This window comes from Pseudomonas sp. NPDC087612 (genome assembly GCF_044743505.1).
Classification (GTDB): Bacteria; Pseudomonadota; Gammaproteobacteria; order Pseudomonadales; family Pseudomonadaceae; genus Aquipseudomonas.
Genome location: NZ_JBIUWO010000011.1, coordinates 64,058 through 117,801 on the forward strand (window position 1 = coordinate 64,058; position 53,744 = coordinate 117,801).

The following is a 53,744-nucleotide window of genomic DNA, read 5'->3' on the forward strand; positions in this document are numbered from 1 at the left end:
TTCTGCTCCTGCAGCCATGGCGCCGGGCGGGTGATGAGCCGTACCCGGGCCAAGCAGGCGTTCACCGTTGAGGATCAGCGCCGCGCCACTGCCCATGTCGAATGCCGCAAGGACAAGGACGTGATCGACGAGATCCCCATGGCCTACAAGGACATCGACGCGGTGATGCAAGCCCAGCGCGAACTGGTGGAAGTAGTGCACACCCTGCGTCAGGTGGTGTGCGTAAAAGGATAGAAAGGAATACACCATGAACAAGGAAGACCGTCACCCACTGCCGGGGGCCATGCGCGAGTGGGTGCTTGAAGAATTGCGCCGGGTCGAGCTTGAACACGATGTGCGCGTGCTCTACGCCTGCGAATCCGGCAGCCGTGCCTGGGGCTTTGCCTCCACCGACAGCGATTTCGACGTGCGCTTCATCTACGTCCCGCGCCAGGACTGGTACCTGCGTGTCGACGAGCCGCGCGACGTGATCGAACGGCCGCTGACCGACGAGCTGGACATCAGCGGTTGGGAGTTGCGCAAGACCCTGAAGCTGCTGCGCAACTCCAACCCGACCCTGCTCGAATGGCTCGGCTCGCCGCTGGTGTATCGCGCCGAGCCCGGTGCGGTCGAGTCGCTGCGGGCGCTGGCGCTGAACTTCTACAGCGCCCGGGCGGCGCGGCACCACTACTTGTCGATGGCGAAAAAGAACCACCGCGACTTTCTCCAGGGCGAGCAGGTGCGCTTCAAGAAGTACCTTTACGTGCTGCGTTCGCTGTTGGCGGTGCGCTGGATCGACCTGGGCCTGGGCATGCCGCCGACGGCCTTTGCCGACCTCTTGGCAGGCACCTTGAACGAGCCACAGATGCTTGCCGAGATCGATGAATTGCTGCGCATCAAGCGCCAGGCGGTCGAGGCCGATTACGGGCCGCGACGGGTGGTGCTGCAGCAGTTCATCGACAGTGAGCTGCTGCGTGCCGAAACTTCGCCAGCCTTGCCGCGGCTGCGCGGTGATACGCAACAGCTGGATGACTATTTGCGCGATACTGTGCGGCGTTATTCATAGGAGACGCGCCTTGGCGTGGCTTTCTTGTCGAAAGGACTCGGACCGTTTTCATGCCTGACAGTAAGTACCAACGCCTGCCCCATGCCGGAGACTTCGAGCAAGTCTCTGGCACCGAGATTGTCTACCTGTCGCCCAAACCCTTGCCCACGGGCGTCGAGGCCTACAGCTACCAGCTCCTGCACCGTGATGCCAACGAGGTCTACCTGGACTTCGGCATCGGCCGGGGCAACTTCGAGTTCATGGCCCGCTGCGGCATTGCCGCGGTCATGGGCGTGATCACCAGCTTTGTGATGACGGCGCTGCTCGCGGGCTGGGCACGGCGCAAGTACGAGCCGTTCTGGTCGGGTGTTCTCGACTTTCTTGCCTCGCCGCCGATCTGGGGCTTTATCGGCGCGTTGGCGCTGATGTACGTGTTCATTTTCTGCAAGACCGTGCGCGAGCTCAGAGTCCAGCCGCCGATCCGTTTCAACCGCCAGCGACGCGAAGTGGCGATGGTGCCGAAGAAAGGTGCAGCCCCCCATTATGTGCCGTGGGAAGAGGTTATCGCCTGTGTCTCGGCCGGCAAACTGGTCACCGAATACGCGGTGCTGCCCGAGTTCAAACTGATGATCGGCCTGCGTGACGCCGCCAGCGGTAACGTCCTCTGGCTGACTGTGGCCTGCGGCAGCCTGCGCGCTGCAGTGGCCGAGTGGGAGGCGATTCGCGCCTACATGGAAGAGGGCCCGTCAGCCTTGCCGGCGCCACCGTCAGAAGAATTCGAAGAGGGCACGGTGGCGTATTTCCACATGGCCCGCCTCGGCTATCGCGAGAATTTCCCCTGGCTACAGTATGTGTTCGGCTTTCTGTTCGTCCAGGCGTTCGGCGGCTGGACCTTGCCGTGCCATATCTCCAACTGGGTCAACAATCGCCCCAGGGCCCTGTTCCCCAAAGCGGTGCAGGAGTGGTCCCGGCCCTTGCCGGCAGATCAGCATGCGCTCCCCAGTGAGGCGCTGCTTAAAGAAAGTGCCGAGGTACGCGAGGTTTTTTACCGGGGCAAAACCCTGCTGGATTACTTCAAGGTGAAATTTGCCGAGGCGGCCTGACGGTGCGCCGTTGTGCAAAGGAGTTGAGCATGAACAAGGACGTGATTCAGAGCGCGGCATGCTGAAGCTGCGCGTGAGAGAACGCTGGCAACGGTTGCAGATAAGCGGCAGCGATCAGGTGGTGATGCTGCTGCTTTCAGTGATGGTCGGCTTGTGCATCGCGGCGGCGTACTGGACGGCCCACCCCAAGTCCGGGTGTATCCGCCTTGGGCGCGGTAATAGCGGGCCGATCAGTTGCGATCCGCAGGTCATTGCCGGTGAAGCGATGAACATCGTGCTGTTCAGCCTGCTGTTCGCGGTACCACTGCTCTACATACTTGGCCGGCTATTGGTGCAACTGTTCAGGCCGTTGAATTCGCCGCCGTGATGGAATGTTCAGGGCCAGCACACTGATCAACACGACCACCGCTGCGACTATCACCATCAGCGAAGGCTGCTCGCCGAGCAGCGAGGCCGCGATCAGCATGGCGCAGGGCGGGATCAGGTACAGCGCCATGGTTGCCCGGCTGACCTGCGTGTGGCTCAGTACAAAGGCCCAGCCCAGGTAGGCCAGGGCGCTGGGAAATACGCCCAGCATCAACACCGCCAGGTCTGCCTGCAGTGGCGCGGCCTTCACGGCGCCGGCCAGGCCCGGCAGATACACCAGCAGCAAGGCGGTGCCGGCCCAGATGGTGTAGCAGACCATGGTCAGGCCGTCGTACCGATGGCCATGAAGTTTCTGCAGGGTGAAGTAGATACTCCACGACAGCGCGGCCAACAGCACCAGCAGGCCGTGGGCGTTCAGTGCGCCTGGCCCGTGATCCCCGGCAACCACCATCGCCGCGCCAAGCATGCCCAGCACCAGGCAGCCCCAGTGCCAGGCGCTGGCCTTCTGACGCAGAACAAAACAGCCGATCAACAGGCTGAACAATGGTGTGGATTGCGCCAGCACACTGGATGCCCCGGCACTGATCCCGCGCTGGCCGAAGTTGATCGCCACATGGTGGGCAAACACTGCGAAAAAACCGAGCAGCATCAACAGCGGCAAGTCCTTGAGCCGGGGCAGGCTGATCCCTCGCCACAGTGCGACAAAGGCCATGAATACCGACGCCACGATAAACCGCGCCAAGGCCAGATGGCCCGGTTCGTAGCCTTGCAGGGCGATATGGATGCCCGTGGGTGAGTAGGCCCAGCACAGCACCACGAACAGGGTCGCCAGGACGATTTTCAGGGATTGGGCGCGTGGCATCGCAAGAGGCTCCGGGGGCTGGGAGCTTCAGTATCAGAAAGGCCTATGCTCACTACAATCGACTTATACTGAGTGTATCGTTCACTTTGGGTGATGTATGGAGCTGATGCAGATTCGCATGTTCAAGACGGTCCACGACACCGGCAGCATCGCCCGTGCGGCCGAGGTGTTGCACTACGTGCCGTCGAACATCACTGCGCGGATCAAGGCGCTTGAACAAGAGCTGGGCGTGGCGCTGTTCTTTCGCCATGGTCGCGGTTTGAAGATCAGCCCGGCAGGCGAAACCTTCCTTGAATACGCCACCCAGATGCTCGCCCTGGCCGAAGCCTCGAAGGCCGCCCTGAGCCCGCAAGCCATGCCCTACGGGCGCCTGCGTATCGGCGCTATCGAGTCCTCGGCCAGTGGCCGGCTTCCGCGGTTACTGGCCGAATACCATGCGCGCTTCCCGCAGGTATCACTGGAATTGAGCACGGGCACCTGGTCGCAACTGCTCGATGACGTGCTCAACCATCGCCTCGACGGGGCGATTGTCGCAGTGGAGGTCGAGCGGCCGCTGCTCAAGCGCACGCCCATGTACCAGGAAGACCTGGTGCTGATCGCGCCTGAATCGCTGGGGCCGATTCGCGGTGCTGAAGACCTGCAGGGCAAGGCCATCTTCATGTGGCCGGAAGGTTGCCCATACCGCGCGGCTCTGGAGCACTGGTTGCTCGAACAGGGGCAAAAACTGCCGATTGTCGGCATTGCCAGCTATGGCGCCATCGTCAGTTGCGTCAGTGCTGGCGCCGGAGTGTCGCTGGTGCCCAGGGGCATCTTCGAGCAATACCGCAAGGGCGCCGGCTGGAGCGGCCATGAGTTCGCCGAACTCAAGGCCATCAGCAACGCCTTCTACTGGCATGCCCAGGCAGCAAGGCATCCGGCCCGGGATGCCTTCGTGCAGATGCTGCGCGAGGGGTTGGCGCCGGACGCTATTCGATCGGGTACTTGAGCATCGCCGGATGCCCTTCGATCTTCTGCGCCAGACGCTGCACATGCGCATAGTCGCTGGCCGCAACCACCTCGGCGCATACGTACTGGGTGAACGACCAGGCCACCGCCGTGCTGATTTCTGCCTGGCTCAAGGGCAGGCTGGGGCACTTGGTCGGCTGTTCGGCGAGCAAGCCGTCGAGCCGCGCATACGCCGCCTGCAACTGCACGGTCACCCGCTCCAGCCAGGGCGTGTGCAGCTTCTCTTGCGGGCGCAGGTTGTGCTCGTAGTAGATCTGCACCGACTTCTCACTGGCCGCCAGCGCCAGGCCGATCACCTGCAAATCGCTGGCGCGGGCCAGCGGGTCTTGTGGCAATAACTTTTTGGCGGGTACGGCCAGGGCTTCGAAGTAATCCAGAATCAGCGTCGAATCCATCAGCAGCGTGCCGTCGTCCAGCACCAGGCTCGGCGCCTTGACCACCGGATTGATCGCGGCGAACTCGGCAAAATTGCGAAACACTGACAGCGCCTGGTGTTCGAAGCTGATGCCGTACAGCTCCAGCGATACCGCGACGCGGCGCACGTAGGGGGAATCGAGCATGCCGATGAGTTTCATGACCACTCCAGTGAGAACAGGTTACGACCGAGTAAAAGTAGTCGAGTTTTTCCCGGTGTGGTTCGAAGTGTGGGCTTGGCAGCTCAGGTGTGCGCAGGGAAATGTTTCAGGCATTAAAAAGCCGGCTTGTGGCCGGCGTTGTTTTATGATTTTAGACTGATTTTACGGGGTATTTGAGTCTTTTCAAGACTCTGTCCCCACATTTATCCCCCCACATTCGAGGCGCGTGTGAGGTTGCGGGTCTGGGAGCACCCTTATCGGCTACTCTGTTCTAGCTACCCTATCCTGTGCCCAGATAGCGGTAAAGCTCCCGTAGTTAGACCTTGCCCGCGTATGCCGAGACCCAGAAGGCGGACTAATGGTAGATGTACGTTCTCCTGAGCAACGCCGTGCGATCATGCAGTCTGTCGGAACGGCTCATGCAGGCCCGGAAATGACCGTACGTCGGATTCTTCATGGCTTGGGGTATCGGTACAGATTGCATCGCAAGGATTTGCCGGGGAAACCGGACGTTGTCTTTACCAAAAAGCGTAAGGTCATTTTCGTGCATGGGTGTTTCTGGCACGGTCATGGGTGCTCTAAAGGGAGGCTGCCCAAGAGTAGGCTTGACTACTGGGAGCCAAAAATTGCTCGTAACCACCAGCGTGATCAAGACGTCGAAAATGCCCTTCGCTCGCTCGGGTGGCAGGTCTTGACTATCTGGCAGTGTGAGCTCAAGGACCTTCAGGGCTTAGAGGCACGCCTGTCGGCGTTTCTAGGGCCTAGAGAAAAAACCGATCGACATAGGAGGTGAAATCGCGTAAATTCCCCCCTCGTTAAAGGCGATGATGTGCTCGCCGTGGGAGGAATACAGATGACACGACCGATTGGAATTGATCTTTTCGCTGGGGCTGGTGGAATGTCCCTAGGCTTTGAGCAGGCTGGTTTCGACGTTGTGGCGGCCGTAGAGATCGATCCAATCCATGCGGCTGTTCACTCTTACAATTTTCCCAATTGTACGGTAATCCCCCAGTCCGTATCTTCGCTAACAGCCGATGATATTCGTGAGGCTGCCAACATAGGCACTCGAAATGTTGATATTGTCTTTGGCGGCGCCCCTTGCCAAGGGTTTAGCCTAATTGGTCAACGTGCCCTTGATGACCCGCGTAACTCATTGGTAAAAGATTTTGTCCGGATCGTGGTAGGATTGGACTCTTCGTACTTCGTTTTTGAGAACGTCAAAGGCATTACAGTTGGCAAGCATAAACAATTTCTAGCCGAGTTGATCGAGGAGTTTCAGGGTGAAGGGTATAATGTTTTACCCTGGAAGGTTCTTAATGCTGCGAATTATGGGGTGCCACAAGAGCGCGAAAGGCTTATATTGATTGGAGGAAAGCGTGGTCTAACGCTTCCGGAATATCCTGCTCCTGTTACCCGATCCCCTCGATCTAATCTGTTGATGGATTCGGAATTGCCGAATGGACCGACCTGCCAAGATGCTCTGGGCGACATCCCGGATGCAGAAGCTTATGAAGAGCTTATGGAGGCGGATTCTGCTGTGGTTCAATGGGGCAAGCCTAGCTCCTACGCGAAAGTTCTTCGAGATTTAGTCTCCGGATCAAATTTTTACGGATATAAAAGAAGTTGGGATCAAAATCTTTTAACGTGCAGCTTGCGCACAAATCACTCAGAGCTTTCTCGAACACGCTTCGCTTCAACTGAGATGGGGCAGATAGAACCGACCTCTCGATTCTTTAAGCTTCACGTTAATGGCGTATCCAATACCTTGCGCGCGGGTACCGATTCTGCGCGCGGTGCTTTCACAAGTCCACGACCTATCCATTACAAGTATCCACGATGTATAACGGTTCGAGAAATGCTTCGATTACATGGGTTTCCTGATTGGTTTCGGACGCATGTAACGAAATGGCACGGAGCAAGGCAGGTAGGTAACGCTGTTCCACCACCGCTTGCCCGGGCTGTAGCGGCAAGCGTGATTGAGGCGATTGGTTGGGAACCTGCTAGTCCCGACGATACTCTTCTGTTAGGCGATGAAAAGCTGCTTTCTATGGATATGGGGCAAGCGTCTCGCTACTTTGAAATCAATGTGCCCATTAAGCAGCGAGACCGCAAAGGATCACCAAAGCCTAAACAGGTTATGCTTAATTTGGCATAATTAGATGCCTTTGACTTTTGGTTGAAGTATAAACATAGCGTCTCGGTGGAATTGCGGGGCGCTAAATTTATCTAGTTCTTGTCTATGCACTGCGGTGAATTCAACAACGTAAATTCCTTTGTTTTTTACAGCCGCAATAGCTACTGGAATTACAAGTTCGGTTTCAGTAGACTCGAAAGCTGCTATGACTTGGCGGCCAATTTGCTCGGTCAGAATTCGTTGATTTCCCTGTTTGGCCTCCACGGTGATTAAAGCATCTGAAGGGCCGCCATCGGGTGTGGTATGTAGTGCGCGAAACAGTGCATCAATCTGGACTTTTCTTAGTTTTATGTCCATCTGCAGATGTGTGAGCTCTAACGCTTCAATTTGGCTGTGCTTAGAGTTGGCGAAGTGGCTTTCTATTACTCGCAGGTTTACTGCTACCTGAAGAAGCCATGACTCATCCGTACGCCCTAATGCCTTAGATGCTAGCGGTAGGCTAAGGCTTTGCACAGGAAAGTTGGGGGTCGACTCCGAAGGGCGAAAATCTTCGTCAAGGCTGTCGAGAGCTCCCTCTATGCCATGAACGAATTCAAAAATGGCACCATCTCCTGTCCTTTGGACACCTCCAATCCCAAGATCTTTCAACCGTTGCGGCCAAATTCTAGATGCGCTTTTTCCTCTTACGATATCTTTCATGAAGTTGTAAGGATTACCGTCTAGCTTCATCTTGGTTCCATGATGCTCTGCGCAATAGCGTTTTGCTTCTTGGACGTCCTCAGATGTCACCAGGGTGCGGGAAAACTCCTTAGTGGTCTCGTCATATAGCGTCTCGAAAATTCTCTCAATGATTATCGTTTTCTCGCTGGCAGCCATCCATCCAGTCTCCGGCCTGAGTTTTCCAAGGCCGAATGGTAACAAGAAAAGACAAGCACAGGTGGCTCGCTGGGTGCGAGGACGCTGAAAGGGCAGGACAGGGCCGCACTGATGGGCGGATAGAGCCGAAGCGGGAAGGAAGGACACCCGTGCTAAGCGCTCACTCGAAAGAGATCTGCGACCCCTAGCTTTGTTTTTGAGAAGAACGAAAGCGGATTGAAATTTGATCGCTAATCTATTCTGTGGATAGGAACCTTCCTGATTTAAAGTCGTTGGCTGATGGCTGGACGCCACTACGGTGTTCGGCTATGGTTGGCTATGCAGGTGCAAAAGACTTTTATTCTAGATTTTAGGAACTGGTAGATGCGACTTCACAGACTTTGTATTAGCGGTTTCAAACGCCTTCATGATGTCCAAGTAGAATTCGGAAACGCCACCTTTTTAATCGGTGCTAATAATGCGGGAAAAAGCTCGGTCCTAAAGGCTATAGAGTGGCTGCTTTCGAACAATAAAAGAATGGAACCCGGGTACTATTGTTCAGAGGTAGATGAAGACACGGGCGAAAACAAAATAGTTTGTAAAACAATTGTCTTGGAAGCGGAGTTTAGGAACGTACCTGAAAAAGCTTCTGAATGGCGCGGTTTTAAGGGTCGGATATTCAGTTACGATGCAGGCGACTCTGGAGAAAGTGGAAAGTCAATATTCTATCGGAAGACTTATCCGTTGGGTGAGGACGTAAAGATTGAGTTGAAGAGTCTCACTAGGTCAATGAAGGCAGAGTTTGTCGGTCTGCAAAAGCCCGAGGAGTTCATTGCTGCGGGGGCTGAGTCCGTTGTGATAGAAGAAATATTCTCGGTACTGGATAAAAAGATTTCTGCCGGTGAGAAAGAAAAACTAGAACTTGTTGATGATATTTGGGAGTTGTCTGATGAGCAGCAATGGATAACAAACCCAGGCGGTATCGGAACCGTTGTGTTGTCGAAGTTGCCATCGGTCCTTATCATTCCAGCTGAAGCAGCTGCTCATGAAATTGATCAAAAAAATGGAGTGTTGCACAAAATACTTAATGAATTGTTTAAGGAGGTTCGTGAAAGTTCGAAGAATTATCAAGATGCTCAGGTCTGTCTTGATTTGTTAGCAAAGGAGTTAGATCCAGGTGATGCCGGGTCTGAGTTTGGAAAAATGATGTCTGAACTTAATACGGTTCTAGGCGGAGTTTTTCCAGAATCACGAATATACGCATCCGCAGACTTGTCCAGTCCTGAATCGCTAACTCCGACTTTCGCGATCGAGATGTCTAGTAATGTGAGAACGAGCATCGCCCATCAAGGAACGGGGATGGTCAGAGCGGCAGTTTTTGGCCTATTACGCTTCCGCCAACAATGGTTAAAAAAACGTGCCGGAAACGATGATCGCGGTCTGATAATTGGTTTTGAGGAGCCGGAAATCTATTTGCATCCTAGTGCGGCAAATCAGATGCGCGATTTAATCTACGAGCTTTCAGATAGTGCTTCGCAAATTGTAGCAACTACACATTCTCCATATTTGATCGACTTGTCAAGAAAGCCGAGGCAAGTTTTGAATCGTTTTCACTATGATAATAATCATACTACGATCCTACCGTTTTCTGTTTCTGAAGAGTTTAAGAAGCTGCAAGGGGATGACAAAGATCAAGTTAAAATGCTTATTAAGCTGGATGATCATGTGTCGCGAATTTTCTTCACAAAAAAAGTTCTTGTGGTTGAAGGTGATACAGAAGAGATTCTTATTAAAGAAGCTATTAGGCGGATGCCGTCTGACATGCGGGTTAGGGTTTTATCTAATACTGAGTTGGTGAAGGCGAGAGGGAAGGCGTCAATTATTGGCTTGGTTAAGTATCTGTCGGCACTGAAAGTTAATTTCTTTGTTGTGCATGATCGTGATAAAGGTGTGGCAGGAGCTGAAAAGTTTAATGATCCTATCCTTAAGGTTGTTGGAGATAAAGAAAAGGTAATAATGCTAGAGGAGTGTGTTGAGGACTTTCTCGGATATCCGCCGCCAACCTCAGAAAAGCCTTTCAATGCTTACAAGCATTCGATTGGTTGGGGTGAGGATTGGGGTGGAGTGCCAGATAAGTTAAAGGAATTGCTGAAAAAAGCTTATCATCCTTTGATGTAAGTCTGAGTTTTTCATACGTCATAATCCGCCGCCGCGTAACGGGTGGCGGATTATGAGTTGTAGATAGATACTATTATTTTTTCCAAAGGTGGTAGTCGGGATTTAGGCCTATCACATCCTGGCTTGAGTTGTAGCAGAACTCTAATGTGCAGTTATTGGTGACTGAGGCCATTGGGACATATACGGGAAGCCGTTCGCGGCTGACCATGTCGTCACCTCCATCGATAGTTATTTCACATGAGTCGCCTTGTGGGTCGCACCATACGTCGTATGTGCCCGTTGCTGTCGGTGTTGCAGTCAAACGTGCCGCAGGCTGTGCTGCTACGCTTGCAGCCGCCGCACCGCCAAATAGAGGTCCTGTTCCGGTCTTATAGGCATAGTCTTTACCATCATTCCCTGGGTGCACATAGAAATCTTTAAAGATTCCGTAGTATGTGTCTCTTGGAGCGGAAAACTTTCCTCTGTAATTGCCATCTCGGTCGGTACATTTGTCCTGCGCTTTAGAACAGCGTATGTATTCAAATGTTTCCTCTTCTTTCATAGTGATTTCACCAGTCTCACGATTCTGGTAACGCACTACGTGTTTTCCAGGGCGACTTTCTTCTAAGCAAAGAGTAAGCGGGAACCCATACATCACCCGTCCGGTGCTCTCGCAGAGGATTACGTCGGACGTTTTGTATTGATCGAACTCTGGATGACCATTTGCGTAGGCATGTGTTGCAAGAAAAATTGTTGCAGCGAGTGCAGTCTTGACGAGGGTTTCCACAAGTATTCCTTTATTGGTGGTTGATGGGCTGGATTGGATTAAAGGGTATCCGCAGATTTTAGATGCCCAAGGCAGGATTTTTTATAGAAATGGGTCGTAAATACCGTGGTCGTAAACACATCATAGCGTGACGATTCCATGCATGGGAAGAGTCTCCGTTAGTCATGATAAAAATCGCGATTTGGTCCGTCTGGGGGCTGTAGTGCGCGCTCACCGCGTCGCTCTTGGCCTGTCGCAGGAGGCGTTGGCCGATGCAGCTGAAATCGATCGTTCCCACATGGGGAAAATCGAACGCGGCGAGCGAAACGTCACCTTTCTTAACATCCTTCGAATTGCGAACGCCCTTGATCGGAAGCCTTCAGTGCTTCTGGCCGAAGCCGGGCTCTGAGGTTGATCGCTCGGGTAATTGACTGGCTGGATAGCCAGAGGCCTGATATCAAGCAGCGAGTCTTAGCGCCGCGTCCAACGCCCGTTGCTTAATCTGCGCACCATGTCCGAACCAGGCGGAATCCATGCGGTACTCAATGCTGCGCGCTCGACGTTCGTGATCGACATACTCTGTCACAGCGTTGAGCAAGCCCCATGCAGTCCCCTGGGCGGATTTTAGTAAAGCTCCCCGCCCTCCGCCTTCGTACAGCCCCTGGACTCTGCGCAATGCCCGCTCGTTTGGAAGGGCTTCGGGCAGTTTGTCATCAGGAGCTACATCACACAGCACGTTCATGAAAAAGCCCATTGCTTCATGCCACTGCACCTTGCGTTCAGTCAGTGCTCGCATGCGGTACATGAACTCGTCCCATTGCGAGACGGCAATGCCTAACTGCTTTTTCACTGCCTGCGAATCGAAGCGGGTGTTATGTGGAACCTTGATCGCACGATTGCTCCCATCCAAGGCGATGGCCAGCGTGTTATTGCAGACTACACGTACGGTAGTTGGAGTGGCGGTAGTAGCTAAGGTGCCGTCGCAGGAAGTAGCTAGCAGAAGGTAGCTATCCACTTGGTCGTTGTCCTTCAGCACCGTGCTTTGCCCGGTACGGGCCAAAGCCCAGAACTTGCGACCCCCTTTCAGCACCCCGGCTGTTTCCAGTTCATACCCCGAGACTTCAGTGAGGTCCCGGTAGAACTCCAGTACTTCACGGGGCTGCACCACCTGATACCGGCTGGAGACTACTGACAATGGAGTCTTGGTGTCGGATCGGTAAAGTACCTTCTGTTCAGGGAAGGTATAAATTGATCCCAGAGCACCGATGCTGTTGGACTTGAAATGTACCGGGCTGTCTTGGATCTTCCAGTCCATGCCAGCTTCACGCTGCCATACTTCGATTGGTTGTTTCGGGGAAAGGCGTCTTCCCAGGCCATGCCACGGGGTTACGCCAATGTAAGCCATTTGTTCAATGAAATGAGCCATGTGAGATGTCCCTGACGAATGAGCGGAAATAAGGCCGTTTCACCAAAAGCGACGGCTGCTCCCAAAAACTTAACTCTTGATGCTGAAGCTGTAACCACAATGCAGGCATTGATAGTTATTGAGAATCTTTTCATCAACCTGTTCGCCAATCGTGGCACCAGTTATGCCGCCAGCTACTCCGCCAAGCAGTCCACCGACAAGAGCGCCAGCAATACTGCCAATGGCTATCCCTACTGGGCCACCGACCACGCCTAGCACCGCACCGACTTCTGCGCCGGACATAGCGCCAGCGGCACCACTAGCAGCACCGCCCGCTGCACCAATTAATCCCCCTGTTTGTTTTCCGAAATTCTTTGTTGTTATACGACTGGAGCTGCAATTCGGGCATAGGTTGTACATGTGGTTTCCCTAATTTGTTTAAGTGTTTGTAGCAATTGAGAAGTGCGGTGGTTCGCTTTGAATAGTTAGTATTTGAATTATTTTTAAATATGGTTTTTAAGCGGGTCTGTCACTGGTTTAAATTAATTTAGTGTGTTGGGTATTTAGGCTTGAATGTGGTCGGGTTGGTTCTCTAATCACTGTGCTGGTTGGTTCTTTTGTGAGGCTGGGTTGTAGTCGGGTTAGTTCTTATGTCAGGAATCGTTGAGGTAATTTGCTTAGCGTATTTTTTTACGTAAGCATCTTTATGCACGCGCCTTGGGTGATCGCTTACAGTCTGCCCCATAGCTAACTCGGCTGGCTGGAGGTTGATGATGGATGCAAACGCTCACGCACCTATGAGGGTGCTTAGGCTAAGACAAGTGCAGGAGCGTATTGGTTTATCGCGATCCACTATCTATGACCGGATGAATGTTGACTCTCCTCGTTACGACAGTACGTTTCCCAAGCCTATGAAAATTGGGTGTTCAGCTGTCGGTTGGTTGGAGGAGAGTGTAAATGACTGGATTCGATCAAAGATGGATGGGGCGCATCGCGGAAAGACTGAGTGATTGGATTTGCACTAACTCGACAGAGAGCTATTGTTTTAATTGGCTATTAATCTAAGGGCTTTGCTTTGGCTTATGGACTGGATGGCTTGGTTTTGTCGTGGTGCGTTTTACTCAGTGGTTCTGGATTATTTGTTATTAGATAATTAGATATTAATTGGGTGTTAGCTATTGGTTGCTGTGTCAATGCCTGTGAGTCAGGAGATGTTAGTCTCCTGTGGTGAGTATCATGGTTGCTGTCGCTTTATTGGTCGATGGGGAATGGGCATAAGCCTGTGCGTATCGAGCACAGGCATTTAAGGGTTCGGATAAAGATTAAAACATGAAGAAGAAAGAGTTTCTGTCTGTTGAAGCGGCTTTGTTGGAAAGTACAATTACGTATTTCGATACCTACAATGCTAACGTTATGGCTGTTGGTGGTGAGAGAAACGCTGTACTAAAAATTAAAGATATAGAAAGGTTGGTAAAGGAAATATCTGCTAGTGATGAAGTCCATTTCTATGAAAAAATCAGTCATGGTGTGGCTAGGGCTGATTTGACAAAGACTGGGAAGCGATTATTAATGAATGTGTGGGCATGGGAGGAAATAGAGCGTTACTATCCAATCCATGACTTCACTCCAGGCGTAAAGGTTTTTTTTGAGTGTACTAAGGAGTATGCCAGAGCTTTCTATTATCGCAGGAATCTTCGACTTTTTGATGGTAGTCCTTCGGTGGTTATAGAGTCTCTGAATAACGTGGTTGAGCGTATAAGATCCATCGTTAGAGGGTGTGCATTTAAGTCTGAGCAAAATGCACGTCGTCGGCTTTCAAATAAAAACTACAAGAGTTTGCTTGATTATATCGAGGCTATTTTCGAGAAGCGGTCGCGAGTGCTGGTCTTAAGAGTTGACTTGGGTTACTCAAAGCCACTGGTTCAAAGAAGTTTTCGACAGGATCTAAGTTTTGATGAGGTAAAAAATCATCGTGAGAAATTATTAAGATTGTTGCGACGTAAGCTGCCAGCTAAAACTTTTCTAGGCCATGCGTGGAAATTGGAGTTTGGGCTGTCTAAGTCTTATCATTATCACTGTGTGTTTTTTTTGGATGGCTCAAAATTGCGTGAAGATGTCGCTTGGGCAAGGACTATTGGTGAGCTTTGGGCTGAAAAAGCTACAGGCGGGAAGGGGGTGTATTATAACTGTAATCGTGCAAAGGGTAATTATCGCGCCTGTGGGATTGGCATGATTGAGCACACTGATAAAGGCATGCGTAAAAACCTACAAAAAGCGGCGCTTTACCTTACGAAGATAGAGTATTACATACGTATTGCAACTGAGGGGCAGGCTCGGACATTTGGTCGTGGTGAAATGCCTAAAAGAGATAGTAAGAAGATGGGGCGCCCTAGGCAGTCGCCCGCATCTGAGAGTGGTGTTTCTACTGTTTGAGCGAGGGAATGATTTCGGCGATGGCTCTCCGAAAGATCTCATCATCTTTTCGCCATCTCCGTAGGGTCTTTGTAATTAGCTCTTTTCTTAGACCAATTTTCTTCATGTCTATAAAATTACCTAGTTCATTTTTGATTGATTCCGCCGCGTGCATAAAGTCGTCCCAGCCGTGTTTGGGGCGTTTCTCTATCATGAGAGTTAAAGCGTAGTCTTTCACTTTTTGGAATTTAGCATTGCGGGCATTTGCACCTGCCATCGCTCTACGATGATTTAGAGCTGCTGTGGTGTCTATTACAGTGCTATAGAACGCATGGGTAGCAGCACCTTCTGCGCTTGCGCTAGCATGAGTAATTAAAGGCCAGCTTCGATTATGATTTCCAGAGCTAAGGGCCTGCTGTGCCAATTCGTTGAGAATGCAAGCGTAAAGGAAAGGATACTCTGCGCTCATTTTATTGGCAGCGATATGTTGCAGCCTCAGATCGTCAAGCAAGGCCTCGGTAATATCGCCGTTTTTTATGCTCTCCCTTAGTGCTAGGATGAATTCATCGAATCGGGAGTTTTCAAATAGGTTTTCGTGCGTGTCACGAAGAGATTCCCAGGTTCTTGAAATAATTACCTCTGGTGAAGTGTTGGACAAATCTTTAAAAAGCATTTATTCCTCTCTTTTCACTGCCGGCTGAGCCTGAGTTTTAATTAGGAAATTGGCCCATTCGATCATCAGTGCGCGTCGCTTGTCGAGAAAATCGGAGCGAGAGTATGCCCCTTCGGTTTGGCCGCGTTCGTCGTGAGCAAGCGCCATTTCGCATACTTCGCGAGGATAATTTGTGCTTTCGCCTGCCCAGTCACGAAATGAGGATCGAAAGCCGTGTCGGGTAATATGTTTGTAGTCCATGCCGTGTAGCAGAGTGCGTATGGCATTGGCGTGCATTACCCCTGTCTTGCCTTGGCCAGGGAAAAGAAAGGGGGATCCTGATTCTCTTGGAATGCTTTGAACTAGCTCTACGACTTGATCGGGTAGTGGGATTACAAAGGCCACCCGCATTTTCATGCGCTCTTCAGGAAGAGACCAGGTGGCTGCATTAAGGTCGAACTCGTCCCAACGTGCGAATCTCACCATGTGAGCGCGTGCGCCTGTCATTATCAGGAGCTGAGCGGCCAACGACGCTGGCGCGGTGCTTGCTCTGAGTTTGGCCATTAGGGCAGGGACATCCTGCCAGCGCAGAGCTTCAAAGTGCTCTCGTTTTCGGGCTTTTTTCTTTTCAGCACGGCTGAGCAGATTGTCCAAGTGTCCCCGCCAGCGAGCTGGATTTTCTCCCTGGCGTAGGCCGCGTGCTTTTGCCGCGTCTAGAATCTGCTCAATCTGCCCGCGCACTTCATCGGCTGTGCGGGTTTTGGTCTGCCATATAGGTTGAAGGACCTTAAGTACTTGAGGTGTGTCAATTTCATCAGCAGGAAGCCTACCAATGTGCTCAAACGCATACAGCTCAAGCTTGCGTAACCAGCCTTTGCGCCACTTATCCGACCAAGAGGCGCTGTGTGCATCGCAGTAGTCTTTCGCGATGGCCTCAAATTTTAGCTGTTTCGCCTCACTGGCTTTCTGAGCTTCGCGCTGCGTTGCTCGTTCGATGTCACGGGCAGCTAGCGGATCTATTCCGTTGCTTAGTAGGCTGCGCTTGGCACTGGCTTCAAGCCTAGCTTTCTTGAGACTTACCTCAGGAAATGAGCCCAATCCCATCTCCCTTCGCCGACCTGCCAGTTGGTAGCGAAGCAACCAAGATTTACGCCCGGTAGGTTTGACGACCAAGCGAAGCCCATCACCATCTTCATAGGTGCCGGGTTCGGTCAGGTTTTCGACTTGTTTCGGATTCAGCTTACCCATTGGATTTCCCCTGTCGTCCCTCGTCCCCCCATCGGGCCCCCCACTTCATCGTCGGATGAGGTCGAATGGCGTTGAACACCATCGGACACGGGAGCGCCTGAAACGCGCATGATAGCTAGGCTATCGGCTGGATTTTCGGATGGGATAGGATTATTTCGGACAATTAAAAAGCCGGCTTGTGGCCGGCTTCCGGGGACGGGCTTGGCTAATTTTTGGTAAGCCGCAACCGCCTTAAAATCGTTGCTCCGGCGCTGGGGCCGGGAGGTGGCGGGCAAGCTGTGGAGTGCCGCGCCAGGGCCGCGGACGGGCTGGGCCGTCGGGCTAAATGTGCGGCGTAGCATACTGGGATTGGCCGGCGATGCCCAGCAAAAAATCACTGGCCGGTGCTCAGCCCGGGCGGCTGTCGCGCAGGTGGCCCCACCAGAATACCCAGCCCAGTACTTCCAGACGCTGGGTTTTCAGTTGTGCCGGGCTGTAGGTTTCGGTGGGGTATTCGTCGCTGTCCTGGCTGTGCAGGCGCAAGGCGCCGTTGGCGCGGCGGCTGAGGCTGTTGATGCGCAGGCGGCCGTTGTGCAGCAAGGCATAGATTTCGCCTTCGACCACCCGGGTCAGGCTGCGGTCGACGGCCAGGGTGGTGCCGCGTGGCAGCAGCGGGCTCATGTTGTGCCCGGGCATGCTCAGGCACAGGGCATCGCCCGGGTCGACGCCGACGGCGTCGAGGGCACGCAGCGGCAGGCGCAGGTAACGGTCTTCGACCGGTTTTAGCTGGCGGGTCTGGATGCTGTAGAACGGCACCTGGATGTCGTTGTAGCTATGCGCCGCCAGCGCGCTGGCATCGGGGACTTCGACGCCTGGGCGAGCGGCCTGGCTGTTGAGGCGCGGCAAGGGGTTGGGGTGCTTGGGGCCTTCGCCATTGCGCAGCCAGCGGCTGCGCACGCACAGGAGTTCGGCGATTTCATCCAGCCGGGCCAGGGGCACGCCGCGCTTGAACCAGTTGTTGACGTGCTGCGGCGTAACCTTGCGCTGCGCGGCAAAGTCGGAAGGGGACAGGTTGCACTCGCTCAGGAGCGCTTTGAGACGATCACCGGATGTATTCATGAGGCCCGAGTTTAGTGGGCTCGTACAGCCCGGGCTATAAACGCGAGGTTCATTTTCAAGGCTGGAAAATGGCTGGATTACAGGCGGTTGCTTAGGCTCGCGTAGGAGGTTTCTCGGCAAAAAAATCCACTTGAATGACGTTCGGAACTATCCTACGCACGCTGCTGCCTTTTCACTGTTGTGATAAAGGTGCTACAGGGTTAGTTTCCTCGGGTCGCTACGTTGGCGACCGGGTGTGAGAGCTCGAGTAGATAGTAGAAGCAGCTAGTTATGGCAGCTGTGCGCGGGCAGACCTCGGTCTGGCCGGGTTTCCTATGTCTACCGGTCTCTCACCCCGCGTACGGCTGCCACCCTAATCCTGTGAGAGGGATGCGGAGGTAGCTCCTGATAGATATAGGAGGTACGTCATGAAGAAGATCGTCCCCGACCCACCGTATTCCGATATATCTCGCAACAACATCACCACCCCCTACTTCTCCATCCACAGCGACCTGATTCCTTCTGATTCCCTGGCCTATGCCAGCGAACTGCTGCGCGGTATCCATGAAACCACCGACGAATTCTGCCGAGCCCATGCCAACGAACCCGGCCAGGGCATGCTGGTGAATGTGCTGCATTCGGCCGAGATGGCCAGGGCGTTGGTCGAGCATGCGCTGAGCAAGCTGCTGGCCGTGGAAGAGGGAGTGATGGCATGAGCAAGGATTCGTACGACGAGACGGTAGGTATCGCGAGCTTTATCAGCAGCCAGCAATTGCCCATGGGGCTATTTCGGATTACGCCGGGCGTGCCGTGCGATTACGCGCTGGAGCAGGCTTCAACCCTGCTGGGATGTGTGCACAAGCTGATCCGGGCGGGGGTTATGGATGAAGACGGCGACATGATGTGGGCCGCTTTTTATCTGAGCGGGCTCGCCAAGGCGATTGTTGATGATGTGGGCTTGGGAATGAATAGGGCTTAAGAAGGTAGCTGTCTTTGCTGTGGGAGCGGGCTTGCCCCGCGATGCGATGTGGCTGACAGTCAGCTATCGCGGGACAAGTCGAGGCGTCGCACCGCCGCTCCTACCTTGATGGGTTGTTCTTGCCCTGAAACAAAAAGCCCCGCGTGTGCGGGGCTTTTTGTTGTGGGTTGCTTAGCCTTTGTAAGCGGCAACCGACTTGGTGATCGCAGCGCGGGCGGCGTCAGCGCCATCCCAGCCTTCGATCTTGACCCACTTGCCTTTCTCGAGATCTTTGTAGTTCGCGAAGAAGTGCTCGATCTGCTGGATCAGCAGGGCTGGCAGGTCGGTGTATTCTTTGACGTCGACGTACAGTTGCGACAGTTTGTCGTGCGGTACGGCGATGACTTTGGCGTCGCCGCCGCCGTCGTCGGTCATGTTCAGGATGCCGACCGGACGGGCGCGGATGACCGAGCCTGGCGCTACCGGGTACGGAGTAACAACCAGCACGTCGAGGGGGTCACCGTCGTCGGCCAGGGTGTTGGGGATGTAGCCGTAGTTGGCCGGGTAGAACATCGGGGTGGCCATGAAACGGTCAACGAACAGGCAGTCGCTGTCCTTGTCGATCTCGTATTTGATCGGCGCGTGGTTGGCTGGAATCTCGATGGCGACGTAGATGTCGTTCGGCAGGTCTTTGCCAGCCGGAATCTTGCTGTAGCTCATTGGGCAGTGCCCCCATGTTTGGCCAAAAATTGGTCGCGATTATAGGCACATTCCAGCGCGCTTGCCACGCCCGGGCGGATGTCCGGCAGGCTCAGTCCTGCGCGTCCTGGTAATGCGGGTGGTGGCGCTGCAACTGCTGCAGGCGGGCCAGCGGGTCCTGGCGGTAGAAGCCGCGCAATTGCTGGTACACCGCGGGGTAGGCGTCGTTGAGCAGGTCCGGGGCGCTGAAGAAGTATTCGCAGGTGACGGCAAAGAATTCTGCCGGGTTTTCCGCGGCATAGGGGTCGATGGCGGTTTCGGCATCGGGGTTGCGGTCGAGCTGGGCGTTGAGGTCGTCAAAGGCCGCTTGCATGACCTGGGCCCAGTCGCTGACGCGCAGGTCGCTGTGCAGCGGCGGCAGGCCGTTAGCGTCGCCATTGAGCATGTCGAGCTTGTGCGCCAGTTCGTGGATCACCAGGTTGTAGCCTTCCCAGCCGCCACTGGCCAGCACGCCAGGCCAGGCGAGGATCACCGGGCCCTGCTGCCAGGCTTCGCCGCTGTGCTCGCCGTCCCATTCGTGTTCGATGCCGCTGGCGTCGCGATGGCGCTGGGGGCTTACGAAGTCGTCGGGGTAGAGGATGATTTCGTGAAAGCCCTGGTACCAGTTCAGCTCGCCCAGGTGCAACAGCGGCAGTTGCGCCTGGGCGGCAAGAAACAGCCGCTGCTCGCCGTCCAGCTCGACCCCGGGCAGGGCGGTCAGGTGCTTGTGATCGAGGAACAATACGCAGGCTTCACGCAGCCATTGGTCTTCTTCTTCGCTCAGGCCATCGAGCATCGGCAGGCGCTCGCGCACCCGCTGCCAGCGCTGCGGGTCGAGCGGGTGTCGGGCCAGGGTGCGGCGACGGCGCCAGGCGCTCAGCGACCACATAAACCGGGCTTAGTGAACCTTGGCTTCGTTGCGGCCCATGCGGCTGCGCACGATGCCGATGATCATCGGCACCAGCGACAGCAGGATGATGGCGACGATCATAAGCGACAGGTTCTGCTTGATGAACGGCACGTTGCCGAAGAAGTAGCCGAGGGTGACCAGGCCGCCTACCCAAAGCACAGTGCCGGCGACGCTGAAACCGAGGAAACGCGGGTAGTGCATTTTGGCGATGCCGGCGACGAACGGCGCAAAGGTGCGCAGGATCGGCAGGAAGCGCGCCAGGGTCACGGTCTTGCCGCCATGACGCTCATAAAAGTCGTGGGTCTGCTGCAGGTAGTCGCGGCGGAAGATCTTCGAGTTGGGGTTGCGGAACAAGCGTTCGCCCGCTGTTCGGCCAATCACGTAATTGGTGCTGTCGCCCAGGATTGCCGCCGCCATCAGCAGGCCGCCGAGCAGCACCGGGTCCATACCGCCGCCTGCGGCCACGGCGCCGGCGATGAACAGCAGGGAGTCTCCCGGCAGGAACGGCATGACCACCAGACCGGTCTCGCAAAAGATCACCAGGAACAGGATCGCGTAGATCCACGGGCCGTAGTTGTTGACCAACAGGTCCAGGTAGGCGTCGAGATGCAGAATAAGGTCCAGCGGGTTGAAATCCATGTACAGCACCTTGTGTTCTTGACCCGGGCGACGGGCTTGCGATGGCTGGCAGTGCGAATGCGGACGGTCGCTACCCGGAAGATGGGTAAAGTTTCACACACAATGAAGAGGCGCATTATACGGCTACGAACAGATTGTGCCTGCGCAGTTTGTAGCGGCGGATGTCGAATGGATGTGAACGGCAGGCATCGCGCCTGCCGTTGCGCCCGGATCAGTCCGAGTGGATAGGCAGGATGTAGCTCTTGAACTCGGTGTCTTCGTGAAAACCGATGGATTCGTAGGTTTTCATCGCCACTTCGTTGTCGCTGCTGGTAGACACCCGCAGGCGCACGGCGTTGGTTTCTTTGGCCAGCTTCTTGGCTTCGCGCATCAGGTGGTCGGCCACCAGCATGCGCCGGGAGTCTTCGGCGACGTAGATGTCGTTGAGGATCCACACGCGCTTGAGCGACAGCGACGAGAAGCTCGGGTAGAGCTGGCAAAAGCCCATCAGCTTGCTGTCGTCATCGTCCGGCAGGGCCAGGTAGATGATCGACTCGCCACGCTCCAGGCGTTTTTCCAGGAACGAGCGCGAGGAGTCCGGGTAGGGCAGCTGGCCGTAGAACTCGCGGTATCTGACGAACAGCGGGGCAAGCAGGTCCAGATGTTCCAGGGTTGCTTTGATGATTCGCATAAGCAGGCCTCAGGGTCCATGGGAGTTTGCGGCGAATCGCCGGCAGCCTTGGCAGATGCTGCCTGAAAGCAATTAGAAAGCGCAATCTACGATCTCAAGGTTTACTCAACAGGAAATTTCCGCTTTTCGGCGTATCGGTGTCTGACTCAAGGGTTTGTACCTGGGCTTCATCCTTCAGATTGACCCCCGACAACTGCCGCCGACAGGCCTCGCGCATCAGGTACAGCAGGCGGTGGGCGGCCATGCCGTAGCTCAGGCCTTCCAGGCGCACGTTGGAGATGCAGTTGCGGTAGGCGTCGGTGAGGCCGACCTTGGGGTTGTAGGTGAAGTACAGCCCGAGGCTGTCCGGCGAGCTCAAGCCCGGGCGTTCGCCGATCAGGATCACGGTCATTTTCGCCCCGAGCAGCTCGCCCACTTCATCGGCCACCGCCACCCGGCCTTGTTCGACCAACACCACCGGTGATGTCGACCAGCCGTCGGCGGCGCTCTGTTCTTCCAGGCGGGCGAGAAACGGCAGGGTATGGCGATGCACGGCCAGGGCCGAGAGGCCGTCGGCAACGACGATGGCCAAATCGACGCCGCCGGGGTTGGCCTGGGCGTGTTCGCGCAGCCGTTGTGCTGAATCTTCGTGCAGGCGGCGCCCCAGATCGGGGCGTTGCAGGTAGCTGTGACGATCGGCGGCGGCGCTGTGCAGCAGCAGGCTTTCACGTCCGCGCTCGCTCAATTGCTGGCGCAGGCCGGCATGGTCGAAGGCCAGGTGCACGGCGTCGCGGGCCTGGGCGTGGGCGAACTGAAAGTCCAGCTGGGCGCCGGTCGGCAGGCTGGTGCCGGTGCGGCCCAGGGCGATGCGCGCCGGGGTCAAGCGGCGCAGTTCCAGCCAGGGATTGGCGCTGTTGTCGTGTTGGGGAGTATTGGCCATAGTCGACTCGCTTATCCCAGTTGCGCCAGGGCCTGGCGGAAGGCCGGTGGCAGGTTGTCACCGAAACGCACCCGGCCATCGGCCTGGGTGAAGATACCCATGCGCGCCAGCCAGCTTTCGAACTCCGGCGCAGGCTTGAGGCCCAGGGTTTGCCGGGCGTAGAGCGCATCATGGAATGAAGTGGTCTGGTAGTTGAGCATGATGTCGTCGGAGCCGGGGATGCCCATGATGAAGTTGATTCCGGCCACACCCAGCAGGGTCAGGAGCATGTCCATGTCGTCCTGGTCGGCTTCGGCATGGTTGGTGTAGCAGATGTCGCAGCCCATGGGCACGCCCAGCAACTTGCCGCAGAAGTGGTCTTCAAGCCCGGCGCGGATGATCTGCTTGCCGTTGTACAGGTACTCCGGGCCGATGAAACCGACCACGGTGTTGACCAGAAACGGCTTGAAATGGCGGGCCACGGCGTAGGCGCGGGTTTCGCAGGTCTGCTGGTCGACGCCATGGTGGGCGTTGGCCGAGAGGGCGCTGCCCTGGCCGGTCTCGAAGTACATCAGGTTCTGCCCGAGGGTGCCGCGGTTGAGGCTCAGACCCGCGTCGTAACCCTCTTTGAGCACATTGAGGTTGATGCCGAAGCTGGCGTTGGCCGCTTCGGTGCCGGCAATCGACTGGAACACCAGGTCCAGCGGCACGCCGCGGTTGATCGCCTCGATCGAGGTGGTCACGTGGGTCAGCACACAGGCCTGGGTGGGGATGTCATAGCGCTGGATGATGGCGTCGAGCATCTCCAGCAGGGCGCAGATCGAGGCAATGCTGTCGGTGGCCGGGTTGATGCCGATCATCGCATCGCCATTGCCGTAAAGCAGGCCGTCGAGAATGCTCGCGGCAATCCCGGCCGGCTCGTCGGTCGGGTGGTTGGGCTGCAGGCGGGTCGAAAGCCGCCCGCGCAGGCCCATGGTGCCGCGAAAGCGGGTGACCACGCGGATCTTCTGCGCCACCAGCACCAGGTCCTGCACGCGCATGATTTTCGACACGGCCGCAGCCATTTCCGGGGTCAGCCCCGGGGCCAGGGCACGCAGGCTGTCTTCATCGGCGGCTTCGCTGAGTAGCCAGTCACGCAGCCCGCCGACGGTCAGGTGGCTGACGGCGGCAAAGGCATTGGCATCATGGGTGTCGATGATCAGCCGGGTGACTTCATCGTCTTCGTAGGGGATCAGCGCTTCAGTCAGAAAATGCTTGAGCGGGATGTCGGCCAGGGCCATCTGCGCCGCCACCCGTTCGCCGTCGTTGCTGGCGGCGACACCGGCGAGAAAGTCACCCGAACGCGCCGGGCTGGCCTTGGCCATGACTTCCTTGAGGCTGTCGAAACGGTAGGTCTGGTTGCCTGCCGTGTGAACAAAACTTGCCATACAGACTCTCCAGAACGCCGCAGGGCTGGCCTGCGGCGTAGGTGGCGTTGATCAGTGCAGGGCCTCTTCGGCCTTCTGGATCGCGGCGAATTCTTCTTCCGGGGTCCCGGCGACCAGGTGGTGCCGGCTGTAGAAAGCAAAGTAGGCAATCAATACCGCATAAATCGCCGCGGCGCCAATCACTACCCGTGGGTCGACCAGAAAGCCGGCCACCACCGCGATGCAGGCCAGCACCAGGGCCACGCCCGAAGTGAAGATGCCGCCCGGGGTGCGATACGGCCGCTCCATTTTTGGCCGACGGATGCGCAGGGTGATGTGCGCGGCCATCATCAGTACATAAGACAGCGTAGCGCCGAACACCGCGACCAGGATCAGCAGGTCGCCCTGGCCGGTCAGCGACAGGCCAAAGCCGATGATCCCGGGGATCACCAGGGCCAGTACCGGCGCTTTGCTCTTGTTGGTTTCCGAGAGCTTGCGTGGCAAGTAGCCGGCACGCGACAAAGCAAAAATCTGCCGCGAATAGGCGTAGATAATCGAGAAAAAGCTGGCGATCAGGCCGGCCAGGCCCACCAGGTTGACGAAACCGCCCATCCAGGTCGAACCGCCGTAGGCTTTCGACAGCGCCTCCACCAACGGGTTACCGGAGGCTTTGAGCGCCTCGGCACCGGCACCACCCGGGCCGACCACCAGGATCAGCAGGGCAAAGGCCAGCAACACCAGCATGGCGCCGATCAGGCCGCGGGGCAGGTCGCGCTTGGGGTTCTTGGTTTCTTCGGCAGCCAGCGGCACACCTTCGACGGCGAGGAAGAACCAGATCGCGTAAGGGATCGCCGCCCATACCCCGACATAGCCGAACGGCAGGAAGCTGCTGGCGCCGACGGCGTCGGTCTGGGCGATGTCGAACAGGTTGTTGACGTCGAAGTGCGGCACCATCGCCACCAGGAACACGCCCAGGGCAATGGCGGCCACGGCGGTGATGATGAACATCAGCTTGAGCGCTTCACCGACCCCAAAAATGTGGATGCCGATGAAGATGATGTAGAAGGCCAGGTAGATCATCCAGCCGCCAATGCCGAACAGCGACTGGCAGTAGGCGCCGATGAACACGGCAATGGCCGCCGGGGCAATCGCGTATTCGATGAGGATCGCCGTGCCGGTGAGAAACCCGCCCCAGGGCCCGAAGGCGCTGCGGGCAAAACCGTAGCCACCACCGGCGGTAGGGATCATCGACGACAGCTCGGCCAGCGAGAAGCACATGCACAGGTACATGGTCGCCATCAGCAAGGTGGCGAGGAACATGCCGCCCCAGCCACCCTGGGCCAGGCCGAAGTTCCAGCCGGCATAGTCGCCGGAAATCACGTAAGCGACGCCCAGGCCCACCAGCAATACCCAGCCGGCGGCGCCCTTTTTCAGTTCACGTTGTTGGAAATAGTCGGAGCCGACTTTTTCGAAGTCGACAGAAGAGCCTGCCGGCACGCTGCCGGTATGATCGCTTGGCATAGGATTCACCTGTTGTTTTTATCAATACCGGCGGGTGCCGGTTTGTCTGGTGATGGTCTTGCAGGAAGCGAGCCAGCGCGGCCCCGGTTCGAAGCCGCGCTGTATCTCGTTTAGAAGAAGCCCAGCGGGTTGATGTCGTAGCTGACCAGCAGGTTTTTGGTTTGCTGGTAGTGATCGAGCATCATCTTGTGGGTTTCACGGCCGACGCCGGACTTTTTGTAGCCACCGAACGCGGCGTGGGCCGGGTACAGGTGGTAGCAGTTGGTCCAGACGCGACCGGCCTTGATGCCGCGGCCCATGCGGTAGGCGCGGTTGATGTCGCGGGTCCAGACTCCGGCGCCGAGGCCGAACTCGGTGTCGTTGGCAATCGCCAGGGCTTCGGCTTCGTCCTTGAAGGTGGTGACGCTCACCACCGGGCCAAAGATTTCTTCCTGGAACACGCGCATCTGGTTGGTGCCCTTGAGCAGGGTCGGCTGGATGTAATAGCCGGTCGACAGGCTGCCTTCGAGTTTTTCCACCTTGCCGCCGGTGAGCAGTTCGGCGCCTTCCTTCTCGGCGATTTCCAGGTACGAGAGGATCTTGTCGAACTGTTGCTCGGAGGCCTGGGCGCCGACCATGGTGTCGGTGTCCAGCGGGTCGCCGCGCTTGATCTGCTTGATCTTCTTCATCACCTCTTGCATGAACGCCGGGTAGATCGACTCCTGCACCAGTGCTCGCGATGGGCAGGTGCACACTTCGCCCTGGTTGAAGAATGCCAGCACCAGGCCTTCGGCGGCTTTCTCGATGAAGCTCTGCTCGGCCTGCATGATGTCTTCGAAGAAGATGTTCGGCGACTTGCCGCCCAGTTCGACGGTTGACGGAATGATGTTCTCGGCGGCGCATTTCATGATGTGCGAACCGACCGGGGTAGAACCGGTAAAGGCGATCTTGGCGATGCGCTTGCTGGTGGCCAGGGCTTCACCGGCTTCGCGGCCATAACCTTGCACCACGTTGAGCACGCCAGGCGGCAGCAGGTCGCCGATCACCTCCAGCAGTACGCTGATGCCCAGCGGGGTTTGCTCGGCCGGCTTGAGTACCACGCAGTTGCCGGCGGCCAGTGCCGGGGCGAGTTTCCACGCGGCCATCAGGATCGGGAAGTTCCACGGGATGATCTGGCCGACCACACCCAGTGGTTCATGGATGTGGTAGGCAACGGTGTTGCCGTCGATTTCGGCGGCGCTGCCTTCCTGGGCGCGCAGGCAACCGGCGAAGTAGCGGAAATGGTCGGCAGCCAGCGGGATGTCAGCGTTGAGGGTTTCGCGGATGGCCTTGCCGTTGTCCCAGGTTTCGGTGATGGCCAGCAGTTCGAGGTTCTGTTCGATACGGTCGGCGATTTTCAGCAGGATCAGCGAACGTGCCTGCACCGAGGTTGTGCCCCAGGCATCAGCGGCGGCGTGGGCGGCATCCAGGGCTTTTTCGATGTCTTCGGCAGTCGAGCGGGGGAATTCGGCGATCAGTTGGCCGTTCACCGGCGAGGTGTTTTCGAAGTACTGGCCTTTGACTGGGGCAACGAACTCGCCACCGATGTAGTTCCCGTAACGGCTCTTGAAGGAAACCTTGGCGCCTTCGGTACCGGGATGTGCATAACGCATGATGTTTCTCCTGGCTATTGTGCTTGTTGGGGAGGATGTAAAGCATAGAGCAAGGGTTGGGCCAGTGTGGCCGACCCCAGTTAAATCAAGGGCTTGGCAGGTTTTTACGCAGGTGCAGGCAGGGCGCTGTAGCAGCGCCGGTACAGCCTGGGTGACACTTTGTACCGTTGCTGACACAAAGCGTGACCCAGCGGTCAAGCCAGCATTGCATTGCGCCGACGGGTGGAGGATGCTGGGCTTATCTCGTCTGCGGAGAACAATAAAAAGTGCAGAGCAATCACCTTAGCCGGCATGCCCGGCAAGTCCTCACCGTGACCCAGGGCAAGGCCCTGGCACAGGGCCCCGGCAGCGATCCGTCGATTGCCCGTTCCTGGCTGCGTTGCCTTGAGGACTATCACCTGGATCCGGCCCAGAGCATGGCCCCGACCGTGCTCGAGCACGGCCGCGTGCTGGAAAGCCGCGAGCGCTTGCAGCAGGTACTGCAGATCGCCGGCAACGAGATGAACAGCCTGCACCAGCAGCTTTCCGGTGCCGGCCATGCGGTGCTGCTCACCGATGCCCGCGGGGTCATCCTCAATTGCGTCACCGCGCCTACCGAACGGCGCATCTTCGAGCGCGCCGGGCTGTGGCTGGGTGCCGACTGGAGCGAGGCACGTGAAGGTACCAACGGCATCGGCACCTGCCTGGTCGAGCGCCAGGCGGTAACCATCCACCAGGATGAGCACTTTCGTGGCCGTCATACCGGCCTGACCTGCTCGGCCAGCCCGGTGTTCGACCCGCACGGCGAGTTGCTGGCGGTGCTCGATGTCTCGTCTGCCCGCGCTGATGTTTCGCGCCAGAGCCAGTTTCACACCATGGCGCTGGTCAACCTCTCGGCGAAGATGATCGAGAGCAGCTATTTTTTGCGCTATTTCGATAACCAGTTCCTCCTGCGCTTTCATCTGCAGGCCGAATCGGTAGGAATGTTCAGCGAAGGGCTGCTGGCTTTTGATGGCGACGGGCGGATCTGCGCGGTCAACCAGAGCGCCTTGAACCTGCTGGGCACCATCCGTGGCGGTGTGCTCGGCAAGCCTGTGGATATGTTCTTCGATTGTGCCCAGGACGAGCTGTTCAGCCGCGCCACTGCCCAAGCCAACACCAGTTGGCCATTACGCACCCGCGATGGCCGGGTATTGTTCGCCAGTCTGCGCGGCCAGGTGCGTTCGCTGCCGCCGGCAGCGGCGCCGTTTGTTGCCCCGGCGAAAACCTCGCAGCCCGGTGGTATCTGCCTGGTCGATCCGGCCCTGCAGAACGATTTTCGCCGGGCCGTTCGTGTGTTCGAACGCGATGTGCCATTGCTGCTGCGCGGCGAGACCGGCTGCGGCAAGGAGGCCTTCGCCAAAGCCGTGCACCAGGCCAGCCAACGCAGCAGCAAGGCGTTTGTTGCCCTCAACTGTGCGTCGATCCCCGAGAGCCTGATCGAGAGCGAGTTGTTCGGCTATCGCGGCGGCAGTTTTACCGGGGCGCGCAAAGAGGGCATGCGCGGCAAGCTGCAGCAGGCCGACGGTGGCACGCTATTGCTGGACGAGATCGGCGACATGCCGCTGGCCCTGCAGACCCGTTTGCTCCGGGTGCTGGAAGACCGCATGGTGGTGCCCATCGGCGGCGAACCGCAGGCTGTCAACGTGCGCATCATCAGCGCCAGCCACCGCAACTTGCTCGAGCGGGTCGAGGATGGCAGTTTCCGCGAAGACCTTTACTACCGTCTCAACGGCCTGGAAATCGATCTGCCGGCCTTGCGCGAGCGCAGCGACAAGTCGCAGTTGCTCGACTTCATCCTGGCCGAAGAGGCCGGTGAGCAAAGCGTAAGCCTGGACCCTGCGGCGCGCCGGGCGTTGCTCGACTTCGCCTGGCCGGGCAACGTGCGCCAGCTGCGCAACGTCCTGCGTACCTTGGTGGCGCTGAGCGAAGAGGGGCACATCGAGTTTGCCGACCTGCCGGCGGTCGTTCGCCAGCCGCCGACACTTGTCAAAAGCTCCTCACCTGTGGATAACCCCGCGCCGCTGCTGGACAGCGCCGAGCGCAACGCCTTGCTGGCAGTGCTGGAGCAGCAGCGCTGGCACATGACCCATGTCGCCGCGCAGTTGGGGGTTAGCCGTAATACCTTGTATCGAAAACTTCGCAAACACGGCATCGCCCGGGACGCCTGAGCGAAACACAGGATGCGATTTGTCGCGCCCTAGGCTACCCTGCCTCGACGTTTTGCGAGGTCGATCATGCACATTCATATTCTCGGTATTTGCGGCACTTTCATGGGTTCGCTGGCCGTGCTGGCCAAGGAGCTTGGCCATCGGGTCACCGGCTCCGATGCCAACGTCTACCCACCGATGAGCACCCAGCTTGAAGCCCAGGGCATCGAACTGACCCAGGGCTATGACGCCGCCCAACTGGACCCGGCGCCCGACCTGGTGGTGATCGGCAACGCCCTGTCGCGGGGCAACCCGGCAGTCGAGTACGTACTGAACAAGGGCCTGCCCTACGTGTCGGGCCCGCAGTGGCTGGCCGACCACGTGCTGCAAGGCCGCTGGGTGCTGGCGGTTGCCGGCACCCATGGCAAGACCACCACCAGCAGCATGCTTGCCTGGGTGCTGGAGCACGCCGGCATGAGCCCGGGCTTCCTGATCGGCGGCGTGCCGCAGAATTTCTCGGTCTCGGCGCGCCTGGGCGGCACGCCGTTCTTCGTGGTCGAGGCCGACGAATATGACAGCGCCTTCTTCGACAAGCGCTCGAAGTTCGTGCACTACCGTCCCCGTACCGCGATCCTCAATAACCTTGAGTTCGATCATGCGGATATCTTCCCTGACCTGGCCGCCATCGAGCGACAGTTCCACCACTTGGTGCGAACCATTCCAAGCGAAGGCCTGGTGATCCATCCGACCACCGAGCCGGCCCTTGAGCGCGTGATCAAGATGGGCTGCTGGACGCCGGTGCAGACCACCGGTGAAGGCGGGCAGTGGCAGGTCAAACTGCTCAGCGCCGACGGTTCGCGTTTCGAAGTCAGCTTCGAAGGCGCAACCCAGGGCGTGGTCGAGTGGGAGCTGACCGGGCAGCACAACGTCGCCAACGCCCTGGCTACTTTGGCGGCGGCGCGTCATGTCGGCGTGGTGCCGGCCATGGGTATTGCCGCATTGAGCGCGTTCAAGAGCGTCAAGCGGCGGATGGAAAAGGTCGCTGAAGTACAGGGCGTGACCATCTATGACGACTTCGCTCACCACCCGACCGCTATCGCCACCACCCTCGATGGCTTGCGCAAACGCATCGGCGATGCTCCGCTGATTGCCGTGATCGAGCCGCGCTCCAACTCGATGAAGCTCGGCGCCCACCGTGATGGCCTGCCCGAGAGCGTCAACGATGCCGACCAGGTGATCTGGTACGCACCGCCGAACCTGGGCTGGGACCTGGCCGCCACCGCCGCCGAATGCAAGGTGCCGGCAGTGGTGGCCGACAGCCTTGAAGCGATCATCGAACGGGTCAAGAGCCAGGCCAAGCCCGGCACCCAGGTGGTGATCATGAGCAATGGCGGCTTCGGCGGCCTGCACGGCAAGTTGGCCGAGGCGCTGAAATGAGCGGGCCGGAACGCATCACCCTGGCCATGACCGGGGCTTCGGGGGCGCAGTATGGGCTGCGCCTGCTCGATTGCCTGGTGCGCGAAGACCGCGAGGTGCATTTTCTGATCTCCAAGGCCGCGCAACTGGTGATGGCCACCGAGACTGATGTGTTGCTGCCGGCCAAACCGCAAGCCATGCAAGCCTTCCTCACCGAGTACACCGGCGCTGCCGCTGGGCAGATCCGCGTGTATGGCAAGGAAGACTGGATGTCGCCGGTCGCCTCGGGCTCCGGCGCGCCGGCGGCGATGGTGGTGGTGCCGTGCTCGACCGGGACCTTGTCGGCGATTGCCACCGGCGCCTGCAACAATCTGATCGAGCGGGCTGCAGACGTGACCCTGAAGGAGCGTCGGCAGTTGATCCTGGTGCCGCGTGAGGCACCGTTCTCGACCATCCACCTGGAGAACATGCTCAAGCTGTCGAACATGGGCGCGGTGATCCTGCCGGCGGCGCCGGGCTTTTATCATCAGCCGCAGACCATCGACGACCTGATCGACTTTGTTGTCGCACGGATCCTCAACCTGCTGAACATTCCCCAGGACATGCTGCCGCGTTGGGGCGAGCATCATCTGGGCGCGGATGAATGAAGCGCCTGCTGGGCGTGATGCTGCTGTGCGTGATGGCTAGCGGTTGCGCCAGTGTGCGCACCCTGGATGCGGCCAAGCCGGGGGCGCCGGTGGTGTATGCCGGTACGCGCCTGGATCTGTATGCGTTGCAGGGCGGTTGTTGCGCCATTGACCGCTTTGGCGCCGAGGCGCCGAAGTATCCCGGGCTGGACCTGCCGGGCAGTGCCTTGCTTGATACCGTACTGCTGCCGCTGTCGGTATTGACCGCGCTGGGAATTGGCTTTCAGGCGACGGGCGGGTTGTAGCGGCTGGCCTGATCGCGGGGCAAGCCCGCTCCCACACACTCTGTGGGAGGGGGTTGCCCCGCGATTGCTACTTGCCCAACCGGCGCAATTCATCCGACTCGACAATCCGGATCCCGTCCTGCTCTTCCAGCGCCAAACGCCACAGCGCCCTGGCCAGTTGGCAGGCCTCGATGCCCCGGTACTTGCCCGGGATCAGCTTCGACAGCGGCCCGGCCAAGCGTTCCGACATCCGCGGTTCGATGCGGTCACCCAGCAGCAGCGAAGGCCGGGCGATGGTCAGTTGCGGCCAGTCCTGGGCCTTCAATGCGGCCTCCATTTCGCCTTTGACCCGGTTGTAGAAGATCGGCGATCTGCGGTCGGCGCCCAGGGCGCTGACCACCAGCAGGTGCCGCGCGCCCATCTCCCGGGCGCGCTTGCCGAAGGCGACGACCATGTCCAGGTCGACCGCGCGAAAGGCCGGCTCGGACCCTGCCTGCTTGATCGTGGTGCCCAGGCAGCAGAAGGCGATGTCGACGCGACCTGCCAGTTGCGGGAGGAACACCGCCGGGTCACCCACCGGGTTTTCCAGGTGCGGGTGTTCGGCCAGTGGGCGACGGGTGGGGGCCAATACGCGGCTGACGGTGGGCTCGTTGAGCAGCCGATCAAGTAAGTGTTCACCGGTAAGACCGGTGGCTCCGGCAAGCAGGATGTGCTGAGGCGTCAAGTACATGATGTCTCTCCCTTGATACAGTCAGCTTAGTGGTTGCCAGCATTTTTTGCATGCTCGGCCTGTTGCTTGCCCGCATCACTTTGCAAGGCTTTGCGCGCTTGTTGCTGGCGCAGGCGCTGCCAGTGATCGAGTACGCCCTTGGGTGCCCAGATCTGCGGCTCGGAGGCATCGAAGCCTTCAATGGCCTCGCGCTCGGAGACGCTGGCGCTGGCCCGCTCGAAGGCCTGCTGCAGGTCGTCGGTCTGGTTCAGGGCCTGGGCGAACAGGGCGTCGCCAAAGTAGGTGAAGTCGGCTTCTTCGGAGCAGCCGAACGACACCCGGTCGGCGCGCGAGGCGGTCATGATCAGGGTCCGCTCGTCTTTGAGCGGGGCGATATAGCCGCCTGAATAACAGGCCGAGATGACAATGATCTTGTCGCGGTCTTTCAAGGGCGCCAGGGTCGTGGCCAGGGCATCGGCGGGCAGGTCTGCCAGTTGCAGGCGCGGCTGGTCGAGTACCAGTTCGTGCTCGTGGCTGCCGTGGCTGGTCAGGTAGATGAACACCAGGTCTTCCGGGCCGCTGCGTTCGGCCAGGGTGCGCACGGCGCGGGCAAGGTTCTCGCGGGTGGCCATGGGCCGGTCGCTGAGGTGGTCGCGGTGGTTGACCAGGCTGATCTGGCCGACCGCGCCAAAGCGGCTCTTGAGCATGTTGCTGACGTAATCGGCCTCGCGCAGGAACACGCTCTGTTTGCCATCGCCCCCCAGGGCCAGGCTGTAGAGTTCGATGTCCGGGGTCGAGGCCGGCACCTTGGCCAGCGCTTGGTCGAGCAGGCCGCCCTGGTTGAGCAGCGCCAGTTCCAGCGGGTCGGGCAGCAGTTTGCCGTGCTCGTCGCGCACGCGCTGGCCATTGAGCCACTGGCCGCTTTCATTGCGCCCGTCGAGCAGGGTCAGGCGGCCGTTGCCCTGGTAGGTGTCGTTCTCGAAGCCGCCGACATAGACACTGCCGTCCGGCAACTGCAGGCGCCCGTTACCGGAAAACCGCCAGTCGCGAAAATAACCCTTGTAGTGGCTGCCGTCGCTGCCGATCAGCTCGCCCTTGCCGCTGAGCGAGCCGTCCTTGAACTGGCCGATCCACACGTCACCATCAGTGTTTTCGTAACGGCCGCGGCCTTCCAGGCGGTTGTCATGGAAGGCACCGATGTACTGGTCGCCTTCGGCGCTGTTGAAGGTACCGCTGCCTTCGAGCTGGCCGTTGACGAAACGGCCGCTGAACTGGTTGCCGCTGGCGTCGCTGCGGATGCCTTCGCCATTGGGTTTGCCGCGGGCGAACAGGCCCTGGTACTGGCTGCCGTCAGCCAGTTCGAGATGGCCGGCGCCGTGGTACTGGTCGTCCTTGAACTGGCCACGGTAAAGCAGGCCGGGTTCCCTGAGGGTGCCTTCGCCGTCGCGGCGGCCGAGCTTGAACCCACCGGTGTAGCTGCTGCCCGGTGTTTTCAGGGTGCCCAGACCGTGGAACAGGCCCTGCTGGAACCCGCCGCGGTAGACCTCGCCATTGCTACCATGCCATTCACCTTTGCCATGCCACTGGCCATTGAGGAAGTTGCCCTTGTACCAACTGCCGTTGGGGTAGTCGATGCGCCCGGCACCTTGCAGCAGGCCGTCGACCACCTCGCCCCGATAGCGGCCGCCATCGGGCAGGCGTGCATCGGGCGGCGACAGGGGTTCGCCGTCACCGCAAGCGGCCAGTAGCAGGGTCAGGGCAAGGGGAACGAGTGGGCGCATGGCGGGGTCCGGACAAGTGAGGCCCCGAGTATGCCGTAGAACGCGGGGGGTGAAACAGTCGCCAGGACGGTTTCACCCAGTGCCTGGCTCAGATGAAGCAGAGCGACAGCGGTTCGGCGATGTAGGCAGGTTTTTCCTGGCCTTCGATTTCCAGGGTGGCGGTGACCTTGAGCAGCCACTGTCCGGGTTTCTTCTCGGTCACCTCGGCCAGATCGACCTTGAGCCGCACCTTGCTGTCGACTTTCACCGGCTGGATGAAACGCACGCTGTCCAGGCCATAGTTGACGGCCATTTTCAGGCCTTCAGGCACAACCAGAATGCCTTCCATCAACTTGGGGATCAGCGACAGGGTGAGAAAACCGTGAGCGATGGTGCTGCCAAATGGCGTTTTTGCCGCCTTGTCCGGGTCGACATGGATGAACTGAAAGTCGCCGGTCGCCTCGGCAAACAGGTTGATGCGCTGTTGATCGATGGTCAGCCATTCGGAACGTCCCAGTTCCTTTCCAACGTACTGCGAAAGCTCTGCAACAGGTACATAGGGCATTGTGACTCTCCAGATTGTCTTTGGTTTTGTTATGACTTCGGCAGATTCGAAAGTCTAAGATCAGCACGCCTGCAGGAAGTGGTCAAGTCGGCGAAGATCGGCTTATAGCCCGGTCGTTAGCGTGCTTATAATGGCCGCCAGGCCTCAAGGAGATGCTTATGCTGTTGCGTGGTTTGACCTGGCTGGTGCTGTTCCAGTTGCTCGGAACGGCGATCAATCACCTGGTGGTGCCGATCCTCCCCGGGCCGATCATCGGCCTGCTGTTGCTGCTGGTGTACCTGATGCTGCGTGGCGAGGTGGGCGCGCCCCTGAGCGAGGCGGCCAACAGCCTGCTGCGCTACTTACCACTGCTGCTGGTGCCGCCGGCGGTGGGGGTAATGGTCTATGCCGCGGATATCGCCGCCGACTTCTGGGCCATCGTCGGCGCCCTGGTGCTGTCGGCGCTGCTCACCCTGGTGTTCGTCGGCGTGCTGATGCACAAGCTGATGGCCCGCCAGGGCAGCCATGAGGAGCAGCCATGAGCCTGGACTGGAGCGGCGCCGTCAACGCCGTCATTCACCATCCGCTGTTTGGCATCGGCATCACCCTGGGCGCCTACCAGCTGGTGCTGGCGGCCTACGAGAAAACCCGCTGGATCTTCCTGCAGCCGGTGCTGGTGTCGATGCTGGTAGTCATTGGCGTACTGCTGGGCTGTGGCCTGACTTACAGCGAATATCGCAAAAGCACCGAGATCATGAACATCCTCCTGGGCCCGGCGACCGTGGCCCTGGCGGTGCCGCTCTATCTCAACCTGCGGCGCATTCGCCAGCTGTTCTGGCCGACCTTTACTACGCTGGTAATCGGAGGGGTGTTCGCCACCGGCGCCTGCCTGTTGCTGGGCTGGTGGTTTGGCGCCGAGCACATGATCCTGATGACCATGGCGCCAAAATCGGTGACCTCGCCGATTGCCATGCTGGTGGCCGAGCAGATCGGCGGCGTGGCCGCGCTGGCAGCGGTGTTCGTGTTGATCACCGGGGTGATCGGGGCGATTTTCGGCCCGGCGCTGCTGTCGCGTTGTGGTGTGCACAGCCCTGAAGCGCGCGGCATGGCTTTAGGCGTGACTGCGCATGCGGTTGGTACTTCGGTAGCGCTGCAGGAAAGTGAAGAATGCGGGGCCTTCGCGGCCCTGGCGATGAGCCTGATGGGGGTTGCCACGGCGGTATTCCTGCCACTGGCGGTTAGCCTGGTTGCTTGAGGAGTTGCAATGACGTTACCCCTGTTTCCGCTCAATACCGTGCTGTTCCCGGGCTGCTTTCTCGATCTGCAGATCTTTGAGGCGCGTTACCTGGACATGATTGGTCGCATCATGAAGCAGGGCGGCGGTTTTGGCGTGGTGTGCATCCTTGAGGGCGAGCAGGTTGGCGCTGCGCCCAGCGGTTTCTCGCAGGTTGGCTGCGAGGCGCTGATTCGCGATTTTCAGCAGCAGGACAACGGCCTGCTGGGGATTCGGGTCGAAGGCACCCGGCGCTTTCGTGTCGGGCCGTTCGAGGTGCAGAAGGACCAGTTGCTGGTCGCTGATGTGTCGTGGCTGCCGGAGCTTGCCGACGAGCCGCTGGAAGATGACCATCACGACTTGCTGGCGCTGCTGCAAGCCCTGGGCGAGCACCCGATGGTCGAGGCGCTGGGCATGCCGGTGACGGTGCAAGGCCAGCAGGCCCTGGCCAACCAGCTCGCCTACCTGTTGCCGTTCGTTGAAGAAGACAAACTCGACCTGCTGGCCATCGACTCACCGCACAAGCGCCTGGAGGCTATCCAGGCGCTGCTTGACCGGCTGCAAGGCGAGCTGTTCGCCTGATGCCTCAGTACTGGTAGCGCAGCAAGGCGTGCGGCAGCGAGTGCAGGGCGAAGAACGCCAGCAGGGCGACGCAGGCCGGCAGGATCAGCCACCAGACCCGTAGCGGCAGGGCGGTGAGCGGTTGCCGGTATTGGGTCAGGGTCAGGCTGGTAGCGCACACGCAGCAGGCGAGCATGGCGCCGGCGAGGATGTCGGTCGGCCAGTGCGCCCCCAGGTACACCCGTGACAGCGCGATCGCCAGTGCCGGAATGCAACCCAGCATGATCCAGGTCAGGCGCATGCGCGGCGGCTGCCCGCGCCCGGCCAGCACCGCCAGTACCAGGAAGAACGCAAACGACGCCGAGCTGTGGCCGCTGGGCATGCTGTAGGTGGTCAGCGGATCAGTGAGTACCTCCGGGCGCGCCCGGGCAAACAGCCACTTGAGGCTGCCATTGGCCAGGGCCGTGCCGATCAGGGTGCTGCCGGCGAAAATCGCCGGGCGCCACTGGCGGGCCAGCAATAACAGGCCGGTGAGCAGGCCGCCGAGGAAGAACTGGGTTCTGAAATCGCCGAGGCGGGTGATCAGCACCACCGTGCCGTCGATGGCGCGGCTGCGGTTCTCCTGGATCAGGGTCATCAGGCCCTGGTCGAACTGGGTCAGGTATGGCCAGCCGAGAAACAGCCCGGTCAGGGCCAGCAAGCTCATCCCGGCAATCAGCCGGGTGCCGCGGCGCATGCTGCGCAGGCTGCTGTTGATGCTCAGGCCGACCAGCACCGCCAGGCCGCCCATCACTACCCCAGCCTGTGGCCAGAAGCCTTCCGGCAACGGCAGGCGCATGGCCGCGCCGGTTGCCCAGCCCGGCAGCAGGTAAGCCACTGCCCAACCGGCCCCGGCCAGCAGGCTGACGGCGATAAAACGCGGCAGCGGCATGTCGAACATGCCGGCGACCATGGGCAGCATCGGCCGCAGCGGGCCGATGAAGCGCCCGACTAGCAGGCTGGCGATACCATAGCGCTGAAAGTAGGTTTCGGCGCTGCCGATCCATTCCGGATGGTGGCGCAGCAGCGGCAAGCGGCGGATGTTCTGGTGAAAGCGCCGGCCTAAGGTGTAGGAGATCGCGTCGCCGAGCAAACCACCGGCAAAGCCCAGCAACAGGGTTTCGCCCAGGCTCAAGGCACCGCTGCCGGCCAGTACCGCGACGGCGAACAGCAAAACGGTGCCGGGGACGATAATCCCGGCAATCGCCAGGCATTCCACGCAGGCCACCAGAAAAATCGCTAATCCCAGCCACTGCGGGTTGGCGCTGAGCCAGGTGGTCAGGCTGTCGAGCCATGGGCCCATCGTGTCAGTTTCCTTGTGTCAGTAAAAAGTAGTCCCGGCCTTCGACTTGGCCCCGGCGCAGCGGGTTCCGTGTGCAATGGCGGGTAAAGTCGGCGTCGACGAAACGGTAGGGCAGATGTTCATCGCGGCCGTGGGGAATCCCCAAGCGGGTGGTCTGGATAATTTGTTTCACTTTGATACCGCAGTCCTCGACAAACAACTGCTCGGCATCAAAGCGTTTGCCGTCCCAGTGCGGCACTTTCAGGCCCAGGGCCTTGCACAGCAGGGTCTGGCCGGCGCACAGGCGTTCGGGCGGGCGCGCCTGGCCGCTGGCGTCAGGGTTGTTCAGTTGCATCTGTGCCAGGCTGTTGTCATCCGACAAGGCATCGACGAAGGGGTAGGCCGATTTGATCAACACCGCATTGCCCGGCCCGTGGGCGCTGAAGTTCAGCGAGTCGCCGCCGCGGGCGTAATACATGTAGATGTGCCCGCCGTCGAGGAACAGCGCCCGGCGTTTTTCGGTGTAGCCGAGCGAAGCGTGGCTGCCCTTGTCGCTGAGGTAGTAGGCCTCGGTCTCGATAATCCGTGCCGCCAGCCAGTACGGGCCGTGGCGGTGGCGGATGACCTTGCCCAGCAGGGCCCTGGCCAATTCGCCAGCGTCGCGGTCGAAGAAGCTGTCGGGCAGGGCCTTGGGCGGGCAGGGGGCGGAGTCTGGCATGCGGGCAGGTTCGCGGGTGGACAGGTGGGCGATGATAGCAATTTCTGTCTTAACCAACCCTGAATGGCCATTATGAAGCGAGGGGCCGGCACTCTTTTCGACCATCCGCCTGTCACCGCTGGGCGTGGGGCCACACGACAGTTATAATCATCCGATTTTCCCCTTCGCCAAGACCACTGAGCCCATGACTGAGTCCGTTCTTGACTACATGACCCGCCTGGGTCGCGCTGCCCGCGCGGCGTCGCGCGTGATCGGCCGTGCCAGCACTGCGCAAAAGAACCGCGCCCTGCAAGCCGCCGCCAACGCCCTGGACGCTGCCCGCGCCGAGCTGACCGCCGCCAACGAGCTGGACCTCGCTGCTGGCCGCGCCAATGGCCTGGAAGCGGCCATGCTCGAGCGCCTGGCGCTGACCCCGGCACGCATCGACGGCATGATCGTCGGCCTGCGCCAGGTGGCCAGCCTGCCGGACCCGGTCGGCGCGATCCGCGACATGAGCTACCGGCCATCGGGTATCCAGGTCGGCAAGATGCGCGTGCCGCTGGGGGTGATCGGCATCATTTACGAATCGCGTCCGAACGTGACCATCGACGCTGCCAGCCTGTGCCTGAAGTCGGGCAACGCCACCATCCTGCGCGGCGGCTCCGAAGCCATCCATTCCAACCGCGCCATTGCCGCCTGCATCCAGCGCGGCCTGGCCGAGGCCGGCTTGCCGGCGGCTGTGGTGCAAGTGGTCGAAACCACCGATCGCGAGGCGGTCGGCGCATTGATCAGCATGCCGGAGTTCGTCGACGTCATCGTGCCGCGTGGCGGCAAGGGCCTGATCGAGCGCATCAGCCGCGACGCGCGGGTGCCGGTGATCAAGCACCTCGATGGTATCTGCCACGTCTATGTGGCTGAGCACGCCGAGCTGGACAAGGCCCGGCGCATCGCCTTCAACGCCAAGACCTACCGCTACGGCATCTGCGGGGCGATGGAAACCCTGCTGGTCGATCAGTCGGTCGCGGCCGAGTTCCTGCCGGAAATGGCCCGACAATTTCGGGAAAAAGGCGTCGAATTGCGCGGTTGTGAGCGCACGCTGAAAATCATCGAGGCGCTGCCGGCGACCGAAGCGGACTGGAACACCGAATACCTCGCGGCGATTCTGTCGATCCGCGTAGTGGACGGTCTGGACCAGGCCATCGAGCACATCAATCGCTATGGCTCGCACCATACCGATTCCATCGTTACCGAACACCAGGCGCAGGCTCGCCAGTTCATGGCCGAGGTCGATTCGTCCTCGGTAATGATCAACACCCCGACCTGCTTTGCCGACGGTTTCGAGTACGGTCTGGGCGCGGAGATCGGGATTTCCACCGACAAGCTGCACGCCCGTGGCCCGGTTGGCCTGGAAGGCCTGACCTGCGAAAAATACGTGGTGATCGGCGACGGTCAGCTGCGCGGACAGGAGTCGCTCTGACTTGGCCGAGCGCAAACCGCTCGCCCCAGTCTCGACGATGTCGCCCGCCCGGCGCATCGGCGTGCTCGGCGGGACTTTCGACCCGGTGCACATCGGACACCTGCGCAGTGCGCTGGAGGTCGCCGAAGTGCTGGCGCTCGACGAGCTGCGGCTGATGCCCAACGCCCGCCCGCCGCACCGTGATACGCCGCAAGTGTCGGCCCAGGACCGGCTGGCGATGGTCCAGTGCGCGGTTCAGGGCGTGCCTACGCTGTCGGTCGATGCCCGCGAACTGGCCCGTGACAAGCCGTCGTACACCATCGAAACGCTGGAACTGATGCGTGCTGAAATGGCCGCCTCGGAGCAACTGTTTCTGCTGCTGGGCTGGGACGCGTTCTGCGGCCTGCCCAGTTGGCACCGTTGGGAAGAATTGCTGCAACACTGTCACATCCTGGTGCTGCAACGCCCGGATGCCGACGTCGAGCCGCCGGATGCCTTGCGCAACCTGCTGGCCGCACGTTCGGTCAGTGATCCGCAGGCCCTTGAAGGGCCTGCCGGGAATATTGCATTCGTCTGGCAGACGCCGCTTGCGGTGTCAGCCACGCAGATCCGACAGCTGCTGGCCAGCGGCAAGTCGGTGCGGTTTCTGGTGCCGGACGCAGTACTGGCCTACATCGATGCGCACAACCTTTACCGTGCGCCGAACTGAGGGTGCTGAGAAGCGCCTCATACTATTGAGTTGAATGAGTTTTATATGACCAAGCAAAAACACAACGTCAGCGCCGAAGAGCTGGTCGAACTGACCAAGTCCGCCCTGGAAGACGTCAAGGCCCAGGACATCCAGGTTATCGACGTAAAAGAAAAGCACAGCCTGACCGACTACATGATCATCGCCACCGGTACCTCCAACCGCCAGATCAGCGCGATGCTGGAAAAGGTCCGTGAGCAGGTCAAGGCCAAGGGCGTGCAGCCGTTGGGCGAAGAAGGCAAGGGCGACAGCGACTGGGTACTGCTGGACCTGAATGATGTCATCGTCCACATGATGACTGCCGCTGCCCGTCAGTTCTACGACCTTGAGCGTCTGTGGATGGGTGCCGAGCAGAGCCGTGCCGCCGATGGCAAGCACCACAGCCCGGAAAACACCCACGACTTTGCAGACAAGCTGAAAGATCGGGAATAAGGAAGGCTCGTGCGTCTGCGTCTGATCGCGGTCGGCTCGCGCATGCCCAAGTGGGTCGAGGACGGTTGGCATGAATATGCCAAGCGCCTGCCCGCGGAGCTGTCGCTGGAGCTGGTGGAAATACCGCTCAATACCCGGGGCAAGAATGCCGACGTCGCCCGCCTGATCCGTCAGGAGGGTGAGGCCATGCTTGCCAAGGTCCAGCCAGGGGAACGGATTGTCACCCTGGAGGTCCATGGCAAGCCCTGGAGTACCGAGCAACTGGCGGTCGAGCTGGACCGCTGGCGGCTGGATTCGCGTACCGTCAACTTCATGGTCGGCGGCCCCGAAGGGCTGGCGCCGGAAGTCTGTGCGCGGGCCGAGCAGCGCTGGTCGCTGTCGCCGCTGACACTGCCCCACCCGTTGGTAAGGATACTGATCGGCGAACAGCTGTACCGCGCCTGGACCGTATTGTCCGGGCACCCCTACCACAAATAAGCCTTAAGCCTTTTCAATGTCGCAGCCGATTCGCCTCAAGGATCACGAGAAAGACGCCCGTCTGGTGCGTAGCCGCGTCGTGGTCGGTGCAGTGGCGATCGTCCTGCTGATTTGCGTGTTGATCGCCCGCCTGTATTACCTGCAGGTGATCCAGTACGACTATCACTCGACCCTGTCGGAAAATAACCGGGTGCATGTGCAGCCGATTCCGCCGACTCGCGGGCTGATCTTCGACCGCAACGGGGTGATCGTCGCCGATAACCGGCCAAGCTTCAGCCTGACCATGACCCGTGAGCGCTCCGGCGACTGGCAGCAGGTACTCGATGTGATCGTCGAGGTGCTCGAGCTGACCCCGGACGACCGCACCCTGTTTGAAAAGCGCATGCGCCAGGGCCGCCGGCCGTTCGAGCCGGTGCCGATCCTGTTCGAGCTGACCGAAGAACAGATCGCCCGGGTTGCGGTGAACCAGTTCCGCCTGCCCGGCGTCGAGGTGGTCGCGCAGCTGGTGCGCCATTACCCGCAGGGAGCGCACTTTGCTCACTCGGTCGGTTATGTCGGGCGGATCAACGAGAAAGAGCTGAAGACCCTCGACCCGGTCAACTACAGCGGCACCCACCATATCGGCAAGACCGGCATCGAGCGCTTCTACGAGCCGGAACTGCACGGCCAGGTGGGTTACGAAGAAGTTGAGACCAACGCCCGTGGCCGGGTATTGCGGGTGCTCAAGCGCACCGACCCGATCCCCGGCAAAGACATCGTCCTGAGCCTCGACATCAAGCTGCAGGAAGCTGCCGAGGCCGCGCTGGGCGGGCGCCGCGGCGCCATTGTCGCACTCGACCCAAATACCGGCGAAGTACTGGCGATGGTCAGCCAGCCAAGCTTCGACCCCAACCCGTTCGTCACCGGCATCAGCTTCAAGGCCTATGCCGAGCTGCGCGATTCGATCGACCGGCCGCTGTTCAACCGCGTGCTGCGCGGCCTGTACCCGCCGGGTTCGACCATCAAGCCGGCAGTGGCCATCGCCGGCCTCGACAGTGGTGTGGTCACCGCCAGCAGCCGGGTGTTCGACCCGGGCTTCTACCAGTTGCCCAACTATGACCACAAGTACCGCAACTGGAACCGCAGCGGCGACGGCTGGGTCGACCTCGACCTGGCGATCATGCGCTCCAACGACACCTACTTCTACGACCTGGCGCACAAGATGGGCATCGACCGTCTGTCCAGCTACATGAACAAGTTCGGCCTCGGGCAGAAAGTCTCCCTCGACATGTTCGAGGAGTCCGCCGGCCTGATGCCGACTCGCGAATGGAAGCGCGCCACCCGCCGCCAGGCCTGGTTCCCGGGCGAGACGCTGATCCTCGGTATCGGCCAGGGCTACATGCAGACCACGCCGCTGCAGATGGCCCAGGCCATCGCCCTGATCGCCAGCAAGGGCAAGTGGAACCGTCCGCACCTGGCCAAGACCATCGAAGGCCAGCCACCGGTGGACGAGAACCCGATGGAAGACATCGTCTTGCGTGACAAGTCCGACTGGGCCAGGGTCACCCATGGCATGGAGCAGGTGATGCACAACGCCCGCGGTACCGCCCGCGCCGCCGCCGCCGGTGCCCAGTACCGGATTGCCGGCAAGAGTGGTACCGCCCAGGTGGTAGCGATCAAGCAGGGCGAGAAGTACGACCGCAACAAGGTTCAGGAACGCCACCGCGACCACGCCCTGTTCGTCGGCTTCGCCCCGGCAGAGAACCCGAAGATCGTGGTTTCGGTGATGATCGAAAACGGCGAAGCGGGTGGCCGCGTCGCGGCGCCGGTGATGCGTCAGGTAATGGACGCCTGGTTGCTCGACGAGCATGGCCGGCTCAAATCCGAGTTCGCTCCCGCCACCGTCGTTCAGGAATCGGCCCAGTGAAGAACAATTTCGATCGCATGCTTTCCAGCGAGGACGTAATGCGTCGTCGCGCAAGCTTCCTGCAGCGCATCCATGTCGACGGCCCGTTGCTGATCCTGCTGCTGACCCTGGCTGCCGGCAGCCTGTTCGTGCTCTATTCGGCCAGCGGCAAGAACTGGGACCTGCTGCTCAAGCAAGCCAGTTCGTTCGGCATCGGCCTGGTGTCGATGTTCGTCATTGCCCAGCTCGAACCACGTTTCATGGCGCGCTGGGTGCCCCTTGCCTATGTGGTCGGGGTGATCCTGCTGGTGGTGGTCGACGTCATGGGCCACAACGCCATGGGCGCCACGCGCTGGATCAACATTCCCGGGGTGATCCGCTTCCAGCCCTCGGAGTTCATGAAGATCATCATGCCGGCGACCATCGCCTGGTACCTGGCCAAGCGCTCGCTGCCGCCGCATTTGAAGCACGTGGTGATCAGCCTGATCCTGATCGGCCTGCCGTTCATCCTCATTGTGCGCCAGCCAGACCTGGGTACCGCCTTGCTGATCCTCGCCTCCGGCGCCTTCGTACTGTTTATGGGTGGCCTGCGCTGGCGCTGGATCCTCAGCGTGGTGGCGGCGGCAGTGCCGGTGGCGGTAGCGATGTGGTTCTTCGTCATGCACGACTACCAGAAGCAGCGGGTACTGACCTTTCTCGACCCGGAAAGCGATCCGCTGGGCACCGGCTGGAACATCATCCAGTCGAAAGCGGCGATCGGCTCGGGCGGGGTGTTCGGCAAGGGCTGGCTGCTGGGCACCCAGTCGCACCTGGACTTTCTCCCGGAAAGCCACACCGACTTCATCATTGCCGTGCTTGGCGAGGAGTTCGGCCTGGTCGGCATCTGCGCGCTGCTTTTGATCTACCTGCTGCTGATCGGCCGCGGCCTGGTGATTACCGCCCAGGCCCAGACGCTTTACGGCAAGCTGCTGGCTGGCAGCCTGACCATGACCTTCTTTGTTTATGTGTTCGTCAATATCGGTATGGTCAGCGGCTTGTTGCCCGTGGTGGGGGTGCCGCTGCCCTTCATTAGTTATGGCGGAACTTCGTTGGTGACGCTGCTGTCAGCGTTTGGGGTTTTAATGTCGATCCATACGCATCGCAAATGGATTGCGCAGGTTTGAATAAGGTGAAGAATTACATGCAAGCAATGCGTGGCTGGGCGGCTCGTTGTGCGCCCTGGGTCGGCTTTGTAGGTTTGCTCGGCGGCGCGCAAGGCGCTGCTGCCGGCGACTACGACGGCTCGCCCCAGGTGGCCGAGTTCGTCGGCGAAATGACCCGCGACTACGGTTTTGCCGGTGAGCAACTGATGGGGGTGTTTCGCGAGGTTCAGCGCAAGCAGTCGATCCTTGACGCGATCTCGCGCCCGGCTGAACGGGTAAAACCCTGGAAAGACTACCGGCCGATGTTCCTCACCGACGCCCGCGTCGCCCGCGGCGTCGACTTCTGGCGCCAGCATGAGGCCACCCTGGCCCGCGCCGAACAGGAGTACGGCGTGCCGGCCCAGGTGATCGTCTCGATCATCGGCGTCGAAACCTTCTTTGGCCGCAACACCGGCAATTACCGGGTGATCGATGCGCTGTCGACCCTGGGCTTCGATTACCCGCCGCGTGCCGAATTCTTCCGCAAGGAGCTGCGCGAGTACCTGCTGCTGGCCCGTGAAGAGCAGGTCGACCCACTGACCCTCAAGGGCTCCTACGCCGGGGCCATGGGCTTGCCGCAGTTCATGCCGAGCAGCTTTCGCGCCTACGCCGTGGATTTTGACGGCGACGGCCACATCAATATCTGGAACAACCCGGACGATGCCATCGGCAGCGTTGCCAGCTACTTCAAGCGTCATGGCTGGGTAGCCGGCGAACAGGTGGTCAGCCGCGCCACGGTGCGTGGCGAACGCGTCGACGAGGGCCTGAGCCCGGGCATCGACGCGGTCAAGACGGTCGGGGAGTTGCGGGCACTGGGCTGGTCGAGTCATGATGCGCTGCGCGATGATCTGCCGGTCACCGCCTTCCGGCTCGAAGGTGACAATGGCCCGGAATACTGGCTGGGCCTGAAAAACTTCTACGCGATCACTCGCTATAACCGCAGCGTGATGTATGCCATGGCAGTGCATCAGCTCTCGGACCTGCTGGTTCAAGCACGGGGCGCCAAGTAATGCGCGTAATGTTCTCCGCTACATCGCTGAAACTGCTGGGTTGCGCGGCCCTGGGCCTGGTGCTGGTGAGCTGTTCGAGCAGCCGCCCGAGCACCTCCACCCAGGGTAATGCCAATGTCGTGCGGGCCAAGCCCGGCCTGGACATCAACCGGGCCCACAAGGACGGCGCGCCATGGTGGGACGTCGACGTCTCGAAGATCCCCGACGCGACCCCGACCGTGCACACCGGCAACTACAAGGCCAACCCCTACACCGTGCTGGGCAAGACCTACTTCCCGATCCCCGACTCGCGCAACTACCGCGCCGAGGGCACGGCATCCTGGTACGGCACCAAGTTCCACGGCCAGAACACCGCCAACGGCGAGGTCTATGACCTCTACGGTATGAGCGCGGCGCACAAGACCCTGCCGCTGCCGGCCTACGTCAAGGTTACCAACCTCGACAACCAGCGCAGCGTGATCCTGCGGGTCAACGACCGCGGGCCGTTCTATTCCGACCGCATCATCGACCTGTCGTACGCGGCGGCGAAGAAGCTCGGCTATGCCGAGACCGGCACCGCGCGGGTGCGCGTCGAAGGCATCGACCCGAAACAATGGTGGGCCCAGCGGGGCCAGCCGGCGCCGATGGTCCTCGACCAGCCGCAAGTGGCCCAGACCCAGGCGCTGCCGGCCAGCACCGGCACGGTCGAGCAATGGACGCCACCGCCGCAGCAGCACGCCGCTGCGGTCGTACCCCTGCAAGTCGCCAGCAACAACACGATGGCCAGCAATGGTCTTTACTTGCAGGTCGGCGCTTTTGCCAACCCCGATGCCGCCGAACTGCTGCGCTCCAAGCTCAGCAGCATGGTCAGCGCACCGGTGTTCATCAGTTCGATCGTGCGCAACCAGCAGACCCTGCACCGGGTCCGCCTGGGGCCGATCAACAGCCAGGGCGAAGCCCAGCAGATGCAGGACAGCGTGCGCCTGGCCAATCTGGGGCAGCCCAAAGTCGTCACGGCAGACTGATCGGGGGGACTGATCGGTTTGTCATGCAGCCGGGCGCAGCCGCCATGTACAATGGCGGTTTTGCCCGTCAGGCCATGCGCCTGTAAACGTTTTGCCCATGAGGGCATGAGCCCATTAGCCATTTCGAGAGACGGATGAACATAACCAGCTTTGCCAAACGCCTTTGCCTGCTTGTACCGCTGATGATTGCCCCCGCCGCCTTCGCGGCAGAGCAAATGATGCCGTCGCCGCCGCAACTGGCTGCCAAGTCCTACGTGCTCATGGAAGCCTCCAGCGGCAACATCCTGGTCGAGAACAATGGTGACCAGCGTCTGCCTCCGGCGAGCCTGACCAAGCTGATGACCGCCTACATCGCGACCCTGGATATCCGCCGCGGGCAGATCGGCGAAAACGACCCGGTCACCGTCAGCGAAAACGCCTGGCGCACCGGCGGTTCGCGGATGTTCATCAAGGTCGGCACCCAGGTCAGCGTCAGCGACCTGCTGCACGGCATCATCATCCAGTCGGGTAACGACGCCAGCGTCGCCCTCGCCGAGCACATCGCCGGCAGCGAAGACGCCTTCGCCGACATGATGAACAAGACCGCCGGCGACCTGGGCATGAGCAACAGCCACTTCATGAACCCGACCGGCCTGCCGAACCCCGAGCACTACTCGTCGGCCCACGACATGGCAGTGCTGGCGCGCGCGATCATCCACGAAGACCCGGCTCACTATGCGATCTACTCGCAGAAAGAGTTCTTCTGGAACAACATCAAGCAGCCTAACCGCAACCTGCTGCTGTGGCGCGACAAGACCGTCGACGGCCTGAAAACCGGCCACACCGACGAAGCCGGCTACTGCATGGTGTCTTCGGCAGTACGTGACGGCATGCGCCTGATCGCCGTGGTCTTCGGTACCAACAGCGAGCAATCGCGTGCGGCCGAAACCCAGAAGCTGCTGACCTACGGCTTCCGCTTCTTCGAAACCCAGACCTTCTACCAGAAGGGTACCGAGCTTGCCCAGGCACCGGTCTGGAAGGGCGCAACCAATCAGGTCAAAGCCGGTCTCGCCGAAGACCTGACCATGACTTTGCCTAAAGGCCAATTGAAAAAGCTGGCCGCAAGCATGACCATGAACCCGCAATTGATCGCTCCGATCAACAAAGGTGACGTGATCGGTAAAGTGGAAGTCAAACTGGATGACAAGGTTGTCCACAGTGCCGACCTGATCGCGCTGGATGGCGTTGAGGAAGGTGGTTTCTTCCGTCGTGTGTGGGATAGCATTCGGCTATTCTTCTACGGGTTGTTCAACTGATATCGTGACCTGCCACGCCCCCGCCACTCATGCGGGGGCGTTGTTGTTGCCACGGCTTACGAGGCCGTTACTGCTATGACCGAAGCTGACAAGTCGCACAAAATCGAATTCCCCTGCGCCGATTACCCGATCAAGGTCATCGGCGACACCGTGGTCAATTTCAAGGACACGGTGATCGAGATCCTCAAGAAGTACGCCACGGTCGACATGAGTACCCTGGCTGAACGTCAGAGCAAGGAAGGCAAGTACACCACGGTGCAACTGCACATCATCGCCACGGGTGAAGACCAGCTGCACGATATCAACAGCGCCCTGCGCGCGACCGGAATCGTGAAAATGGTGCTCTGATGCCCGCGTGCCTCGGCTTTCGCGACCTCGGCCTGCTGCCTTACGAGCCGGTGCTGGAGGCCATGCGTCGGTTTACCGACCAGCGTGGCCCGGGCACCGCGGATGAGGTATGGCTGGTTGAACACCCGGCGGTGTTCACCCAGGGCCAGGCCGGCAAGGCCGAGCATCTGCTGGTACCGGGTGACATCCCGGTGGTGCAGACCGATCGCGGCGGCCAGGTGACCTATCACGGCCCGGGTCAGCTGGTGGCGTACTTGCTGCTGGATGTACGCCGCCTGGGTTTTGGCGTGCGCGATCTGGTCAGCCGCATCGAGCGCTGCCTGATCGAGTTGCTGGCCAGTTACAACGTCGAGGCGGCGGCCAAGGCCGATGCCCCAGGCGTTTATGTCGACGGGGCGAAGATCGCCTCGCTCGGCCTGCGGATTCGCAATGGCTGTTCGTTCCACGGCCTTGCCTTGAACGTGGACATGGACCTGGCGCCATTCCGCCGGATTAACCCCTGCGGGTATGCGGGGCTGGCCATGACCCAGCTGCGCGACCAGGCAGGCTCGATCGAACTCTCTGAGGTAAGGGCAAGGCTGCGCGGGCAGCTGGTCAAGCACCTCGACTATGCTGAGCAGACGACCCTTACGGGCGGAATCTTCTGAATATGACTACTGTTGTGCAAGAACCAGTGCAAAGCGTGACGCCAGCGCCTCGGCCGAAGGTCGAGGCGGGTGTCAAACTGCGTGGCGCGGAAAAAGTCGCGCGTATCCCGGTAAAGATCATCCCCACTGACGAGCTGCCAAAGAAGCCTGACTGGATTCGCGTGCGTATCCCGGTTTCGCCGGAAGTCGACCGCATCAAGCAACTGCTGCGCAAGCACAAGCTGCACAGCGTCTGCGAAGAAGCCTCCTGCCCGAACCTGGGCGAGTGTTTCTCGGGCGGCACCGCGACCTTCATGATCATGGGTGACATCTGCACCCGTCGCTGCCCGTTCTGCGACGTCGGCCATGGCCGGCCGAAGCCCTTGGACGTCGACGAGCCGAAGAACCTCGCCGTGGCCATTGCCGACCTGCGCCTGAAGTACGTGGTGATCACCTCGGTGGACCGCGACGACCTGCGCGACGGTGGCGCCCAGCACTTTGCCGACTGTATCCGCGAAATCCGCGCGCTGTCGCCGGGCGTGCAGCTCGAGACCCTGGTGCCGGACTACCGCGGGCGCATGGACGTGGCCCTGGCGATCACCGCCGAAACCCCGCCGGATGTGTTCAACCACAACCTCGAAACCGTACCGCGCCTGTACAAGGCCGCGCGTCCGGGTTCGGACTACCAGTGGTCGCTGACCTTGCTGCAGAAGTTCAAGGAACTGGTGCCGCACGTACCGACCAAGTCCGGGCTGATGCTGGGCCTTGGCGAAACCGACGAAGAAGTGATCGAAGTGATGCATCGCATGCGCGAGCACAACATCGACATGCTGACCCTCGGCCAGTACCTGCAGCCGTCGCGCAGCCACTTGCCGGTGCAGCGTTTCGTGCACCCGGACACCTTCGCCTGGTTCGCCGAAGAAGGTTACAAGATGGGCTTCAAGAACGTTGCTTCCGGTCCGCTGGTGCGTTCTTCGTACCATGCCGACCAGCAGGCGCATGAGGCCAAGATCAAGCTCTGATCGACAGCCTGGTTGTCTCGATGCCGATGTCTGCTGCAAAGCGACATCGGCATTTTTGTTTGCCGACCTGTCCACACAAGGAGTTGTCTGGATGAACCTACCTTTTACTCAAGAGGCTGGCGTGCTGGCGCATGCCTTGCCGTTACCGAGCGCCTTGCCCGCTGGCGGGCTGATCGCAATCATCGCCCCGGCAGGTCCCGCCCAGGTCGATACGCTCAAGGTCAACCAGTGGTTCGAGGCGCGCGGCTATCGCTGCCGGATCTACCCGGGGGTAACCGCCGCCGAGGGTTATCTGGCCGGTAGCGATGCGCAGCGCCTGCAAGACCTGCACAGTGCATTTGCCGCTAAGGATGTCGATGCCATCATCTGCCTGCGCGGTGGCTACGGCAGCATGCGCCTGCTGGAAAACATCGATTTCGACTTGCTGCGCCGGCATCCCAAGCCGTTGGTCGGCTACAGCGACATTACCGCGCTGCACACGGCGATTGCCCGTCATGCCGGGTTTGTGTCTTTCCATGGTGCCATGCTCAAGTCGGAGCTGCTGGGCAACAAGCAGGAGCCGACACTCTCTTCGCTGTTCGAGCAGCTGCGCGGCCAGCTGGGCGCCGGTGACCGTCTTGAGCACCCTCAGGCCTGGCCATTGACCACCATCCTGCCAGGCACTGCCAGCGGGCCTTTACTGGGGGGTAATCTGTCGTTGTTGTGCGCGACCCTGGGCACCCCGGCAGAACTCCACTGTGATGGCGGTATTCTGTTTATCGAAGACGTCAACGAGCCGCTGTACCGGGTCGACCGCCTGCTGACGCAATTGCGTCTGGCGGGCAAGCTCGAAGGGATTCGTGGCGTGCTGGTCGGGGATTTTGCCGGGATTGCACTAGAGGCGCTGGCGCCCTTGCTGCGCCAGTTCTTTGCACCGCTGCAGGTGCCGGTGCTGGCCGGCTGGCGCAGTGGTCATTGCGACCCGAACCTGACGTTGCCGATGGGGGCCAGGGTGTGCCTGGATGCCGATGGCAAGTGTTTGCGACTGGAGCAGGATTTGTTTGAGCGCCATCGCGGGGCAGGCCAGAGTGACCTGCCCCGCGAGGTGCTTCAGCGCTGACGCAAGCTATCGAGCAGCTTGTGCGTCGGATAGCCATCAGCCGGCCAGCCCAAGGCCTGCTGGGCGCTGCGGATGGCCTTGCGGGTGTTGGCGCCGATGATGCCGTCGGCGGCGCCGGCGTCGTAGTTGCGGGCACTGAGCAGGGTCTGCAGCTCGACACGCTCGCTGCGGCTCAGTGGCAGGTCATCCTTGGGCCATGAGCCGGCAATGTAGCCCGAGCCATCGAAGCGCTGGCCGAGCAGGCCGACGGCCATGGCGTAGGACGACGAGTTGTTGTACTTGAGGATCGCGCGGAAGTTGTCCAGTACCAGGAATGCCGGGCCGCGATAACCGGCCGGCAACAGCAGGGCGGCGGACAGCTGCTCGCTGCCGGCTGGCAAACGTACGCCGGCGGGCAGTTTCAGGCCCATCTGCAGCCATTCCGATACCGGCTTGCGCTGGCTGCCATCGGCCAGCCAGTAGTCGAAGCCAGGCGCCAGCTGCACCTCAAAACCCCAGGGTTCGCCGCGTTTCCAGCCGGAGCTCTGCAGGTAATGCGCAGTCGAGGCCAGGGCGTCAGCCGAGCTGTTCCAGATATCCCGGCGGCCGTCGCCGTCAAAGTCCACGGCATGGGTGTTGTAGGTGGTGGGGATGAACTGGGTCTGGCCCATGGCCCCGGCCCAAGAGCCCTTCATGGCGTCGGGCTGGATATCACCGTTTTGCAGGATTTGCAGCGCCGCGATCAACTGCGCCTGGGCGAATGCCGGGCGGCGGCCTTCATAGGCCAGGGTGGCGAGAGAGCGGATAACCGATTTGTTGCCCTGGAACTGGCCAAAGTTGCTCTCCATTCCCCACACCGACACCAGCACATTGCGGTCGACGCCGTAGCGTTGTTCGATCTGGCTCAGCAACTCGGCATGTTTTTCCAGCAGGCCTTTGCCGTTGCGTACCCGCAGTGGCGACAGCGCACCATCGAGGTACTCCCATACCGGCCGGGTAAACTCAGGCTGGCTGCGGTCGGCCTTGATCACGTCCATGTCGGGTGTGACACCGAGGAATGCGCGGTCGAAGGTGCTGGCATTGATACCCGCTTGCAGGGCTTGCTGGCGGAATCCCGCCTGCCATTGGGCGAAGCTTTGCAGCGGCTGGATCTCGCTGAGCGTGTCGACGGCAGGGGTGGGCAGGGTGACGACTGGAGCCGGTTGGGCGGGGGCCAGCGGCAGCGCATCGGCGGCGGTGGGTTTCTCCGCGCAGGCGACAAGCAGGATGAGGCTGGAGGCGGCAATCAGCTGGCGAGGTTGCCAGCGACGGGAAAGACAAAGGGGCATGCACAGGTCCAGGTATTTCAGGTCAGGTGCCGACCATACCATGCCTGCCGGATTCTTGCCTTTATGCGGCCAAAAAGTAAGAAGCCTCCCAATCTCTCGATTGGAAGGCTTCGCGGCGGTAGCTGCCTTTGCCTTTGCCGGCGCGTTCCTGGCGGCTGCGGAACAAGGGCTGGGCGACGATGGATTTGGCCTTGTTGGGCCCGGGCTTTGCGGGTTTTTTGCTCATGACAGGGAGTCCTGCAGGGTGGGTGTGGGGCGCAATATAGGTGTGAAGTTATCGCGGGGCAAGCCCGCTCCCACACAAATCGGTAGGAGCGGGCTTGCCCCGCGATACATTTCACTCCGCCGGCAAAGCCAGGCGCTGCCCCGCCATCAACAACGACAAGCGCGCCAGGCTGGTCCACGGCGAACCCTGGGCCTGGCCCTTGATCTGCGCATCGATGCGCTGGGCATCCTGCAGCAACTGGCTCCAGCGCTGCGCCGAATGGCGTTGCAGGGCTTTGCTCATCAGCGGCTTGCGCTTGTCCCAGACCGGCGGCCGGGCCTGGCTGAAGGCCTTGTCCAGCGGCACGCCCTGGCTGAACTGCTGGGCAAGCCCGGCCAGCAGGCGCAGTTCCCGGGCCAGGGCCCAGAGAATCACCGGTGGCTCGACCCCTTCGCCGCGCAAGCCTTCAAGCATGCGCAAAGCATGGGCTGCCTCGCCATTGAGGATCGCATCGACCAGGCCGAACACATCGAAACGGGCACTGTCGGCTACCGCCGCCTGGACCGTTTCAACCGTGATCTGATTGCCTTCGGCCAGCAGCTTGAGCTTCTCGATCTCCTGGGCTGCTGCCAGCAGGTTGCCTTCAACCCGGGCGGCGATCAGGTCAACCGCGTCGCGCTGGGCGCTCAGCCCGGCCTGGGACAGGCGCTGGCTGATCCATTGCGGCAACTGGTGGCTGTCTACCGGCCAAATCTGCACGAACTGGACGTGCTGGCCTTCGATCAGCGCCTTGCCCCACTTGGTCTTCTGCGCACTGCCATCGAGCTTGGGCAGGCTGATCAGCAGCAGGGTGTCTTCGGCAGGCTTGGCGCAGTACTCGATCAGTGCTGCCGCGCCCTTGTCGCCAGGCTTGCCGGAGGGCAGGCGCAGCTCGAGCAGGCGGCGCTGGGCGAACAGCGACAGGCTGGCCCCGGCCTGGAGCAGGGTGCCCCAGTCGAAGTTGGCGTCGGCGCTGAACACCTGGCGTTCATCGAAGCCTTGCTGGCGCGCCGCGGCACGCACGGCGTCGGCCGCTTCCTGGCACAGCAGCGGGTCATCGCCACTGATCACGTAAACCGGCGCGAGGCTGCCTTGCAGGTGTTTGTTGAGCTGGGCGGGAGTGAGTTTCATGATGGCAGACGGGGCACCGAAGTGCCCCGTTCAGTCTCAGTTGCGCGGCAGTTGCAGCGGCGACTGCTGAGGCGTTTCGTCCTGGGCACGGCGGGCGGCTTCCAGGGC

59 protein-coding genes (2 of these 59 running past the window's edge) are annotated in these 53,744 nt (G+C 60.0%); 33 read left to right on the forward strand and 26 right to left on the reverse strand.

Going from position 1 to position 53,744, the window contains the following annotated elements; all coding sequences use genetic code 11:
- The 4 genes in view from ACIOVF_RS22035 to ACIOVF_RS22050 are tightly spaced (at most 58 nt apart) and all read left to right on the forward strand, a layout consistent with a single transcriptional unit that may run on beyond the window.
- A protein-coding gene (locus ACIOVF_RS22035; RefSeq protein WP_045199939.1) for an RtcB family protein crosses the window boundary here: on the forward strand, positions 1–234 show its 3' portion. Its footprint begins 972 nt before the window's first position; 234 of the gene's 1,206 nt are visible here — the last part of the coding sequence; the start codon falls outside the window, past its left edge; it ends in the stop codon at positions 232–234.
- 13 nt (positions 235–247) lie between these two features.
- Positions 248–1,045, forward strand: a complete 798-nt coding sequence (locus ACIOVF_RS22040; protein ID WP_093379085.1) for a nucleotidyltransferase domain-containing protein — start codon at positions 248–250, stop codon at positions 1,043–1,045.
- Positions 1,046–1,095: 50 nt separating this feature from the next.
- Positions 1,096–2,127, forward strand: a complete 1,032-nt coding sequence (locus ACIOVF_RS22045) for a hypothetical protein (RefSeq protein WP_401292460.1) — start codon at positions 1,096–1,098, stop codon at positions 2,125–2,127.
- Positions 2,128–2,185: 58 nt separating this feature from the next.
- Complete coding sequence (locus tag ACIOVF_RS22050; protein WP_401292463.1) at positions 2,186–2,494, forward strand: hypothetical protein; 309 nt, start codon at positions 2,186–2,188, stop codon at positions 2,492–2,494.
- On the opposite strand, the gene ACIOVF_RS22055 is transcribed toward ACIOVF_RS22050, so the two are convergent.
- Positions 2,453–3,355 (reverse strand): DMT family transporter, encoded by a 903-nt coding sequence (locus ACIOVF_RS22055; protein ID WP_195885123.1) that lies wholly within the window; start codon positions 3,353–3,355, stop codon positions 2,453–2,455. The two genes, ACIOVF_RS22050 and ACIOVF_RS22055, sit on opposite strands and share 42 nt — an antisense overlap.
- 97 nt (positions 3,356–3,452) lie before the next feature.
- Between ACIOVF_RS22055 and ACIOVF_RS22060 the strand changes: the two genes are divergently transcribed.
- The gene (locus tag ACIOVF_RS22060) at positions 3,453–4,340 is read left to right on the forward strand and encodes a LysR family transcriptional regulator (RefSeq protein ID WP_401292466.1); all 888 of its coding nucleotides are present in this window, start codon (positions 3,453–3,455) and stop codon (positions 4,338–4,340) included.
- On the opposite strand, the gene ACIOVF_RS22065 is transcribed toward ACIOVF_RS22060, so the two are convergent.
- Positions 4,321–4,935 (reverse strand): glutathione S-transferase family protein, encoded by a 615-nt coding sequence (locus ACIOVF_RS22065; RefSeq protein ID WP_401292469.1) that lies wholly within the window; start codon positions 4,933–4,935, stop codon positions 4,321–4,323. The two genes, ACIOVF_RS22060 and ACIOVF_RS22065, sit on opposite strands and share 20 nt — an antisense overlap.
- A 397-nt stretch (positions 4,936–5,332) precedes the next feature.
- Between ACIOVF_RS22065 and ACIOVF_RS22070 the strand changes: the two genes are divergently transcribed.
- Positions 5,333–5,728 carry a very short patch repair endonuclease gene (locus ACIOVF_RS22070; RefSeq protein ID WP_401292668.1) on the forward strand — a complete coding sequence of 132 codons (396 nt, stop codon included), beginning with the start codon at positions 5,333–5,335 and terminating at the stop codon, positions 5,726–5,728.
- A 60-nt stretch (positions 5,729–5,788) separates the two neighbouring features.
- A complete protein-coding gene (locus tag ACIOVF_RS22075; protein ID WP_401292472.1) occupies positions 5,789–7,090 on the forward strand; it encodes a DNA cytosine methyltransferase in 1,302 nt (433 codons plus the stop codon).
- Here ACIOVF_RS22075 and ACIOVF_RS22080 read toward each other — a convergent pair whose 3' ends face one another.
- A complete protein-coding gene (locus ACIOVF_RS22080) occupies positions 7,091–7,945 on the reverse strand; it encodes a hypothetical protein (RefSeq protein WP_023093310.1) in 855 nt (284 codons plus the stop codon). It abuts the gene before it with no gap.
- A 363-nt stretch (positions 7,946–8,308) separates the two neighbouring features.
- Between ACIOVF_RS22080 and ACIOVF_RS22085 the strand changes: the two genes are divergently transcribed.
- On the forward strand, positions 8,309–10,102 hold the full coding sequence (locus ACIOVF_RS22085) for an ATP-dependent nuclease (RefSeq protein ID WP_401292475.1): 1,794 nt from the start codon (positions 8,309–8,311) through the stop codon (positions 10,100–10,102).
- A 73-nt stretch (positions 10,103–10,175) separates the two neighbouring features.
- On the opposite strand, the gene ACIOVF_RS22090 is transcribed toward ACIOVF_RS22085, so the two are convergent.
- On the reverse strand, positions 10,176–10,868 hold the full coding sequence (locus ACIOVF_RS22090; protein WP_401292478.1) for a hypothetical protein: 693 nt from the start codon (positions 10,866–10,868) through the stop codon (positions 10,176–10,178).
- Between the two features lie 142 nt (positions 10,869–11,010).
- Between ACIOVF_RS22090 and ACIOVF_RS22095 the strand changes: the two genes are divergently transcribed.
- Entirely contained in the window at positions 11,011–11,256 is a 246-nt protein-coding gene (locus ACIOVF_RS22095) for a helix-turn-helix domain-containing protein (protein ID WP_028699128.1), read from the forward strand.
- A 48-nt stretch (positions 11,257–11,304) separates the two neighbouring features.
- Here ACIOVF_RS22095 and ACIOVF_RS22100 read toward each other — a convergent pair whose 3' ends face one another.
- Together ACIOVF_RS22100 and ACIOVF_RS22105 are read right to left on the reverse strand one after the other, a co-directional pair.
- Entirely contained in the window at positions 11,305–12,273 is a 969-nt protein-coding gene (locus ACIOVF_RS22100; protein WP_401292481.1) for a DUF932 domain-containing protein, read from the reverse strand.
- Positions 12,274–12,342: 69 nt separating this feature from the next.
- Positions 12,343–12,672 (reverse strand): hypothetical protein, encoded by a 330-nt coding sequence (locus tag ACIOVF_RS22105; RefSeq protein WP_401292484.1) that lies wholly within the window; start codon positions 12,670–12,672, stop codon positions 12,343–12,345.
- Between the two features lie 377 nt (positions 12,673–13,049).
- On the opposite strand from ACIOVF_RS22105, the gene ACIOVF_RS22110 reads away from it, so the two are divergent.
- Entirely contained in the window at positions 13,050–13,262 is a 213-nt protein-coding gene (locus tag ACIOVF_RS22110; RefSeq protein ID WP_225025117.1) for an AlpA family transcriptional regulator, read from the forward strand.
- A gap of 319 nt (positions 13,263–13,581) precedes the next feature.
- Complete coding sequence (locus tag ACIOVF_RS22115) at positions 13,582–14,685, forward strand: inovirus-type Gp2 protein (RefSeq protein ID WP_401292487.1); 1,104 nt, start codon at positions 13,582–13,584, stop codon at positions 14,683–14,685.
- On the opposite strand, the gene ACIOVF_RS22120 is transcribed toward ACIOVF_RS22115, so the two are convergent.
- From ACIOVF_RS22120 to ACIOVF_RS22130, 3 genes are all read right to left on the reverse strand, one after another.
- Positions 14,675–15,337 carry a hypothetical protein gene (locus ACIOVF_RS22120; RefSeq protein WP_401292490.1) on the reverse strand — a complete coding sequence of 221 codons (663 nt, stop codon included), beginning with the start codon at positions 15,335–15,337 and terminating at the stop codon, positions 14,675–14,677. The genes ACIOVF_RS22115 and ACIOVF_RS22120 overlap by 11 nt on opposite strands.
- A complete protein-coding gene (locus ACIOVF_RS22125) occupies positions 15,338–16,564 on the reverse strand; it encodes a tyrosine-type recombinase/integrase (protein WP_401292493.1) in 1,227 nt (408 codons plus the stop codon). It lies immediately after the preceding gene.
- A 387-nt stretch (positions 16,565–16,951) separates the two neighbouring features.
- Entirely contained in the window at positions 16,952–17,662 is a 711-nt protein-coding gene (locus tag ACIOVF_RS22130; RefSeq protein WP_401292494.1) for a helix-turn-helix transcriptional regulator, read from the reverse strand.
- 407 nt (positions 17,663–18,069) lie between these two features.
- Between ACIOVF_RS22130 and ACIOVF_RS22135 the strand changes: the two genes are divergently transcribed.
- Together ACIOVF_RS22135 and ACIOVF_RS22140 are read left to right on the forward strand one after the other, a co-directional pair.
- Complete coding sequence (locus ACIOVF_RS22135; protein ID WP_045199924.1) at positions 18,070–18,357, forward strand: hypothetical protein; 288 nt, start codon at positions 18,070–18,072, stop codon at positions 18,355–18,357.
- Positions 18,354–18,620, forward strand: a complete 267-nt coding sequence (locus ACIOVF_RS22140; protein WP_045199922.1) for a DUF3077 domain-containing protein — start codon at positions 18,354–18,356, stop codon at positions 18,618–18,620. The genes ACIOVF_RS22135 and ACIOVF_RS22140 overlap by 4 nt, the downstream gene beginning before the upstream one ends.
- Before the next feature lie 171 nt (positions 18,621–18,791).
- Here the strand turns inward: ACIOVF_RS22140 and ppa are convergent, their stop codons facing one another.
- The 8 genes from ppa to ACIOVF_RS22180 form a co-directional block, all read right to left on the reverse strand.
- A complete protein-coding gene (ppa, locus tag ACIOVF_RS22145) occupies positions 18,792–19,319 on the reverse strand; it encodes an inorganic diphosphatase (protein ID WP_007933577.1) in 528 nt (175 codons plus the stop codon).
- Positions 19,320–19,410: 91 nt separating this feature from the next.
- Complete coding sequence (locus ACIOVF_RS22150; RefSeq protein WP_093379141.1) at positions 19,411–20,226, reverse strand: zinc-dependent peptidase; 816 nt, start codon at positions 20,224–20,226, stop codon at positions 19,411–19,413.
- A gap of 9 nt (positions 20,227–20,235) precedes the next feature.
- Entirely contained in the window at positions 20,236–20,886 is a 651-nt protein-coding gene (locus ACIOVF_RS22155; protein ID WP_038998563.1) for a DedA family protein, read from the reverse strand.
- Positions 20,887–21,097: 211 nt separating this feature from the next.
- A complete protein-coding gene (locus ACIOVF_RS22160) occupies positions 21,098–21,556 on the reverse strand; it encodes a GNAT family N-acetyltransferase (protein WP_123565102.1) in 459 nt (152 codons plus the stop codon).
- Positions 21,557–21,650: 94 nt separating this feature from the next.
- Positions 21,651–22,475 (reverse strand): ethanolamine ammonia-lyase subunit EutC, encoded by an 825-nt coding sequence (gene eutC / locus ACIOVF_RS22165; protein WP_093379147.1) that lies wholly within the window; start codon positions 22,473–22,475, stop codon positions 21,651–21,653.
- A gap of 11 nt (positions 22,476–22,486) precedes the next feature.
- Positions 22,487–23,881 (reverse strand): ethanolamine ammonia-lyase subunit EutB, encoded by a 1,395-nt coding sequence (locus ACIOVF_RS22170; RefSeq protein WP_045199913.1) that lies wholly within the window; start codon positions 23,879–23,881, stop codon positions 22,487–22,489.
- A 51-nt stretch (positions 23,882–23,932) separates the two neighbouring features.
- Positions 23,933–25,381, reverse strand: a complete 1,449-nt coding sequence (eat, locus tag ACIOVF_RS22175) for an ethanolamine permease (protein ID WP_045199911.1) — start codon at positions 25,379–25,381, stop codon at positions 23,933–23,935.
- A gap of 110 nt (positions 25,382–25,491) precedes the next feature.
- Positions 25,492–27,012, reverse strand: coding sequence for an aldehyde dehydrogenase family protein (locus ACIOVF_RS22180; protein WP_045199909.1), 1,521 nt, complete (start codon positions 27,010–27,012; stop codon positions 25,492–25,494).
- Positions 27,013–27,278: 266 nt separating this feature from the next.
- Between ACIOVF_RS22180 and ACIOVF_RS22185 the strand changes: the two genes are divergently transcribed.
- From ACIOVF_RS22185 to ACIOVF_RS22200, 4 genes are all read left to right on the forward strand, one after another.
- Complete coding sequence (locus ACIOVF_RS22185; protein WP_401292502.1) at positions 27,279–29,201, forward strand: sigma-54-dependent Fis family transcriptional regulator; 1,923 nt, start codon at positions 27,279–27,281, stop codon at positions 29,199–29,201.
- Positions 29,202–29,267: 66 nt separating this feature from the next.
- Positions 29,268–30,617 (forward strand): UDP-N-acetylmuramate:L-alanyl-gamma-D-glutamyl-meso-diaminopimelate ligase, encoded by a 1,350-nt coding sequence (gene mpl, locus ACIOVF_RS22190; protein ID WP_195885117.1) that lies wholly within the window; start codon positions 29,268–29,270, stop codon positions 30,615–30,617.
- The gene (ubiX, locus tag ACIOVF_RS22195) at positions 30,614–31,243 is read left to right on the forward strand and encodes a flavin prenyltransferase UbiX (RefSeq protein WP_045199899.1); all 630 of its coding nucleotides are present in this window, start codon (positions 30,614–30,616) and stop codon (positions 31,241–31,243) included. The genes mpl and ubiX overlap by 4 nt, the downstream gene beginning before the upstream one ends.
- Positions 31,240–31,527: a YceK/YidQ family lipoprotein gene (locus ACIOVF_RS22200; RefSeq protein WP_093379169.1), complete on the forward strand. Its 288-nt coding sequence runs from the start codon at positions 31,240–31,242 to the stop codon at positions 31,525–31,527. The genes ubiX and ACIOVF_RS22200 overlap by 4 nt, the downstream gene beginning before the upstream one ends.
- Before the next feature lie 67 nt (positions 31,528–31,594).
- Here ACIOVF_RS22200 and ACIOVF_RS22205 read toward each other — a convergent pair whose 3' ends face one another.
- From ACIOVF_RS22205 to ACIOVF_RS22215, 3 genes are all read right to left on the reverse strand, one after another.
- Positions 31,595–32,236 (reverse strand): oxidoreductase, encoded by a 642-nt coding sequence (locus ACIOVF_RS22205; RefSeq protein WP_045199893.1) that lies wholly within the window; start codon positions 32,234–32,236, stop codon positions 31,595–31,597.
- A 26-nt stretch (positions 32,237–32,262) separates the two neighbouring features.
- On the reverse strand, positions 32,263–33,996 hold the full coding sequence (locus ACIOVF_RS22210) for a C13 family peptidase (RefSeq protein WP_401292507.1): 1,734 nt from the start codon (positions 33,994–33,996) through the stop codon (positions 32,263–32,265).
- An 88-nt stretch (positions 33,997–34,084) separates the two neighbouring features.
- Positions 34,085–34,540 carry a MaoC family dehydratase gene (locus ACIOVF_RS22215; RefSeq protein ID WP_045199890.1) on the reverse strand — a complete coding sequence of 152 codons (456 nt, stop codon included), beginning with the start codon at positions 34,538–34,540 and terminating at the stop codon, positions 34,085–34,087.
- Between the two features lie 158 nt (positions 34,541–34,698).
- Between ACIOVF_RS22215 and ACIOVF_RS22220 the strand changes: the two genes are divergently transcribed.
- Genes ACIOVF_RS22220 through ACIOVF_RS22230 form a run of 3 tightly spaced genes read left to right on the forward strand, consistent with a single transcriptional unit; the run spans position 34,699 to position 36,374 of the window.
- A complete protein-coding gene (locus tag ACIOVF_RS22220; RefSeq protein WP_045199889.1) occupies positions 34,699–35,061 on the forward strand; it encodes a CidA/LrgA family protein in 363 nt (120 codons plus the stop codon).
- The gene (locus ACIOVF_RS22225; RefSeq protein ID WP_045199887.1) at positions 35,058–35,774 is read left to right on the forward strand and encodes an LrgB family protein; all 717 of its coding nucleotides are present in this window, start codon (positions 35,058–35,060) and stop codon (positions 35,772–35,774) included. Before ACIOVF_RS22220 ends, ACIOVF_RS22225 begins: the two co-directional genes overlap by 4 nt.
- 9 nt (positions 35,775–35,783) lie before the next feature.
- Positions 35,784–36,374 carry an LON peptidase substrate-binding domain-containing protein gene (locus ACIOVF_RS22230; RefSeq protein WP_093379175.1) on the forward strand — a complete coding sequence of 197 codons (591 nt, stop codon included), beginning with the start codon at positions 35,784–35,786 and terminating at the stop codon, positions 36,372–36,374.
- A gap of 4 nt (positions 36,375–36,378) precedes the next feature.
- Here ACIOVF_RS22230 and ACIOVF_RS22235 read toward each other — a convergent pair whose 3' ends face one another.
- Together ACIOVF_RS22235 and ACIOVF_RS22240 are read right to left on the reverse strand one after the other, a co-directional pair.
- Entirely contained in the window at positions 36,379–37,695 is a 1,317-nt protein-coding gene (locus ACIOVF_RS22235) for a bifunctional DedA family/phosphatase PAP2 family protein (RefSeq protein WP_045199883.1), read from the reverse strand.
- A 4-nt stretch (positions 37,696–37,699) separates the two neighbouring features.
- Entirely contained in the window at positions 37,700–38,392 is a 693-nt protein-coding gene (locus ACIOVF_RS22240; protein ID WP_401292513.1) for a DNA-3-methyladenine glycosylase, read from the reverse strand.
- A gap of 184 nt (positions 38,393–38,576) precedes the next feature.
- Here ACIOVF_RS22240 and ACIOVF_RS22245 point away from each other — a divergent pair, with 184 nt between their 5' ends.
- The 13 genes from ACIOVF_RS22245 (at position 38,577) to ACIOVF_RS22305 (ending at position 50,954) form a co-directional block, all read left to right on the forward strand.
- Positions 38,577–39,848 (forward strand): glutamate-5-semialdehyde dehydrogenase, encoded by a 1,272-nt coding sequence (locus ACIOVF_RS22245; protein WP_123565115.1) that lies wholly within the window; start codon positions 38,577–38,579, stop codon positions 39,846–39,848.
- Positions 39,849–39,885: 37 nt separating this feature from the next.
- Positions 39,886–40,536: a nicotinate-nucleotide adenylyltransferase gene (nadD, locus tag ACIOVF_RS22250; RefSeq protein ID WP_050990013.1), complete on the forward strand. Its 651-nt coding sequence runs from the start codon at positions 39,886–39,888 to the stop codon at positions 40,534–40,536.
- Between the two features lie 45 nt (positions 40,537–40,581).
- Entirely contained in the window at positions 40,582–41,007 is a 426-nt protein-coding gene (gene rsfS / locus ACIOVF_RS22255) for a ribosome silencing factor (RefSeq protein ID WP_045199877.1), read from the forward strand.
- A gap of 9 nt (positions 41,008–41,016) precedes the next feature.
- Complete coding sequence (gene rlmH / locus ACIOVF_RS22260; RefSeq protein ID WP_045199875.1) at positions 41,017–41,484, forward strand: 23S rRNA (pseudouridine(1915)-N(3))-methyltransferase RlmH; 468 nt, start codon at positions 41,017–41,019, stop codon at positions 41,482–41,484.
- Positions 41,485–41,500: 16 nt separating this feature from the next.
- Positions 41,501–43,390, forward strand: coding sequence for a penicillin-binding protein 2 (gene mrdA, locus ACIOVF_RS22265; protein WP_045199872.1), 1,890 nt, complete (start codon positions 41,501–41,503; stop codon positions 43,388–43,390).
- 38 nt (positions 43,391–43,428) lie between these two features.
- Complete coding sequence (gene rodA / locus ACIOVF_RS22270; protein WP_045200058.1) at positions 43,429–44,532, forward strand: rod shape-determining protein RodA; 1,104 nt, start codon at positions 43,429–43,431, stop codon at positions 44,530–44,532.
- A 17-nt stretch (positions 44,533–44,549) separates the two neighbouring features.
- Positions 44,550–45,560: a lytic murein transglycosylase B gene (gene mltB / locus ACIOVF_RS22275; RefSeq protein ID WP_045200056.1), complete on the forward strand. Its 1,011-nt coding sequence runs from the start codon at positions 44,550–44,552 to the stop codon at positions 45,558–45,560.
- Positions 45,560–46,564 carry a septal ring lytic transglycosylase RlpA family protein gene (locus ACIOVF_RS22280; RefSeq protein WP_045199870.1) on the forward strand — a complete coding sequence of 335 codons (1,005 nt, stop codon included), beginning with the start codon at positions 45,560–45,562 and terminating at the stop codon, positions 46,562–46,564. The genes mltB and ACIOVF_RS22280 overlap by 1 nt, the downstream gene beginning before the upstream one ends.
- 134 nt (positions 46,565–46,698) lie before the next feature.
- The gene (locus ACIOVF_RS22285) at positions 46,699–47,859 is read left to right on the forward strand and encodes a D-alanyl-D-alanine carboxypeptidase family protein (RefSeq protein WP_045199868.1); all 1,161 of its coding nucleotides are present in this window, start codon (positions 46,699–46,701) and stop codon (positions 47,857–47,859) included.
- A gap of 75 nt (positions 47,860–47,934) precedes the next feature.
- Entirely contained in the window at positions 47,935–48,207 is a 273-nt protein-coding gene (locus ACIOVF_RS22290) for a DUF493 domain-containing protein (protein ID WP_045199865.1), read from the forward strand.
- Entirely contained in the window at positions 48,207–48,854 is a 648-nt protein-coding gene (gene lipB / locus ACIOVF_RS22295) for a lipoyl(octanoyl) transferase LipB (RefSeq protein ID WP_045199863.1), read from the forward strand. The genes ACIOVF_RS22290 and lipB overlap by 1 nt, the downstream gene beginning before the upstream one ends.
- 2 nt (positions 48,855–48,856) lie before the next feature.
- A complete protein-coding gene (gene lipA / locus ACIOVF_RS22300; RefSeq protein WP_010222903.1) occupies positions 48,857–49,855 on the forward strand; it encodes a lipoyl synthase in 999 nt (332 codons plus the stop codon).
- A gap of 91 nt (positions 49,856–49,946) precedes the next feature.
- On the forward strand, positions 49,947–50,954 hold the full coding sequence (locus tag ACIOVF_RS22305) for an LD-carboxypeptidase (RefSeq protein ID WP_045199860.1): 1,008 nt from the start codon (positions 49,947–49,949) through the stop codon (positions 50,952–50,954).
- Here ACIOVF_RS22305 and ACIOVF_RS22310 read toward each other — a convergent pair.
- The 4 genes from ACIOVF_RS22310 to lptE all read right to left on the reverse strand — a co-directional run.
- A complete protein-coding gene (locus ACIOVF_RS22310; RefSeq protein ID WP_045200053.1) occupies positions 50,945–52,261 on the reverse strand; it encodes a lytic murein transglycosylase in 1,317 nt (438 codons plus the stop codon). The genes ACIOVF_RS22305 and ACIOVF_RS22310 overlap by 10 nt on opposite strands.
- Before the next feature lie 61 nt (positions 52,262–52,322).
- The gene (arfA, locus tag ACIOVF_RS22315) at positions 52,323–52,487 is read right to left on the reverse strand and encodes an alternative ribosome rescue factor ArfA (RefSeq protein ID WP_045199858.1); all 165 of its coding nucleotides are present in this window, start codon (positions 52,485–52,487) and stop codon (positions 52,323–52,325) included.
- Between the two features lie 111 nt (positions 52,488–52,598).
- Entirely contained in the window at positions 52,599–53,636 is a 1,038-nt protein-coding gene (holA, locus tag ACIOVF_RS22320) for a DNA polymerase III subunit delta (protein WP_045199856.1), read from the reverse strand.
- A 36-nt stretch (positions 53,637–53,672) separates the two neighbouring features.
- A protein-coding gene (gene lptE, locus ACIOVF_RS22325; protein WP_045199854.1) for an LPS assembly lipoprotein LptE crosses the window boundary here: on the reverse strand, positions 53,673–53,744 show its 3' end. The gene runs 534 nt beyond the window's last position; 72 of the gene's 606 nt are visible here — the last part of the coding sequence; the start codon falls outside the window, past its right edge — the gene reads right to left on this strand; the stop codon is at positions 53,673–53,675.

What these genes read in the sequence shown, in the direction of transcription:
- ACIOVF_RS22110 (WP_225025117.1), top strand. Translation starts at nt 13,050, where the DNA reads ATGAGGGTGCTTAGGCTAAGACAAGTGCAGGAGCGTATTGGTTTATCG.
- ACIOVF_RS22180 (WP_045199909.1), bottom strand. Translation starts at nt 27,012, where the DNA reads ATGCGTTATGCACATCCCGGTACCGAAGGCGCCAAGGTTTCCTTCAAG.
- ACIOVF_RS22215 (WP_045199890.1), bottom strand. Translation starts at nt 34,540, where the DNA reads ATGCCCTATGTACCTGTTGCAGAGCTTTCGCAGTACGTTGGAAAGGAA.
- ACIOVF_RS22080 (WP_023093310.1), bottom strand. Translation starts at nt 7,945, where the DNA reads ATGGCTGCCAGCGAGAAAACGATAATCATTGAGAGAATTTTCGAGACG.
- ACIOVF_RS22100 (WP_401292481.1), bottom strand. Translation starts at nt 12,273, where the DNA reads ATGGCTCATTTCATTGAACAAATGGCTTACATTGGCGTAACCCCGTGG.
- ACIOVF_RS22050 (WP_401292463.1), top strand. Translation starts at nt 2,186, where the DNA reads ATGCTGAAGCTGCGCGTGAGAGAACGCTGGCAACGGTTGCAGATAAGC.
- ACIOVF_RS22205 (WP_045199893.1), bottom strand. Translation starts at nt 32,236, where the DNA reads ATGTACTTGACGCCTCAGCACATCCTGCTTGCCGGAGCCACCGGTCTT.
- ACIOVF_RS22245 (WP_123565115.1), top strand. Translation starts at nt 38,577, where the DNA reads ATGACTGAGTCCGTTCTTGACTACATGACCCGCCTGGGTCGCGCTGCC.
- eutC (WP_093379147.1), bottom strand. Translation starts at nt 22,475, where the DNA reads ATGGCCAATACTCCCCAACACGACAACAGCGCCAATCCCTGGCTGGAA.
- ACIOVF_RS22290 (WP_045199865.1), top strand. Translation starts at nt 47,935, where the DNA reads ATGACCGAAGCTGACAAGTCGCACAAAATCGAATTCCCCTGCGCCGAT.
- ACIOVF_RS22280 (WP_045199870.1), top strand. Translation starts at nt 45,560, where the DNA reads ATGCGCGTAATGTTCTCCGCTACATCGCTGAAACTGCTGGGTTGCGCG.
- ACIOVF_RS22170 (WP_045199913.1), bottom strand. Translation starts at nt 23,881, where the DNA reads ATGGCAAGTTTTGTTCACACGGCAGGCAACCAGACCTACCGTTTCGAC.
- ACIOVF_RS22230 (WP_093379175.1), top strand. Translation starts at nt 35,784, where the DNA reads ATGACGTTACCCCTGTTTCCGCTCAATACCGTGCTGTTCCCGGGCTGC.
- ACIOVF_RS22045 (WP_401292460.1), top strand. Translation starts at nt 1,096, where the DNA reads ATGCCTGACAGTAAGTACCAACGCCTGCCCCATGCCGGAGACTTCGAG.
- mrdA (WP_045199872.1), top strand. Translation starts at nt 41,501, where the DNA reads ATGTCGCAGCCGATTCGCCTCAAGGATCACGAGAAAGACGCCCGTCTG.
- ACIOVF_RS22240 (WP_401292513.1), bottom strand. Translation starts at nt 38,392, where the DNA reads ATGCCAGACTCCGCCCCCTGCCCGCCCAAGGCCCTGCCCGACAGCTTC.
- ACIOVF_RS22210 (WP_401292507.1), bottom strand. Translation starts at nt 33,996, where the DNA reads ATGCGCCCACTCGTTCCCCTTGCCCTGACCCTGCTACTGGCCGCTTGC.
- ACIOVF_RS22310 (WP_045200053.1), bottom strand. Translation starts at nt 52,261, where the DNA reads ATGCCCCTTTGTCTTTCCCGTCGCTGGCAACCTCGCCAGCTGATTGCC.
- ACIOVF_RS22160 (WP_123565102.1), bottom strand. Translation starts at nt 21,556, where the DNA reads ATGCGAATCATCAAAGCAACCCTGGAACATCTGGACCTGCTTGCCCCG.
- ACIOVF_RS22155 (WP_038998563.1), bottom strand. Translation starts at nt 20,886, where the DNA reads ATGGATTTCAACCCGCTGGACCTTATTCTGCATCTCGACGCCTACCTG.
- ubiX (WP_045199899.1), top strand. Translation starts at nt 30,614, where the DNA reads ATGAGCGGGCCGGAACGCATCACCCTGGCCATGACCGGGGCTTCGGGG.
- nadD (WP_050990013.1), top strand. Translation starts at nt 39,886, where the DNA reads ATGTCGCCCGCCCGGCGCATCGGCGTGCTCGGCGGGACTTTCGACCCG.
- ACIOVF_RS22065 (WP_401292469.1), bottom strand. Translation starts at nt 4,935, where the DNA reads ATGAAACTCATCGGCATGCTCGATTCCCCCTACGTGCGCCGCGTCGCG.
- lipB (WP_045199863.1), top strand. Translation starts at nt 48,207, where the DNA reads ATGCCCGCGTGCCTCGGCTTTCGCGACCTCGGCCTGCTGCCTTACGAG.
- ACIOVF_RS22235 (WP_045199883.1), bottom strand. Translation starts at nt 37,695, where the DNA reads ATGGGCCCATGGCTCGACAGCCTGACCACCTGGCTCAGCGCCAACCCG.
- holA (WP_045199856.1), bottom strand. Translation starts at nt 53,636, where the DNA reads ATGAAACTCACTCCCGCCCAGCTCAACAAACACCTGCAAGGCAGCCTC.
- ACIOVF_RS22115 (WP_401292487.1), top strand. Translation starts at nt 13,582, where the DNA reads ATGAAGAAGAAAGAGTTTCTGTCTGTTGAAGCGGCTTTGTTGGAAAGT.
- ACIOVF_RS22105 (WP_401292484.1), bottom strand. Translation starts at nt 12,672, where the DNA reads ATGTACAACCTATGCCCGAATTGCAGCTCCAGTCGTATAACAACAAAG.
- ACIOVF_RS22150 (WP_093379141.1), bottom strand. Translation starts at nt 20,226, where the DNA reads ATGTGGTCGCTGAGCGCCTGGCGCCGTCGCCGCACCCTGGCCCGACAC.
- mpl (WP_195885117.1), top strand. Translation starts at nt 29,268, where the DNA reads ATGCACATTCATATTCTCGGTATTTGCGGCACTTTCATGGGTTCGCTG.
- ACIOVF_RS22070 (WP_401292668.1), top strand. Translation starts at nt 5,333, where the DNA reads ATGCAGTCTGTCGGAACGGCTCATGCAGGCCCGGAAATGACCGTACGT.
- ACIOVF_RS22135 (WP_045199924.1), top strand. Translation starts at nt 18,070, where the DNA reads ATGAAGAAGATCGTCCCCGACCCACCGTATTCCGATATATCTCGCAAC.
- ACIOVF_RS22040 (WP_093379085.1), top strand. Translation starts at nt 248, where the DNA reads ATGAACAAGGAAGACCGTCACCCACTGCCGGGGGCCATGCGCGAGTGG.
- arfA (WP_045199858.1), bottom strand. Translation starts at nt 52,487, where the DNA reads ATGAGCAAAAAACCCGCAAAGCCCGGGCCCAACAAGGCCAAATCCATC.
- ACIOVF_RS22085 (WP_401292475.1), top strand. Translation starts at nt 8,309, where the DNA reads ATGCGACTTCACAGACTTTGTATTAGCGGTTTCAAACGCCTTCATGAT.
- ACIOVF_RS22095 (WP_028699128.1), top strand. Translation starts at nt 11,011, where the DNA reads ATGGGAAGAGTCTCCGTTAGTCATGATAAAAATCGCGATTTGGTCCGT.
- ppa (WP_007933577.1), bottom strand. Translation starts at nt 19,319, where the DNA reads ATGAGCTACAGCAAGATTCCGGCTGGCAAAGACCTGCCGAACGACATC.
- eat (WP_045199911.1), bottom strand. Translation starts at nt 25,381, where the DNA reads ATGCCAAGCGATCATACCGGCAGCGTGCCGGCAGGCTCTTCTGTCGAC.
- ACIOVF_RS22130 (WP_401292494.1), bottom strand. Translation starts at nt 17,662, where the DNA reads ATGAATACATCCGGTGATCGTCTCAAAGCGCTCCTGAGCGAGTGCAAC.
- ACIOVF_RS22055 (WP_195885123.1), bottom strand. Translation starts at nt 3,355, where the DNA reads ATGCCACGCGCCCAATCCCTGAAAATCGTCCTGGCGACCCTGTTCGTG.
- ACIOVF_RS22225 (WP_045199887.1), top strand. Translation starts at nt 35,058, where the DNA reads ATGAGCCTGGACTGGAGCGGCGCCGTCAACGCCGTCATTCACCATCCG.
- lipA (WP_010222903.1), top strand. Translation starts at nt 48,857, where the DNA reads ATGACTACTGTTGTGCAAGAACCAGTGCAAAGCGTGACGCCAGCGCCT.
- rsfS (WP_045199877.1), top strand. Translation starts at nt 40,582, where the DNA reads ATGACCAAGCAAAAACACAACGTCAGCGCCGAAGAGCTGGTCGAACTG.
- ACIOVF_RS22200 (WP_093379169.1), top strand. Translation starts at nt 31,240, where the DNA reads ATGAAGCGCCTGCTGGGCGTGATGCTGCTGTGCGTGATGGCTAGCGGT.
- ACIOVF_RS22060 (WP_401292466.1), top strand. Translation starts at nt 3,453, where the DNA reads ATGGAGCTGATGCAGATTCGCATGTTCAAGACGGTCCACGACACCGGC.
- ACIOVF_RS22220 (WP_045199889.1), top strand. Translation starts at nt 34,699, where the DNA reads ATGCTGTTGCGTGGTTTGACCTGGCTGGTGCTGTTCCAGTTGCTCGGA.
- ACIOVF_RS22120 (WP_401292490.1), bottom strand. Translation starts at nt 15,337, where the DNA reads ATGCTTTTTAAAGATTTGTCCAACACTTCACCAGAGGTAATTATTTCA.
- mltB (WP_045200056.1), top strand. Translation starts at nt 44,550, where the DNA reads ATGCAAGCAATGCGTGGCTGGGCGGCTCGTTGTGCGCCCTGGGTCGGC.
- ACIOVF_RS22285 (WP_045199868.1), top strand. Translation starts at nt 46,699, where the DNA reads ATGAACATAACCAGCTTTGCCAAACGCCTTTGCCTGCTTGTACCGCTG.
- ACIOVF_RS22075 (WP_401292472.1), top strand. Translation starts at nt 5,789, where the DNA reads ATGACACGACCGATTGGAATTGATCTTTTCGCTGGGGCTGGTGGAATG.
- ACIOVF_RS22125 (WP_401292493.1), bottom strand. Translation starts at nt 16,564, where the DNA reads ATGGGTAAGCTGAATCCGAAACAAGTCGAAAACCTGACCGAACCCGGC.
- ACIOVF_RS22140 (WP_045199922.1), top strand. Translation starts at nt 18,354, where the DNA reads ATGAGCAAGGATTCGTACGACGAGACGGTAGGTATCGCGAGCTTTATC.
- rodA (WP_045200058.1), top strand. Translation starts at nt 43,429, where the DNA reads ATGCGTCGTCGCGCAAGCTTCCTGCAGCGCATCCATGTCGACGGCCCG.
- ACIOVF_RS22305 (WP_045199860.1), top strand. Translation starts at nt 49,947, where the DNA reads ATGAACCTACCTTTTACTCAAGAGGCTGGCGTGCTGGCGCATGCCTTG.